The 55,688-nt window shown below is 65.0% G+C and carries 54 protein-coding genes and 1 tRNA gene (1 of these 55 only partly in view); 25 read left to right on the forward strand and 30 right to left on the reverse strand.

The genetic code is table 11. The features are described 5' to 3' along the window. On the reverse strand, positions 1-538 hold a 538-nt coding region (locus tag ACFFWD_RS23730; protein WP_376969081.1), incomplete at its 3' end, for a L,D-transpeptidase family protein. Between the two features lie 243 nt (positions 539-781). On the opposite strand from ACFFWD_RS23730, the gene ACFFWD_RS23735 reads away from it, so the two are divergent. Next, positions 782-1,468: a response regulator transcription factor gene (locus tag ACFFWD_RS23735; protein ID WP_044539278.1), complete on the forward strand. Its 687-nt coding sequence runs from the start codon at positions 782-784 to the stop codon at positions 1,466-1,468. A 56-nt stretch (positions 1,469-1,524) separates the two neighbouring features. Beyond that, a complete protein-coding gene (locus ACFFWD_RS23740; RefSeq protein ID WP_376969083.1) occupies positions 1,525-1,965 on the forward strand; it encodes a Crp/Fnr family transcriptional regulator in 441 nt (146 codons plus the stop codon). A 123-nt stretch (positions 1,966-2,088) separates the two neighbouring features. On the opposite strand, the gene ACFFWD_RS23745 is transcribed toward ACFFWD_RS23740, so the two are convergent. From ACFFWD_RS23745 to ACFFWD_RS23760, 4 genes are all read right to left on the reverse strand, one after another. Further along, positions 2,089-2,904 (reverse strand): exodeoxyribonuclease III, encoded by an 816-nt coding sequence (locus ACFFWD_RS23745; protein WP_376969085.1) that lies wholly within the window; start codon positions 2,902-2,904, stop codon positions 2,089-2,091. Positions 2,905-3,016: 112 nt separating this feature from the next. Beyond that, positions 3,017-3,820 (reverse strand): outer membrane lipoprotein carrier protein LolA, encoded by an 804-nt coding sequence (locus tag ACFFWD_RS23750; RefSeq protein WP_376969087.1) that lies wholly within the window; start codon positions 3,818-3,820, stop codon positions 3,017-3,019. Between the two features lie 99 nt (positions 3,821-3,919). Next, positions 3,920-6,397 (reverse strand): DNA translocase FtsK, encoded by a 2,478-nt coding sequence (locus ACFFWD_RS23755; RefSeq protein ID WP_376969089.1) that lies wholly within the window; start codon positions 6,395-6,397, stop codon positions 3,920-3,922. Between the two features lie 22 nt (positions 6,398-6,419). Continuing rightward, a complete protein-coding gene (locus tag ACFFWD_RS23760; RefSeq protein ID WP_376969091.1) occupies positions 6,420-7,649 on the reverse strand; it encodes an aminotransferase class I/II-fold pyridoxal phosphate-dependent enzyme in 1,230 nt (409 codons plus the stop codon). A gap of 283 nt (positions 7,650-7,932) precedes the next feature. Here ACFFWD_RS23760 and ACFFWD_RS23765 point away from each other — a divergent pair, with 283 nt between their 5' ends. Next, positions 7,933-8,733 (forward strand): GGDEF domain-containing protein, encoded by an 801-nt coding sequence (locus ACFFWD_RS23765; protein WP_376969093.1) that lies wholly within the window; start codon positions 7,933-7,935, stop codon positions 8,731-8,733. On the opposite strand, the gene ACFFWD_RS23770 is transcribed toward ACFFWD_RS23765, so the two are convergent. The 5 genes from ACFFWD_RS23770 to ACFFWD_RS23790 all read right to left on the reverse strand — a co-directional run bounded on the left by ACFFWD_RS23770 (position 8,730) and on the right by ACFFWD_RS23790 (position 13,367). Then, entirely contained in the window at positions 8,730-9,134 is a 405-nt protein-coding gene (locus ACFFWD_RS23770; RefSeq protein ID WP_376969095.1) for a GFA family protein, read from the reverse strand. The two genes, ACFFWD_RS23765 and ACFFWD_RS23770, sit on opposite strands and share 4 nt — an antisense overlap. 253 nt (positions 9,135-9,387) lie before the next feature. Next, positions 9,388-10,836 (reverse strand): ammonium transporter, encoded by a 1,449-nt coding sequence (locus tag ACFFWD_RS23775; RefSeq protein ID WP_376969097.1) that lies wholly within the window; start codon positions 10,834-10,836, stop codon positions 9,388-9,390. 38 nt (positions 10,837-10,874) lie between these two features. Further along, entirely contained in the window at positions 10,875-11,213 is a 339-nt protein-coding gene (locus tag ACFFWD_RS23780) for a P-II family nitrogen regulator (RefSeq protein WP_021082517.1), read from the reverse strand. Positions 11,214-11,536: 323 nt separating this feature from the next. Next, positions 11,537-12,856, reverse strand: a complete 1,320-nt coding sequence (locus ACFFWD_RS23785) for an ammonium transporter (protein ID WP_376969100.1) — start codon at positions 12,854-12,856, stop codon at positions 11,537-11,539. A 172-nt stretch (positions 12,857-13,028) separates the two neighbouring features. Further along, entirely contained in the window at positions 13,029-13,367 is a 339-nt protein-coding gene (locus ACFFWD_RS23790) for a P-II family nitrogen regulator (protein WP_376969102.1), read from the reverse strand. 270 nt (positions 13,368-13,637) lie between these two features. Here ACFFWD_RS23790 and ACFFWD_RS23795 point away from each other — a divergent pair, with 270 nt between their 5' ends. Then, positions 13,638-14,531 carry a DUF4339 domain-containing protein gene (locus tag ACFFWD_RS23795; RefSeq protein ID WP_376969104.1) on the forward strand — a complete coding sequence of 298 codons (894 nt, stop codon included), beginning with the start codon at positions 13,638-13,640 and terminating at the stop codon, positions 14,529-14,531. Between the two features lie 36 nt (positions 14,532-14,567). Then, positions 14,568-15,452 carry a DUF4339 domain-containing protein gene (locus tag ACFFWD_RS23800; RefSeq protein WP_376969106.1) on the forward strand — a complete coding sequence of 295 codons (885 nt, stop codon included), beginning with the start codon at positions 14,568-14,570 and terminating at the stop codon, positions 15,450-15,452. Between the two features lie 27 nt (positions 15,453-15,479). Here ACFFWD_RS23800 and tesB read toward each other — a convergent pair whose 3' ends face one another. After that, positions 15,480-16,343: an acyl-CoA thioesterase II gene (tesB, locus tag ACFFWD_RS23805; protein WP_376969108.1), complete on the reverse strand. Its 864-nt coding sequence runs from the start codon at positions 16,341-16,343 to the stop codon at positions 15,480-15,482. A 227-nt stretch (positions 16,344-16,570) separates the two neighbouring features. Between tesB and ACFFWD_RS23810 the strand changes: the two genes are divergently transcribed. Continuing rightward, positions 16,571-17,791 carry a ubiquinone biosynthesis hydroxylase gene (locus ACFFWD_RS23810; RefSeq protein ID WP_376969110.1) on the forward strand — a complete coding sequence of 407 codons (1,221 nt, stop codon included), beginning with the start codon at positions 16,571-16,573 and terminating at the stop codon, positions 17,789-17,791. Positions 17,792-17,900: 109 nt separating this feature from the next. Here ACFFWD_RS23810 and ACFFWD_RS23815 read toward each other — a convergent pair whose 3' ends face one another. Together ACFFWD_RS23815 and ACFFWD_RS23820 are read right to left on the reverse strand one after the other, a co-directional pair. After that, complete coding sequence (locus ACFFWD_RS23815) at positions 17,901-18,098, reverse strand: Trm112 family protein (RefSeq protein WP_376969112.1); 198 nt, start codon at positions 18,096-18,098, stop codon at positions 17,901-17,903. A 46-nt stretch (positions 18,099-18,144) separates the two neighbouring features. After that, the gene (locus tag ACFFWD_RS23820; RefSeq protein ID WP_376969114.1) at positions 18,145-18,681 is read right to left on the reverse strand and encodes a TetR/AcrR family transcriptional regulator; all 537 of its coding nucleotides are present in this window, start codon (positions 18,679-18,681) and stop codon (positions 18,145-18,147) included. 108 nt (positions 18,682-18,789) lie between these two features. On the opposite strand from ACFFWD_RS23820, the gene ACFFWD_RS23825 reads away from it, so the two are divergent. The 9 genes from ACFFWD_RS23825 (at position 18,790) to ACFFWD_RS23865 (ending at position 27,195) form a co-directional block, all read left to right on the forward strand. Next, the gene (locus ACFFWD_RS23825; RefSeq protein ID WP_376969116.1) at positions 18,790-19,140 is read left to right on the forward strand and encodes a hypothetical protein; all 351 of its coding nucleotides are present in this window, start codon (positions 18,790-18,792) and stop codon (positions 19,138-19,140) included. A gap of 115 nt (positions 19,141-19,255) precedes the next feature. Then, on the forward strand, positions 19,256-19,678 hold the full coding sequence (locus tag ACFFWD_RS23830) for a PaaI family thioesterase (protein ID WP_376969118.1): 423 nt from the start codon (positions 19,256-19,258) through the stop codon (positions 19,676-19,678). A 163-nt stretch (positions 19,679-19,841) separates the two neighbouring features. After that, positions 19,842-22,370, forward strand: coding sequence for a bifunctional diguanylate cyclase/phosphodiesterase (locus ACFFWD_RS23835; protein ID WP_376969120.1), 2,529 nt, complete (start codon positions 19,842-19,844; stop codon positions 22,368-22,370). Positions 22,371-22,605: 235 nt separating this feature from the next. Next, positions 22,606-22,884 (forward strand): PepSY domain-containing protein, encoded by a 279-nt coding sequence (locus tag ACFFWD_RS23840; protein ID WP_376969122.1) that lies wholly within the window; start codon positions 22,606-22,608, stop codon positions 22,882-22,884. A 10-nt stretch (positions 22,885-22,894) separates the two neighbouring features. Next, a complete protein-coding gene (locus ACFFWD_RS23845; RefSeq protein WP_376969124.1) occupies positions 22,895-23,485 on the forward strand; it encodes a cytochrome b/b6 domain-containing protein in 591 nt (196 codons plus the stop codon). 250 nt (positions 23,486-23,735) lie between these two features. Beyond that, positions 23,736-25,367: a putative porin gene (locus ACFFWD_RS23850; RefSeq protein ID WP_376969126.1), complete on the forward strand. Its 1,632-nt coding sequence runs from the start codon at positions 23,736-23,738 to the stop codon at positions 25,365-25,367. Between the two features lie 59 nt (positions 25,368-25,426). Continuing rightward, entirely contained in the window at positions 25,427-25,897 is a 471-nt protein-coding gene (locus ACFFWD_RS23855; RefSeq protein ID WP_376969128.1) for an FMN-binding protein, read from the forward strand. Between the two features lie 34 nt (positions 25,898-25,931). Further along, complete coding sequence (locus ACFFWD_RS23860) at positions 25,932-26,786, forward strand: FAD:protein FMN transferase (protein ID WP_376969130.1); 855 nt, start codon at positions 25,932-25,934, stop codon at positions 26,784-26,786. Next, positions 26,776-27,195 carry a hypothetical protein gene (locus ACFFWD_RS23865; protein ID WP_376969132.1) on the forward strand — a complete coding sequence of 140 codons (420 nt, stop codon included), beginning with the start codon at positions 26,776-26,778 and terminating at the stop codon, positions 27,193-27,195. The genes ACFFWD_RS23860 and ACFFWD_RS23865 overlap by 11 nt, the downstream gene beginning before the upstream one ends. 6 nt (positions 27,196-27,201) lie before the next feature. Here ACFFWD_RS23865 and ACFFWD_RS23870 read toward each other — a convergent pair whose 3' ends face one another. Together ACFFWD_RS23870 and trxA are read right to left on the reverse strand one after the other, a co-directional pair. Continuing rightward, a complete protein-coding gene (locus tag ACFFWD_RS23870; RefSeq protein WP_376969134.1) occupies positions 27,202-27,879 on the reverse strand; it encodes an LON peptidase substrate-binding domain-containing protein in 678 nt (225 codons plus the stop codon). Positions 27,880-27,993: 114 nt separating this feature from the next. Continuing rightward, complete coding sequence (trxA, locus tag ACFFWD_RS23875) at positions 27,994-28,914, reverse strand: thioredoxin (RefSeq protein WP_376969136.1); 921 nt, start codon at positions 28,912-28,914, stop codon at positions 27,994-27,996. Between the two features lie 215 nt (positions 28,915-29,129). Between trxA and ACFFWD_RS23880 the strand changes: the two genes are divergently transcribed. From ACFFWD_RS23880 to ACFFWD_RS23895, 4 genes are all read left to right on the forward strand, one after another. After that, entirely contained in the window at positions 29,130-29,564 is a 435-nt protein-coding gene (locus tag ACFFWD_RS23880; RefSeq protein ID WP_376969138.1) for an SRPBCC family protein, read from the forward strand. Positions 29,565-29,746: 182 nt separating this feature from the next. Then, a tRNA-Gly gene (locus ACFFWD_RS23885) sits at positions 29,747-29,821 on the forward strand. A 585-nt stretch (positions 29,822-30,406) separates the two neighbouring features. After that, entirely contained in the window at positions 30,407-31,687 is a 1,281-nt protein-coding gene (locus ACFFWD_RS23890) for a PQQ-dependent sugar dehydrogenase (protein WP_376969140.1), read from the forward strand. A 193-nt stretch (positions 31,688-31,880) separates the two neighbouring features. Continuing rightward, a complete protein-coding gene (locus ACFFWD_RS23895; protein ID WP_376969142.1) occupies positions 31,881-32,462 on the forward strand; it encodes a c-type cytochrome in 582 nt (193 codons plus the stop codon). A gap of 94 nt (positions 32,463-32,556) precedes the next feature. On the opposite strand, the gene panE is transcribed toward ACFFWD_RS23895, so the two are convergent. The 5 genes from panE to ACFFWD_RS23920 form a co-directional block, all read right to left on the reverse strand. After that, the gene (gene panE / locus ACFFWD_RS23900) at positions 32,557-33,477 is read right to left on the reverse strand and encodes a 2-dehydropantoate 2-reductase (RefSeq protein ID WP_376969144.1); all 921 of its coding nucleotides are present in this window, start codon (positions 33,475-33,477) and stop codon (positions 32,557-32,559) included. A gap of 154 nt (positions 33,478-33,631) precedes the next feature. Beyond that, entirely contained in the window at positions 33,632-34,369 is a 738-nt protein-coding gene (locus tag ACFFWD_RS23905; RefSeq protein WP_376969146.1) for an SDR family oxidoreductase, read from the reverse strand. A gap of 104 nt (positions 34,370-34,473) precedes the next feature. Next, positions 34,474-35,079 (reverse strand): 2-hydroxychromene-2-carboxylate isomerase, encoded by a 606-nt coding sequence (locus tag ACFFWD_RS23910; RefSeq protein ID WP_376969148.1) that lies wholly within the window; start codon positions 35,077-35,079, stop codon positions 34,474-34,476. Between the two features lie 106 nt (positions 35,080-35,185). Beyond that, on the reverse strand, positions 35,186-36,535 hold the full coding sequence (locus tag ACFFWD_RS23915; RefSeq protein ID WP_376969150.1) for an MATE family efflux transporter: 1,350 nt from the start codon (positions 36,533-36,535) through the stop codon (positions 35,186-35,188). 110 nt (positions 36,536-36,645) lie between these two features. Then, positions 36,646-37,233: a DUF2239 family protein gene (locus ACFFWD_RS23920; protein WP_376969152.1), complete on the reverse strand. Its 588-nt coding sequence runs from the start codon at positions 37,231-37,233 to the stop codon at positions 36,646-36,648. A 151-nt stretch (positions 37,234-37,384) separates the two neighbouring features. On the opposite strand from ACFFWD_RS23920, the gene ACFFWD_RS23925 reads away from it, so the two are divergent. Continuing rightward, the gene (locus ACFFWD_RS23925) at positions 37,385-38,050 is read left to right on the forward strand and encodes a glutathione S-transferase family protein (protein ID WP_376969154.1); all 666 of its coding nucleotides are present in this window, start codon (positions 37,385-37,387) and stop codon (positions 38,048-38,050) included. An 8-nt stretch (positions 38,051-38,058) separates the two neighbouring features. Here ACFFWD_RS23925 and ACFFWD_RS23930 read toward each other — a convergent pair whose 3' ends face one another. Beyond that, on the reverse strand, positions 38,059-38,499 hold the full coding sequence (locus ACFFWD_RS23930; RefSeq protein WP_376969156.1) for a DUF1330 domain-containing protein: 441 nt from the start codon (positions 38,497-38,499) through the stop codon (positions 38,059-38,061). Positions 38,500-38,608: 109 nt separating this feature from the next. Here ACFFWD_RS23930 and ACFFWD_RS23935 point away from each other — a divergent pair, with 109 nt between their 5' ends. Next, on the forward strand, positions 38,609-38,944 hold the full coding sequence (locus ACFFWD_RS23935) for a GIY-YIG nuclease family protein (protein ID WP_376969158.1): 336 nt from the start codon (positions 38,609-38,611) through the stop codon (positions 38,942-38,944). Positions 38,945-38,946: 2 nt separating this feature from the next. On the opposite strand, the gene ACFFWD_RS23940 is transcribed toward ACFFWD_RS23935, so the two are convergent. From ACFFWD_RS23940 to ggt, 4 genes are all read right to left on the reverse strand, one after another. Continuing rightward, entirely contained in the window at positions 38,947-40,335 is a 1,389-nt protein-coding gene (locus ACFFWD_RS23940) for a serine hydrolase domain-containing protein (protein ID WP_376969160.1), read from the reverse strand. A gap of 21 nt (positions 40,336-40,356) precedes the next feature. Continuing rightward, the gene (locus ACFFWD_RS23945; RefSeq protein WP_376969162.1) at positions 40,357-41,253 is read right to left on the reverse strand and encodes an SDR family oxidoreductase; all 897 of its coding nucleotides are present in this window, start codon (positions 41,251-41,253) and stop codon (positions 40,357-40,359) included. 263 nt (positions 41,254-41,516) lie between these two features. Next, positions 41,517-42,815, reverse strand: a complete 1,299-nt coding sequence (locus ACFFWD_RS23950; RefSeq protein WP_376969164.1) for an MFS transporter — start codon at positions 42,813-42,815, stop codon at positions 41,517-41,519. Between the two features lie 202 nt (positions 42,816-43,017). Continuing rightward, the gene (gene ggt, locus ACFFWD_RS23955) at positions 43,018-44,760 is read right to left on the reverse strand and encodes a gamma-glutamyltransferase (RefSeq protein WP_376969166.1); all 1,743 of its coding nucleotides are present in this window, start codon (positions 44,758-44,760) and stop codon (positions 43,018-43,020) included. A 132-nt stretch (positions 44,761-44,892) separates the two neighbouring features. Between ggt and ACFFWD_RS23960 the strand changes: the two genes are divergently transcribed. Further along, complete coding sequence (locus tag ACFFWD_RS23960) at positions 44,893-46,287, forward strand: MFS transporter (RefSeq protein WP_376969168.1); 1,395 nt, start codon at positions 44,893-44,895, stop codon at positions 46,285-46,287. Positions 46,288-46,377: 90 nt separating this feature from the next. On the opposite strand, the gene purH is transcribed toward ACFFWD_RS23960, so the two are convergent. The 3 genes from purH to ACFFWD_RS23975 form a co-directional block, all read right to left on the reverse strand. Further along, positions 46,378-47,970: a bifunctional phosphoribosylaminoimidazolecarboxamide formyltransferase/IMP cyclohydrolase gene (gene purH, locus ACFFWD_RS23965; RefSeq protein ID WP_376969170.1), complete on the reverse strand. Its 1,593-nt coding sequence runs from the start codon at positions 47,968-47,970 to the stop codon at positions 46,378-46,380. Between the two features lie 84 nt (positions 47,971-48,054). Next, the gene (locus tag ACFFWD_RS23970; RefSeq protein ID WP_376969172.1) at positions 48,055-49,806 is read right to left on the reverse strand and encodes a heparinase II/III family protein; all 1,752 of its coding nucleotides are present in this window, start codon (positions 49,804-49,806) and stop codon (positions 48,055-48,057) included. A 116-nt stretch (positions 49,807-49,922) separates the two neighbouring features. Continuing rightward, entirely contained in the window at positions 49,923-51,269 is a 1,347-nt protein-coding gene (locus ACFFWD_RS23975) for an RsmB/NOP family class I SAM-dependent RNA methyltransferase (protein ID WP_376969174.1), read from the reverse strand. A gap of 175 nt (positions 51,270-51,444) precedes the next feature. On the opposite strand from ACFFWD_RS23975, the gene ACFFWD_RS23980 reads away from it, so the two are divergent. Further along, positions 51,445-51,657: a DUF1674 domain-containing protein gene (locus tag ACFFWD_RS23980; protein ID WP_376969176.1), complete on the forward strand. Its 213-nt coding sequence runs from the start codon at positions 51,445-51,447 to the stop codon at positions 51,655-51,657. Positions 51,658-51,697: 40 nt separating this feature from the next. Then, on the forward strand, positions 51,698-52,294 hold the full coding sequence (locus tag ACFFWD_RS23985; RefSeq protein ID WP_376969178.1) for a thermonuclease family protein: 597 nt from the start codon (positions 51,698-51,700) through the stop codon (positions 52,292-52,294). A 61-nt stretch (positions 52,295-52,355) separates the two neighbouring features. On the opposite strand, the gene ACFFWD_RS23990 is transcribed toward ACFFWD_RS23985, so the two are convergent. Both ACFFWD_RS23990 and acs read right to left on the reverse strand, forming a co-directional pair. Then, on the reverse strand, positions 52,356-52,871 hold the full coding sequence (locus tag ACFFWD_RS23990; RefSeq protein WP_376969180.1) for a L,D-transpeptidase: 516 nt from the start codon (positions 52,869-52,871) through the stop codon (positions 52,356-52,358). A 335-nt stretch (positions 52,872-53,206) separates the two neighbouring features. Beyond that, positions 53,207-55,159 (reverse strand): acetate--CoA ligase, encoded by a 1,953-nt coding sequence (gene acs / locus ACFFWD_RS23995; RefSeq protein WP_376969182.1) that lies wholly within the window; start codon positions 55,157-55,159, stop codon positions 53,207-53,209. 201 nt (positions 55,160-55,360) lie between these two features. Between acs and ACFFWD_RS24000 the strand changes: the two genes are divergently transcribed. Continuing rightward, a protein-coding gene (locus ACFFWD_RS24000) for a DUF2059 domain-containing protein (RefSeq protein ID WP_376969184.1) crosses the window boundary here: on the forward strand, positions 55,361-55,688 show its 5' portion. The gene runs 185 nt beyond the window's last position; 328 of the gene's 513 nt are visible here — the first part of the coding sequence; it begins with the start codon at positions 55,361-55,363; its stop codon lies beyond the right edge, outside the window.

Here is a 55,688-nt window from a genome sequence, read left to right on the forward strand (position 1 = left end):
AGCCGATGACGATCTTCGTCCGCGGGCCCATCCGCCGCAACAGGCGCAGCATCGAGGATTTCGTCATCGAGACGCAGCCCGCGGTCGGCGAGAAGTTGGTTCGCGCCAGGTGCAGGAACACCGCGCTACCGCGGCCGGCGATGCGCGGCGCGGTGTTGTGGTCGATCTCGACGATGAAGTCGTAGAGATGGTCCTCGCGCGTCAGCCGGTCGCCGGCCTGCTCCGCCTCGAGCCTGATCGCCTGGTTGTAGCGGCGGTCGGCCGGGTCCTCGCACCAGGCGTCCTCGGGGCGGATCGGACGGGCCGGCAGGAAGGTTTTGGGGAGCCGATGGCGGTCGGCGCGCCACCACAATTGGCGCGGATAGAAGGTGCCGCGCGGCGTGCCGCCGTCACCTTCCCGCTTGTTGGCGAGGATGCCGCCGCGCCCCAGCGCCACCGGCACGGTCCAGCCGTCAGCCGTCAGCCAGCCCCGGCGCGGGTCGCCGGCGGCGGGGTGGACCTCGATCGCGGAGAGCGGGCGATCACGCCCCGTTGTCATATAAGTGATTGAAATGGCTGATGTTCCCTTCAGAATCGTTCCAAACCAAACTTGCCGGGCGGGCCCGAATTGTTCTATCTGGCGGCATTACAGGACATTCACCTCCGCCCCGCCGATTTTGGGATAGACTGCCGTCGCCTTGAGAATCGGTAACAATCGCCTACCTGAATACGAATCTAGCCCAAGTTCCGGTCATCAGCGCTGCCCGCTTTTGTCCGCTTGCTGCCCCAAAGGATTGTACCTATGGCCAATGCCCGCAAGATCTTGATCGTGGATGACGATACCGATCTGCGCGATACGCTGGTCGAGCAATTGTCGCTGCATGAGGAGTTCGAAGCCTCTGCAGTCGATACCGGCGCCAAGGGCGCCAGCGCCGCCAAAGCCAACTCCCCCGATCTGGTCCTGATGGATGTCGGCCTGCCGGACACCGATGGCCGCGAAGTGGTCCGTTCCTTACGCAAGGGTGGCTTCAAGGCGCCGATCATCATGCTGACCGGCCACGACACCGATTCGGATACCATCCTGGGGCTGGAATCCGGCGCGAACGACTATGTGGCAAAGCCCTTCCGCTTCGCGGTGCTGCTGGCCCGGATCCGGGCGCAGCTCCGCCAGCACGAGGCCAGCGAGGACGCGGTGTTCTCGGTCGGCCCCTACTCGTTCCGGCCGGGCTCGAAGATGCTGACCGGCGCCAACGCCCGAAAAGTCCGCCTGACCGAGAAGGAGACCGCGATCCTGCGCTTCCTCTACCGCGCCGGCCAGATGCCGGTGTCGCGCGAGACCCTGCTGCAGGAGGTCTGGGGCTACAATTCGGGCGTCACCACCCACACGCTGGAAACCCACATCTATCGGCTCCGCCAGAAGATCGAGAAGGACGCCGCCAACCCGGAGATCCTGGTGACGGAAGCCGGTGGCTACAAGCTGGTGCCGTGATACGATTCGCGCTCACCGATTCGTAAAATCGAGGCGCGCCCGGTTGCCGGACCTGAATGTCAATCGACGATGATGTAGCCCTGCTGGAGCGGGTCCCGACGCTGCGTCTGTTGGGCGATACCTCCCTGCGCATGCTGGCGATCGGCTCCGAGCAACGCGATTTCGACCGCGGCGACGTGCTGTTCAAGGTCGGCGACGACGCCGACGCCGGCTATGTCGTGCAACGCGGCGCATTCCGCGTCGAGGAAGGCGGCGCCGAGATCGTTGCCGGCCCCGGCGCGCTGATCGGCGAGCTCGCGCTGATCGTGGCGATGAAGCGGCCGTCGACCGCGACCGCACTCGAACGCACCTCCGTCATCCGCGTCGCCCGCAGCCTGTTTCAGCGCGTGCTGGAAAGCGACCCCGCCGCGGCGCGGCGGCTGCGCGACGAGCTCGCGATGCGCACGAGCCAGCTCGCGAGCGATATTTTGATGGCGGGCGGGAAGCTGAGTACTTGACCGTCGTCCCGGCGCAGGCCGGGACCCATTACCACGACTCTCTGAGTTTAATTCCGGTGGAGCCACGGCTCCGGCCTCTCCCACAAGGGGAGAGGCGAACCGAGTGTGCGGCCGCAGTTCGTCTCACACCTCCAGCACCGCGGTCACCGGCACGTGATCCGACGGGCGCTCCCAGCCGCGGGCGTCGCGGGTGATCCTGAAATCGCTGACGTTGTCCTTCAGCGCGCGCGAGACCCAGATGTGATCGAGCCGGCGGCCGCGGTCGCCGACGGTCCAGTCGGCGGCGCGGTAGCTCCACCAAGTGTAGACCTTTTCTGACATCGGAATCCGCTCGCGCGCGATGTCGAACCACTCGCCATGGCTTTGCGCGGCGAGCAGCTTCTCGGTCTCGACCGGCGTGTGCGAGACCACTTTCAAGAGCTGCTTGTGCGACCAGACGTCGTTCTCATGCGGTGCGACGTTGAGGTCGCCGACCAGGATGTGGCGGTCGTCGCCGCGCGGATGCAGCGGCTCGCAGGCCTTCATCTCGTCGAGGAATTGCAGCTTGTGCTCGAACTTCGGATTGAGCGCGGGATCGGGAATGTCGCCGCCGGCCGGCACATAGAAATTATGCAGCACCAGCGGCTTTGCGATCTGTGCCTTCTCGCCGAACGACACGGAGATGTGGCGCGAATCCTCCTTGGCGCAGAAGCTGCGGATGTCGGTGCGCTCGAACGGCAGCTTCGAGACGATGGCGACGCCGTGATAGCCCTTCTGCCCGTTCAGCGCGACGTGCTCATAGCCGAGCCGCTTGAAGCGCTTCAGCGGAAACGCGTCGTCGATGCATTTGGTCTCCTGCAGGCACAGCACGTCCGGCCGCGCGCTCTTGATGAACTTGGCGACGATGTCGATGCGCAGGCGCACCGAGTTGATGTTCCAGGTGGTGACGGAGAAACGCATGGGAGCTGCGTCTTAGCACGGATGCGCGGCAGGGAATTCAGATTGTCCACAGCGCCGTAGGATGGGTAGAGCGCAGCGAAACCCATCGGGACCACGGCATGTTGCGACAATGCTAGCCCGGCGAGCCGCCCGGATAGGCCGTGAAGTCGATCTTGAACAGCGACGGGTCGGGCTTCTGCGTCGAATCGAGATTGTAGACCGCAACCGTGGTGTCGTAGCCCTGCGGGTCGGTGACGGTCCACTGCTTGAGCTTGCCGTCCTTGGCGCCGATCATCAGCATCAGGCGCGAGGTGCCGATCAGCGCCTGCTTCTCCTCGATGGTGACGCTGACGAAGACGTCGTCGGCGGTGACGCTCACGACGTTGGTGTCCTTCATCAGGTCGATGCGGTCGGACAACAGATAGCGCAGCGGCGTCTGCGACAGCGGATAGACGTCCTGGGTGGCGAGCCTGCGGTCGCGCACCGCGACTGAGGAGCCGTCGGCGACGATCTCGATCGGGCTCGGCTGCTCATATTCGAAGCGCACCTTGCCCGGCTTCTGGATGTAGAAATCACCCTTGGTCTTGGCGCCGTCGGGCCCGACCTGGACGAAATTCCCGACCAGCGTCTGCAGCGACGACAGATAGGCCGAGACCTTGGCCGCCTGCGCCTTCTGGTTGGCGTCGAAGGTCGCGAAGATGTTGGCGGGCACGTTGCGGCGCGGATCGGGAATGATCGGCGTCGGTGGCGTCTGGGTGGCGCCAGTGGTCGCGGGGCCCTTCTGGTCCTGCGCGCTCAGCTGGGTACCGCCGTCGCGGGCCTTGGGCGCGGGTTTCGGGGTCGGGACATTCTGCGCCGCCGCCGATCCGGCGGCCGACGCGGACACAATGAGGACCAGCGCGCAATGCGCGAGGCGGTGAGTAAAGGTATTTGCCATCAGATATTTCAAGTCTCTGTTCGACGCACCGTCCCGCTTCGCCCGATCTTATCGCGCCTCATCCAAAGGAGATATGGCTTTTCCGTGATGATTGCCGGGTCAGAACTGGCCTTCTTCTTCCCCGACCAGGATTTCGCGCTTACCGGCGTGGTTGGCCGGGCCGACAATACCCTCAAGTTCCATCCGCTCCATCAGCGATGCGGCGCGGTTATAGCCGATCTGAAGCCGGCGTTGAATGTAGGAGGTCGAGGCCTTGCGGTCGCGCTTGACGATCGCAACCGCCTGCGCGAACAGGTCGCCGCCGCCGTCGGCCCCCATGCCGGTGGAATCGAACACCGCGCCGTCCTCGTCGGTCGGCTCTTCCGCGGTGACGGCCTCGAGATATTCCGGCTGGCCCTGCGTCTTCAAATGACGCACCACCTTCTCGACTTCCTCGTCTGACGCGAACGGGCCGTGCACGCGGCTGATGCGGCCGCCGCCTGCCATATAGAGCATGTCGCCCTGGCCGAGCAGCTGCTCGGCGCCCATTTCGCCCAGAATGGTGCGGCTATCGATCTTCGAGGTGACCTGGAAGGCGATGCGGGTCGGGAAGTTGGCCTTGATGGTGCCGGTGATGACGTCGACCGACGGACGCTGGGTGGCGAGGATCACGTGCAGGCCGGCGGCGCGCGCCATCTGCGCCAGGCGTTGCACCGCGCCTTCGATGTCCTTGCCGGCGACCATCATCAGGTCCGCCATCTCGTCGACGATGATGACGATGTAGGGCAGCGGCTCAAGGTCGAGCTTCTCTTCCTCGTAGATCGCCTTGCCGGTCTCCTTGTCGAAACCGGTGTGCACCGTGCGCGTCAGCTCCTCGCCCTTGGCCTTGGCTTCGACGAGCCGCTGGTTGTAGCCGTCGATGTTGCGCACGCCGAGCTTGGCCATCCGCTTGTAGCGCTCTTCCATCTCGCGCACGGCCCATTTCAGCGCGACCACCGCCTTCTTCGGGTCGGTGACGACAGGCGTCAGGAGATGCGGGATGCCGTCATAGACGGAGAGTTCGAGCATCTTGGGGTCGACCATGATCAGGCGGCACTGGTCCGGACGCAGCCGGTAGACCAGGCTCAGGATCATGGTGTTGATGGCGACCGATTTGCCGGAGCCGGTGGTGCCGGCGATCAGCATATGCGGCGTGCGCGCGAGGTCGATGATAACGGGATCGCCGCCGATCGTCTTGCCGAGGCAGAGCGGCAGTTTTGCGACGGAGTCGGTGCTCTCCTTCGCCACCAGAAGCTCGCGCAGATAAACCTTTTCGCGATGCGCGTTCGGCAGCTCGATGCCGATCGCGTTGCGGCCGGCGACCACGGCGACGCGCGCCGATAGCGCGCTCATCGAGCGGGCGATGTCGTCGGAGAGACCGATCACGCGCGACGACTTGATGCCGGGCGCGGGCTCGAGCTCGTACAGCGTGACGACCGGACCGGGATTGGCTTTGACGATCTCGCCGCGCACGCCGAAATCCTGCAGCACGCCTTCGAGCGCGCGCGAATTGGCCTCGAGCTCGGACTTGCTCAGCGGTTGGCGATCGCTCGCCTTGGGCGCGGTGAGAACGGAGACCGAGGGCAGCTCGAACTTGTCGGAGGATTTCTTCTTGGCGCGCGGCTCGGCCTTCTTGCGCGGGGCGCGGGCGACCGGCGCCTCCTCCTCGTCCTCTTCGTCCTCGGCGTCGCCGTCGACCTCGTCCGAATCGTCTTCGTAATCGTCATCGTCGCGCGCGGGCGTGATCGAGGGCGCGGCGCGTCCGCCACCGCCGATATTCGGCTCCTGGCGATCGAACGCCGCGGCGCGGCCCTGCGGCGCGCTCGACACCAGCGATTTGTAGGCCGTCGTCATCAGCCAGCCGAGCCGGGCCTTGGCGCTCATCAGCGCGTGGAACAGCCAGCCGAGCGAGACCGAGCTGCGATCGCTCTCCTCTTCGACGAACGGCTCGTCGTCATCGGTGATCGGTGTCAGCTCTTCGTCGTGCTCCTTGGCGCCCCAGCCGCAGGCGAACAGGAAGGCGGCGGTCATCGCGGTACACAGGATGATGCCGAGCACCACGCGGTAAATGAAGCCGGGCGGGCCGAACACGACGGCGGGTGCGCGCACCAGCGCGTCGCCGACCACGCCGCCGAGCCCGGTCGGCAGCGGCCAGGCGGTGTTGTGCGGCCAGCAGCTGGCAAAGCCCGCCGCGATCACCGTGCTCAGGATCCAGCAGCCGAGCCGCAGCGCCTCGCGATCGAAGGGGCGATGCGTCAGCATCCGCCAGCCCCACACCGCGACCGGGAGGATCAGCATGATGGCGCCGAGGCCGAGGATCTGCATCAATAGGTCGGCGCCGATCGCGCCGGGATAGCCGAGCACATTGCGGATCGCGCGCGAGGTGGCGTGGCTCAGCGACGGGTCCTGCACCGACCAGGTCATCAGCGCGGCCGAAACGACGCCTGAGAGCGCGATCAGCCCGAGCCCGGTCAGCTCGCGCAGCCGTCGCGCCAGCGCCTCGCGGATGGAGAGCGGCAGATGGCCGACCAGGGGGATGACACGTTCGATCGCTGGCATGCTTGATCTTCGCGCTTGGCGATTAACCCAGAGTTTCGACCAGCCGGTGCAATGCTTCGGCCGTAGATTCACTGTCGGAGACGAGCGCAAGCCGGATATAGCCCGCGCCCGGATTGGAGCCGTCGTTCTGTTGGCGCGCCAGATAGCTTCCGGGGATCACCCGCACGCCGGCGTCGCGATAGAGCCGCACGGTGGTCGCCTCGTCGCCGCCGCGGTCGGAGACGTCGAGCCAGACGCAGAAGCCGCCTGCGGGGCGCTTGTAGCGGTAGCGGTTACCGAGGATCTGGTCGGCGAAATCGAACTTGATGCGATAGAGCCTGCGGTTCTCCTCGACATGCGCCTCGTCGCTGTAGGCGGCGACCGCAACATGCTGCAACGGCACCGGCACCTGGGGCGCGGCGACATTGCGCAGCTCGTGGAACGCGGCGAGGAACTTGCGGTCACCGGCGGCAAAGCCGACGCGCATGCCGGGCAGGTTCGAGCGCTTCGACAGCGATTGGAGCGCGACCACATTGGTGAAGTCGGGCCCGGCGCATTCCAGCATGCTGCCCGGCGCGTCCCGCGTGTAGATCTCCGAATAGCACTCGTCGCTCAGGATGATGAAGCCGTGACGGTCGGCGAGCTGCTTCAGGCGCAGCAAATAGTCGCGCGAGGCGACCGAGCCTTGCGGGTTCGCGGGCGAGGCGATGTAGAACGCCACGGTGCGCGCCAGCGTCGCCTCGTCGATCGAATCGAGATCAGGCAAAAAGCCGTTTTCGAGCGTGGTCGGCAAATAGATCTGCTCGCAGCCGGCGGCGCGGGCGCCGGCGCCATAGGCCGGATAGAACGGGTTCGGCATCAGGATCGCCGGCCGGCCCTTGCGGGGGCCGACATAGCGCGCCGCGGTGATCGCGGCGAAGAACAGCCCCTCGCGGCTGCCATTCAGCACCAGAATCTCGCTCTCGGGATCGACCGGCCGCGGCAAACGGAACCGGCTCGACAGCCAGGCCGCCACCGCATGGCGGAACGGCTCGATGCCCTTGGCCGCGGGATAGCGGCCGAATTCGGCGATGTGCTTGGAAAGCACCGGCCCGACGAAGTCGGGCAAGGGGTGCTGCGGCTCGCCCAATGACAGTGTAATCAATGGCTTAGCCGGCTTGTAGGGCGCCAATAGCTCGGTCGTGCGCAAAAACGGCGAGCGCTCGGCCTGGCTCGCGGCGGGAGTTGCGGTGCTGGCGTCCTGCGCCACGCCGGAAGAGGCGGTCATTGCCATGTTTGAAACGCCAGCACTTTCACTGCGGTCGGGATGGGGAGGTCCGACCGTAAACCGATCAAATCACCATAGATAGGGCGAGGTTAAGACGCGATTAACCATCGGCGGCCGGGCGCGATCAGCCTGCCGGGCCGACCGGGTTCCCGCAGCGTCCATCCGGGAATGCAGCAAATCCTCTCGATCCGCTTTATCCGCGCTTAACGCCGTTTCGCACTGCAAAAGTTCCTTCAGCAATTCGCAACATGCCGGGGACGATCACTCCGCCATTCGCGGAGCGCAGAGCATGGCCATCAAGATCGAGACACACCGGGATGTCATGCGCCGCACAGGCAAGATCATGGCAACCGCCGCGGGCCTGACCGCGGTGATGTCCTTCGCCATGGGCCTGCTGGTTTTCGGCAGCGATTTTTCCGCGCCCATCACGGTCGGTCAGATGCAGCTCTTCGGACTGCTCGCGGGCGGCTCCATCTCTGTGGCGCTGAGCGGCGCGATGTCCTATCGCGCCGGCCGCCTGATGCTGGAGCTGGCCGAGATGCGCCGTGAGCTCGCCCAGATCTCGCAAACCGACCAGTTGACCGGCTTGCTCAATCGCCGGGGATTCGACGCCGAGGCCGCCGCCGCGCTCGACCAGGCGCAGGACAGCGGCGCCTCCGCCGCGGTGCTGATGTGCGACATCGATCATTTCAAGTCGATCAACGACCGCTATGGTCACGAGATCGGCGACAAGGTGCTGGTCGAGATCGCCGACGTGCTGCGCCAGTTCGCGATCCGGCACGAGGCGCTGGTGGCCCGCTACGGCGGCGAGGAATTCGCGACCGTGCTGACCGGCCTGAGCCATGACGAGGCGGCGCTATGCGCGGAGGAGATCCGCCGCGACTGCGCGGCTCGGACGATCCTCGACGACGAGACGCTATTGCCTGTCACGATCAGCATCGGCTTCACGGTCAAATCGCGCGACCTCGATCTCGCCGACCTGATGCGAACCGCCGACCACGCGCTCTACATCGCCAAGCGCAGCGGCCGCGATCGCGTGGAGCACGCGCGCGACGCTGCCCTGATCTCCCGGCTTCCTGCCTCCGCTTAGTGCGCCGGCAGCTTGTCGAAGGCCGGCATGCCCTCGGGCACGTGGTGGAAGGCCTGCTTGTCGCAGGTGTAGATCGCGACCTGCGGATTGAAGAGCTTGGGATCGTCGAAGGTACCGACCTTCAGGACCGCGGCCGGCAGTCCGGGCACCTTGGTCGCCAGATGGGTGCCGCATTCGGGGCAGAATTCGCGCGTCACGGCGCGCGCGAGGTCCTTGCGCGTGAACTGCTTGGGCTCGCTTGCGGTGTATTTGAAGCCTGAGACCGGCATCGCCACGAACATGTTCGGCGCGCCGCCGGTGAAGTACTGGCATTCGCGGCAGTGGCACTGCGCCGCCATCATCGGCTCGCCCTCGGCCTGATAGCGCACCTTGCCGCAATAGCATCCGCCTTCGAGCTTCATGATGTCCTCCCTGTTTATGCATTCTTCTTGGCGATCTTCACGTGAAGCGCCGTTCCGCATCCGGTGCGGACGGGCCGCAGTGTCGATGGCGCCGGGCCGTCCTGGCAAATGGTTTTTTGCGACGGCGCGATCACGAAAAAGAAAGGGGCTCCAACTTGCGCTGGAGCCCCTCAACGGTCCGGGCATTGCCGGGTATGTGCCCGGACCGTAGTTCTGGGAACGACCGCTTGGGGAGGTCGCGCCCCGGGAGAACTCACATGTTGTAGGCGCGCTCCGTGTGCTCGGTGATGTCGAGGCCTTCACGCTCGGTCTCAACGTTGGCGCGCAGGCCGACGATCACGTCGACGACCTTGTAGAGGATCGCCGAACCGATGCCCGACCACACCAGCGTGGTGCATACGCCCCAGACCTGCGAGGTCATCTGCGCCACGAAGTCGTAGTCGGCAACCTTCGGCGGGATCGCCGTGTAGTCGATGATGCCGGCACCGCCGAGCGCCGGGTTGACCAGGATGCCGGTGCCGAGCGCGCCGACGATGCCGCCGACGCAGTGGACGCCGAACACGTCGAGCGAGTCGTCATAGCCGAGCGCGTTCTTCACGACGGTGCAGAAGAACAGGCAGACGATGCCGACGACGAGGCCGAGCACGATCGCGCCCATCGGACCGGCGTAGCCGGCCGCCGGCGTCACCGCGACGAGGCCCGCGACCGCGCCGGAGAGCGCGCCGAGCAGCGAGGGGTGGCCCTTGACGATCCATTCCGCGAACATCCAGGACAGCGCCGCCGCGGCGGTGGCCACGAAGGAGTTGGTCATGGCGAGCGCAGCGCCGCCATTGGCTTCGAGGTTCGAACCGGCGTTGAAGCCGAACCAGCCGACCCAGAGCAGCGAAGCGCCGATCATGGTCATGGTCAGCGAGTGCGGCGCCATCAGCTCCTTGCCGTAGCCGGTGCGCTTGCCGATCAGGAGCGCGCCGACGAGGCCGGCGATGCCCGCGTTGATGTGCACCACGGTGCCGCCCGCGAAGTCGATCGCACCCTTCTTGAAGATCCAGCCGGCATCGGCGTTGATCTCGTCGAGCTTGGCCTGTGCCGCGGTCTTTGCCGCACCGTCAGCAGCCGCTGCGAGCGCCTTGGCGGCATCCTGGATCGCGTCCGGGCCCGGCCAGTACCAGACCATGTGCGCGATCGGGAAGTAGATCAGGGTAACCCAGAGCGGGATGAACAGCGCGACCGCCGCGAACTTCATGCGCTCGGCAAAGGCGCCGACGATGAGGGCGGGGGTGATCGCCGCGAAGGTCATCTGGAAGCAGACATAGACCAGTTCCGAGATGTTGGCGTCGACCGAGAAGGTCGCGGCCTTCGAGTCCGTTGTGATCCCCATCATGAAGGCCTTGGAGAAGCCGCCGATGAAGTCGGAACCGCCGGTGAAGGCGAGGCTGTAGCCGTAGAGGGCCCAGAGCACGGTGACGAGGCAAACGGTGTAGAAGACCTGCGCCAGCACCGAGAGCATGTTCTTGGAGCGGACCAGACCGCCATAGAACAGCGCCAGGCCCGGGATCGTCATCAACAGCACGAGCACCGTCGAGGTCAGCATCCAGGCGTTGTCGCCCTTGTTGACGGTTGGCTCAGCGTAGGCGGCGGTCGCGGCGAAGAGGCCGACTGCGAGGGCCGCCAGTCCCGCGCTATAGGGACGCTTGAACGTCATGTGGTTTTACTCCTGAGTCTTAAGGTTTGAGCGCGAAATCAGAGGGCCGCGGCATCGGCCTCGCCGGTGCGGATGCGCACGGCGTGTTCGAGGCTGATGACGAAGATCTTGCCGTCGCCGATCTGGCCGGTCTTGGCGGCAGAGGTGATGGCGTCGATGGTCTTGTCGACCTGATCGGAGCCGACTGCGACCTCGATCTTGATCTTGGGCAGGAAGCTCACGGCATATTCGGCGCCGCGATAGATTTCCGTGTGACCCTTCTGACGGCCGTATCCTTTGACTTCCGTCACCGTGAGACCGTGAACGCCAATGGCGGTCAAGGCGTCACGGACCTCTTCCAACTTGAATGGCTTAATGATCGCCATAACAATTTTCATGAGTCCTATCCCCGCTTGGGCCCGGTGGGAGACACCGGGAGATTGCGACTGAGGTTCACCACGCGGAGAGCTTCCACTACGCGGGCACAGCCGGCACCTTTAGAATCAAATGCCGTGCCAGATCGGCCGGATCAGCTAATGGATTATGAATCCGGACCTTTTCCCGCTTTGCGGGAGGCCTCCGCCCCTGCGCCATTCCGTCGCGCCTAAAATGTAACCACCGCTGTTCAAAACGCGGGCACGACCAACTCCGGACACAATCGTGCCCAGAGCCGCAGCAGGCTTTGCGGTATTTAGGTAACTAGACAATTAGATGGAAGGAACTACTGCAGGGCCTCGCCGTGCTGCGAGATGTCCAGGCCCTCGAGCTCCTGCTGCAGCGAGACCCGCAGCGGCACGAAGACGCTGACCAGCTTGAGCAGCACGAAGGTCACGCCGCCGCACCAGACCAGGGTGACGGCGACGCCGTAGAACTGGATCAGGAGCTGCTGCGGATGGCCTTCGAGCAGGCCGGCGGTGCCGCCGATCGCGCTTGCGGCAAAGGTGCCGGCCAGCAGCGTGCCGGTCAGGCCGCCGATGCCGTGCACGCCGAACACGTCGAGCGAGTCGTCGTAGTTGAAGCGATGCTTCAGCCAGGTGCAGGCCCAGTAGCAGACCAGACCGGCAGTGATGCCGATGAGGACGCCGTGCCATGGCGCAACGAAACCGGAGGCCGGCGTGATGGTGCCGAGCCCCGCGACCGCGCCCGAGATCATGCCGAGCACCGACGGCTTGCGGCGCGTCGCCCATTCGATCGCGCCCCAGGTGAGCGCGCCGGCGCAGGCCGCCAGATGGGTGGCGATGATCGCCATCACCGCGCGCGAATTGGCCGCGAGCGCCGAGCCGCCGTTGAAGCCGAACCAGCCGACCCAGAGCAGGCCGGTGCCGACCACCGCGAGCGACAGGTCGAACGGCGATAGGTTCTCGCTGCCATAGCCGTGACGGCGGCCCATCACCTTGGCGGCGACCAGTCCGCTGACGCCGGCGGAGAGATGCACGACGAGGCCGCCGGCGAAATCGAGCACGCCCATCGAGGCGAGGAAGCCGCCGCCCCACACCCAATGCGCCAGCGGCACATAGGCGAAGATGAACCACCCGATCGAGAACAACAGGTAGGCGGAAAACCGCATGCGGTCGGCGACCGAGCCCGCCACCAGCGCCACCGTGATGATCGCAAACGTCATCTGGTACAGCATGAACAGCGATTCCGGGATCGTCTTCGCCGCCGGGTTGACGCTGTCCATCGTCATGCCGGCGAGGAACCAGCGGTCGAGCCCGCCAAGCCACGGACCGTCGCCGACGAAGCTCAGCGAATAGCCGAACGTCACCCACAGGATCGAGACGATCGCGACCGCGGCGAGGCTCTGCGCCATCGTCGCCAGCACGTTCTTCTTGCGCACCATGCCGGAGTAGAACAGCGCGAGCCCCGGGATCGTCATCATCAGCACCAGCGCGGTGGCGACGATCATCCAGGCGGTGTCGGCGGTGTTGATCGTTGAATTGGCGGCCGTATCCTGGGCGAAGGCGGGCGTGCCCAGCGCAAACAGCAATGCAGCATCGATCGGCGCAGCAATTTTAGCTGCACGAAGAGCCCGTGCCCCCATCATCATTCCCCGGCGTGTTGTGGTGTCGTGTGGCGATCGTGATGCGATCACACGTGATCGCATCACGATCTCATTCTTTGTTTGAGCATGATCTTTTCGGAAAACCGGTTCCCACTTTTCCGGATCATGCTCTTGGCCGGCGTCGTTGCCGGCGGCGATCGTGATTTAACAGTTAGAGCGCGTCCTGATCGGTCTCGCCGGTGCGGATGCGCAAGGCGTGATCGATCGGCGTCACGAAGATCTTGCCGTCGCCGATCTGGCCGGTGCGGGCGTGCTGGGTGATGACGGCGACCGCCTTCTCGGCGAGGTCGGTATCGACGGCAATCTCGATTCTGAGCTTGGGCAGGAAGTTCACGACGTATTCGGCGCCGCGATAGATCTCGGTGTGGCCCTTCTGGCGGCCATAGCCCTTCACTTCGGTCACCGTCATGCCGTGAACGCCGATCGCGGTCAGCGCCTGGCGCACCTCGTCCAGCTTGAAGGGTTTGATGATCGCGACGACGAGTTTCATGGTCAGGCCTTCATTCTCTCAAGGTTTCCGCACCCGCCCTGTCCGCAGGGTGGGCGATTCGCCGTCCCAGGGGCAATTTGCGTGCGGCAAATCTGGCATCCTTCCGGGCAAATGGCACAAAAAAGTTGCAGGTTGAAGGGGAAAAGGTAGGCCGCTGGTGAGCTGTCTCACTGTACGGGATCAAAACCCTCGGCCAGAATGTGGCGTTCCCGCCCGGCCGGCGGTCCCGCTGGCTCGTTTTCGACATCGCATACGCCTCAAGGAAATAAAATGTCGAACCGCAACTGGTTTTATGCGTCCGAAGGCCAACAAAAGGGTCCTCTGCCCGAAGTTCAACTTCGCGACCTGATCGCCCGCGGAACGGTGCGGGCCGACACGCTGGTGTGGACCGAGGGCATGTCCGGCTGGCAGAAGGCGGGCGAAATTCCCGGCCTCATTCCGGGCAGTGCCGCGCCGCCGGCGTTTCCCCAGGCCGGTGGCTCGCCACCGGTGGTGGCATCGGGCGCCTATAGCGGCGGACCGCTGTCGATCGATTTCGGAATTTGGGAGTTCGTCTGGCGCAGCCTCGTGTTCGCGATCGCGAGCAGCTTCATCATCCCGCTGCCGTGGATGCTGGTCTGGTACCTGAAATGGCTAGTCCCGTGCATTCGGGTGCCGGGACGACCGAATCTCAGCTTTACGGGGACGGCTATGACGGTCGTTCCCTGGTTCTTCGGCGCCATCGTCGTGATCGTCGCCGTGGCGATGACCGGAATCCAGTGGCTCAACAATCTGGTGTTCCTGCTCGAGATCGCGCTCTATTGGCTTTTCCTCAGATGGTTCGTCGCGAACCTCGCCTCCAACGGTCAGCCGCTCGGGCTCAGCTTCACCGGCTCGTTCTGGGCCTATCTCGGATGGACGCTGCTAGTGGTGCTCTCCATCATCACGATCATCGGCTGGGCGTGGGTCTACGCGGCCTGGACGCGGTGGTTCTGCCGCAACATCCAGGGCACGCGGCGCGAGATCATCTTCAACGGCTCAGGACTGGAGTTTCTCTGGCGCGGGATCGTCACCGTGATCGCCGCCTCCTTCCTCATCCCGATTCCGTGGGTGTATCGCTGGATGATGCGTTGGCTGGTGTCGCAGACCGTGCTGGTCGAGCGCGGTTCGCAGCCGGGCGCGTAGGCATCATTTTGTGTCGCGCTTGCTGGGGAAACAAAGATGTCAAACCGCAACTGGTTTTATGCCGCCGAAGGCCAGCAAAAAGGTCCGCTTCCCGAAGCCCAACTCCGCGACCTGACCGCCCGCGGGATGGTGCGGGCCGACACGCTGGTGTGGACCGAGGGCATGTCCGGCTGGCAGAAGGCGGGCGAGATTCCCGGGCTCATTCCGGGCAGCGCCGCGCCGCCGGCGTTTCCCCAGGCCGGCGGCCCGCCGCAGGTCGCGGCCTCGGGCGCCTATAGCGGCAGGGCACTGTCGGCCGACTTCCCGATCTGGGGCCTGTTCGGACGCAGTCTGCTGCTTGTAATCGGCCAGATCCTCGTGATTCCCGCGCCGTGGACGGCAACCGGGCTGTATCGCTGGATCATCCCCCACATCCGGGGGCCGGGCCGGCCGAATCTCGGCTTCACCGGACAGCCGCTCGACATCTGGTACGTCTTCATCGTGCTGGGTCTTCTGACCTATGCGGGCGCGGCCAACAGCTCGATCGTTCAACTGATCTCGGTCGTGCTGCAGGCGTTCCTCGGATGGATGATCATCCGCTGGATCGCCAGTCACCTGAGTTCGAACGGCCAGCCGCTGCCGATGTCGTTCAACGGCAGCCCGGTCACCTACGTCGGCTGGTACCTGCTGCTGGCGATCTCCGCCATCACCATCATCGGCTGGGCCTGGGTGATGACGGCCTGGATGCGCTGGATCTGCCGCAACATCGAAGGCACAAGCCGCGAGGTCATCTTCAATGCCTCGGGGCTCGATGTGCTTTGGCGAACCATCGTGTTCGTGATCGGTTGCGGATTGCTGATCCCGATCCCCTGGGTGCTGCGCTGGTACGGCAACTGGTTCGTCTCGCAATTCGCGCTGGTCGAGCGCGGCGCAGCCCAGTAACCGGGAGCGCGAACGGGCAACCGCGGATCATGCCTTGCGTTCGCGCACCGAGCCTTCCTGCGCAACCGACGCCACCAGCGTGCCGTCGGGCTTGAAGATCTGGCCGCGGGTCAGGCCGCGACCGGATTGCGCGCTCGGCGAGTCCTGCGCATAGAGCAGCCATTCGTCGGCGCGGAACGGGCGATGAAACCACATCGCGTGGTCGAGGCTCGCCGGCATCATGCGCCTGTCGAACAGCGTGCGGCCGTAGCGCGCCATGACAGCGTCGAGCAACGAGAAATCGGACGCATAGGCGAGCGCGCACATGTGCAGCGCCGGATCATCGGGCAATTTCGCCGCGGTGCGGATCCAGACGTTGATGCGGCCGTCGTCGATCTTCTGGCCGAAATAGCGGCCGAGCTCGACCGGGCGCAGTTCGATCGGACGATCGGATTCGTAGTAGCGGCGGATGAACTCCGGCATCTCCTTGAACATCGGCTGCTTCGACACTTCCTCCGCGGTGAGCTTCTCCGGCGGCGGCACGTCGGGCATCTTCTCCTGATGGTCGAAATTGCCGTGCTCCTCGGCATGGAACGACACCATGATCGAGAAGATCGCGTTGCCATGCTGGATCGCGGTGACGCGGCGGGTCGAATAGCTCTTGCCGTCGCGCAGCCGCTCGACCTGGTAGATGATCGGCACCTGCGGATCGCCCGGCAGGATGAAATAGCAATGGATCGAATGCGGCAGCCGGCCCTCGACGGTGCGGCACGCCGCCACCATCGCCTGCCCGATCACCTGGCCGCCGAACACCCGCTGCCAGCTCGTCTTCGGGCTGTTGCCGCGGAACAAATTCACTTCGAGCTGCTCGAGATCGAGGATGGACAGCAGGTCGATCAGGCTTTTGGACATGGCGGGCTTTCGGTTGAGTGACACCCGTCATTCCGGGGCGATGCGTCAGCATCGAACTATGGTGCGCAATTGCGCACCTGAGAATCTCGAGATCCCGGGTTCGATATTGACGCATCGCCCCGGAATGACATCCGGGACGGCTAAGTACCTTGTTTCAGGCCCCTGTTTCGCCCAGCTATTATCAGGTAGCAAGTATCCTCTTGTTGACGTAACCGAGTAAGGACGAGATGTCGGGACAGCGAAGCATTGTCATCTGCGGCGGCGCATTTGCCGGGCTGGCGCTGGCGGTGGCGCTGCGCCAGGGGCTTGGGCCCGACGTTCCCGTCATTGTGGCCGATCCGGCGCTGGCCCTGCGGCCGAGCCGCGATCCGCGCGCGACCGCGATCGTCGCCGCCTGCCGCCGGCTGTTCGAGACGCTCGGCGTGTGGGGGCAGGTCGCACCGACGGCGCAGCCGATCACCGACATGGTCGTCACCGATTCCAAGCTGGAGGACGCGACGCGTCCGGTGTTCCTGACCTTTGCCGGCTATGTCGAGCCGGGCGAGCCGTTCGCGCATATGGTCGAGAACCGCCATCTGATCGATGCGCTCGCCGCGCGCGCCGAAGCCGAAGGCGTCGAGCTGCGCGCCACCGCGGTGTCGACGTTCGAGTCCCGCCCCGACGGCGTCAGCGTCACGCTCGCCGACGGCCGGGTGATCGATGCGAGCCTCCTGGTCGCCGCCGACGGCGCGAAATCGAGGCTGCGCGAGCGCGCCGGCATCGCCACCCATGGCTGGGACTACGATCAGTCGGGCATCGTCGTCACCGTCGGCCATGAGCGCGAGCATCACGGTCGCGCCGAGGAGCACTTCCTGCCCGCCGGTCCGTTCGCGATCCTGCCGCTGACCGGCAACCGCTCCTCGCTGGTGTGGACCGAGACGCGCAAGGATGCGGCGCGCATCACAGCGTTGAGCGAAGAGGAATTCCACGCCGAACTCGAGCAGCGCTTCGGCCTGCAGCTCGGTGAGATCAAGGCGCTCGACAAGCCGCGCGCATTTCCGCTCGGCTATTTCGTCGCGCGCTCGTTCATCGCCGAACGGCTGGCGCTGATCGGCGACGCCGCCCACGTGATCCATCCGATCGCGGGGCAGGGGCTCAATATGGGCCTGAAGGATGTCGCAGCGCTTGCCGAGGTCGTCGTCGACGCGGCGCGGCTTGGCATGGATCTCGGGCAAGCCGACGTGCTCGAGCGCTACCAGCGCTGGCGGCGCTTCGACACGATGGCGATGGGGGTTGCCACCAACTCGCTGAACTTCCTGTTCTCGAATGAATCGACGCTGCTTCGCACCGTGCGCGACATCGGCCTCGGCCTCGTCGATCGCACGCCGCCGCTGAAGGAGATGTTCATCCGCCAGGCGGCAGGATTGTCCGGCGAAGTGCCGCGGCTGCTGAAGGGCGAGGCGTTGTAGCGCTTGTAGCTTCGTAGCCCGGATGGAGCGAAGCGAAATCCGGGGAAGTTTCACCGCGGATAGGTCGGTCCCGGATTGCGCTGCGCTCCATCCGGGCTACGAACCTTCGTCAATCGATTTTCCTTGCCTCTTCCGGCAACATGATCGGGATGCCGTCGCGGATCGGATAGGCGAGTTTGGCGGAGCGCGAGATCAGCTCCTGCCGCGTCGCGTCGAACTCCAGCGGCCCCTTGGTGATCGGGCACACCAGGATTTCCAGCAGCTTCGGGTCGGCGGTGCTTTCGAGATGGTCGGGCGTCGAATTCATTGCGGTCTCCGGTTGGCCGTCATCTAGCACATCCCGACGCGGGGTGTCAGCGCTTGGCGATCCGCAGGAGCTCGTCGAGCGCCGCCTGCTGGCGTGCCTTCGCCAGCGGCTGGTCCGACAGCGCGAAGCCGATGAACGCCCAGTAGAAGATCTGCGCACGGCCGCGCGCCACGTCGGGCGGAGATCCGGACTGTCGAAGCAGGGTCTCGATATAGCCGAGCCGGCGCTGGTCGACCTCCTGCACGGCGCCGCGGACGGTGGCGTCGACGATCGCCCAGCTGCGGACCGCGCGCTCCAGCGAAAGCCGCGCCGAGAACGCCCGGCGCAGCAAGAGCGCCAGCGCGTCGTCGCCCTTGGGAACCGCCTCGAGCTCGGCGATCACCTGCTCGGCGGCGACCTCGCGCCAATGGGTGAGGATCGCGGCGTGGAACGCGGCGATATCGGCGAAGTGCCAGTAGAAGCTGCCGCGCGACACGCCCATCGCCTTGGCCAGCGGCTCGGCCTTCAGCGCCGTGAAGCCGCTTCTCGCAAGCGTCTTCAGGCCCTGGTCCAGCCAATCCTGCGCCGAGAGCTGCTCGGTCATGGTTCCCCATCCGTCCGGCCCGCACCATACACAACTGTATTGACAGCCGCCAGCGCCGGGCGCATAACCATACAGTACTGTATGGACAGTATTGTTTGGAGTGGTCCGATGCGTGATTTGCTGCTGCAGGGCGCCGGCGTCATTGCGATCGCCGTCAGCCTGGCCCATGGCATCCTCGGTGAAACCAAGGTGTTTGCGCGCGGCACTGTCGAGCCGCCGCGGTTGCGCACGCTGCTTCGCCTCGTCTGGCAGGCCGGCACGATCGCGTGGATCGGCGGTGGCGTGCTGCTGATCGCAGCTCCGGCAATGGCGTCCGACGTCGCGCGGCACTGGATCGTCACTACGCTTGCTGTCGTGTTCGGCTGCGCCGCGCTCGCCAATGCGGTGGCGACACGTGGCCGGCATATCGGCTGGGTCGGGATGAGCGCCGTGGTCGCGCTCGCGGTCGCCGGCTATTAAAGCGCGATGAGATTTGGATGAATCGTCATCGCGCTTTAGGTCTTTGTTTGAGCATGATCTTTTCGGAAAACCGCTATACGCTTTTCCGGATCATGCTCTAGCGAGAGGAATCCGCATGACGGCCGACCCCGGATTCGATCTGCAACAGCTCGCCGGCGTCAACGCGTCAGCCGCTTTCAACCGGATGGTTGGCTTCGAGGTCGTCGCGGCGGGCCGTGGCGAGGCCGAGCTGCGCATGCCCTGGCGCGACGAGTTCGGCCAATATGCGGGGCATCTGCATGCGGGAATGATCGCGGCCCTCCTCGATACCGCTTGCGGCTTTGCCGCGGCGACCATCGTCGGTTCCGTCACTGCATCGCATTTCTCGATGAACTGTCTGAGGCCGGCGACAGGCGCAAGCTTTGTCGCGATGGGCACCACGCTGCGCGCGGGACGCAAGCAGGTTTTCGCGCGGGCCGAGTTGTTTGCCGAGGACGCGCAGGGCGAGCGCGCGCTGGTCGCGACCGGCGAGACCGTGCTCGTTCCGCTCGGCGGCTGACACCCGCGCCGCCGCTAAGGCATTTCAGAATTGATGGAGCCATCAATTTCAATGCAGAATCGGCTTACATGCGGATAACCATGCCACCGAAAGTTGTGAAAAGTTATCGAGAAGAACATTCAGGCGGACTATTCGTCGGAACGAACAATCAAGGGCCGACGCAATGTTCCGTATTTTTACGTGCCTTACCGGCGAGCATGACTGGCGGCTCGTTCTGCTCGCCGGGCTGGTTTGCTTCGTCGCAAGCATTGTCGCCGTCAATATCTTCCACCGCGCAACCGCGACGCTTGCCGCGACGCGCCTGATATGGATCGCGATCGCCGGCGCCGCGATCGGCTACGGAATCTGGGCGACGCATTTCATCGCGATGCTCGCCTACGAGCCTGGCGTGCCGACCGGATACGGCGTCACGCTGACGGCGACGTCGCTCGGCGCGGCGATGCTCCTCACCTCCTGCGGCTTCGGCTTCGCGGCCTACGACCCCAGCCGATGGCGCGCGCCCGTCGGCGGCGCGATCATTGGTGCGGGCATCGCCAGCATGCACTATCTCGGCATGTGGGCGCTCGAAGTGCCGGGCCGCGTGGCCTGGTCGATGGACCTCGTGTCGGCCTCCATCGTGCTCGGCATGATCTTCGGCTATGCGGCGCTGGCGATCGCGGTCCGTCGCCAGGACCGCTGGGGCACGCTTGCCGCCGCCTTGCTGCTGACGCTGGCGATCGTTTCGCATCACTTCACCGCCATGGGCGCCGTCCAGATCATTCCCGATCCGACGCGGGCCTCCGATGCGCTGTCGCTCTCGCCCGCCTTCCTTTCGGTGGCGATTGCCGGCGTGGCCCTGACGGTGCTCGGGATGAGCCTGGTCGGTGTGCTCGCGGATCGGCGCCTTGCGCTGCGAACCCGCAGGTTCGAGGAGATCATCAGCCAGCTCTCGCTCGCACGCCAGCAGGTCGAGGCGTCGCAATGCGAGCTGCAGGAGCAGAAACTGCGGCTCGACACCGCGATCAACCACATGGGCGAGGGCCTCTGCATGTTCGATGCCGAGAAGCGGCTCGTCGTCTGCAACGACCGCTATGCCATGATGTACCGTCTGCCGCCGGAGCTGTTGCGGCCAGGCACGCCGCACGGCGACATCATCAGGCACCGGATCGCGAACGGCATCCTCAAGGGCGACACCAGCGACAGTGCCGCGACCCGGCTGCTTGCGACATTGAACGCGCTGCCGGCCAATGAAGTCTCCAGCCGGGTCGACGAGCTCGCCGACGGCAGGCTGATCTGCGTGACGAGGCAACCGATGCCGCGCGGCGGCTGGGTCGCGACGCATCTCGACGTCACCGAGCAACGGCGCTCCGCGGCCAAGATCATCCACATGGCGCAGCACGACGCGCTGACCGATCTGCCGAACCGCGTGCTGTTCCGCGAGCGGATGGAGCAGGCGCTTGCCGACACGCGCTGCGGCGGACGGCCCCTTGCGGTGCTGATGCTCGATCTCGATCGCTTCAAGGAGGTCAATGACACGCTCGGGCATCCGGCGGGCGATGCGCTGTTGCAGGCGGTCGCCGGGCGCCTGCGCGAATGCGTCAGCGAGACGACGCTGATTGCAAGGCTCGGCGGCGACGAGTTCGCCGTGATCGCCTACGTGACCGACCCGGTCAGCGAAGCCGGTGCGCTCGCCGAGCGAATCACGCAGGCGCTGCGCGATCCGGTCGATCTCGGCCATCATCAGGTGACCACCGCCACCAGCATCGGCATTGCGATCGCGCCGCGCGATGGCGGCGATTCCGACGAGATCCTGCGCAGCGCCGATCTCGCGCTCTACTCGGCCAAGGGCGGCGGCCGCGGCTCGTTCCGCTTCTTCGAGCCGGAGCTCGATCAGCTCCTGCACGCCCGGCGCGACCTCGAGCGGGACTTGCGCAGCGCGCTCGCCAACGGCGAATTCGAGCTGCACTATCAGCCGTTCTTCAACCTCGCGAGCGGCGAGACGAGCGGCTTCGAAGCGCTGCTGCGCTGGCATCATCCCGAGCGCGGCATGGTGCCGCCGGCGGAATTCATCCCGTTGGCGGAAGACACCGGTCTGATCGTTCCGCTCGGGGAATGGGTGTTGCGAACCGCCTGCATGGAGGCGGCGAAATGGCCCGACGAGCTCAGGATCGCGATCAACCTCTCGCCCGCGCAGTTCAGGAGCCCGGAGCTCGTCCCCGTCGTGGTAAGCGCGCTTGCACGCGCAGGCCTCGCGCCGCAGCGGCTTGAACTCGAGGTGACCGAGACGGCGATGATTCACGACAGCGTGGCGGTGTTCGCGGCGCTCGGCCAGCTGCAGCATCTCAACGTGCGGATTGCACTCGACGATTTCGGCACCGGCTACTCGTCGCTGAGCTTTCTGCAGAAGTTTCCGTTCGACAAGGTCAAGATCGACCGCAGCTTCGTCCGCGAATTGTCTGCGGCGTCGGAGGAATCGCGCCGGATCGCGCGCGCGGTGGTTCGGTTCGCCGTCAGCCTCGGCAAGACGACGACCGCCGAAGGTGTCGAAACCCAGGAGCAGCTCGATATCCTCCGCGCCGATGCCTGCGCGGAAACCCAGGGCTTCTACTTCAGTCCTGCGGTCGATAGCGCAAGCGTCGCGCAAATGATCGATGGGCGCGGACGGTCGCGGATAAGGCGCGGCGCGGTGCGTCATGCGATGGTCGGCGCTTGACGGCGCTCCGCCGCGGCGGAGACCTCGCCTCATGAGGCGTAAGGCCGCAGCGAAACGCGGAAAGCCGATTGCATACGGAGACCAAAGCGGTTTTCTCAAATCTTAGAATATCTCTTAGAGCCTCTCTAAAGCATCAGACCGGACGCCGCCTTGACTTCGCGGCCTGCTCCGCGTCCTTCGGTCCGGCCCTGCGCGACCATGTTTCGCGGGCGATCGAAACGGAGAGGAGATGTTCGTGAGGGTCATTCGCAGTGTTGCATTCGCCGCGTCTATTCTGGGCTTGATGGGGTCGGCGGCACTGGCCGACGGCTACAAGAATTGCACCAAGCTCGACAAGGCATCCTGGAAGCCGGCGAGCGAAGCCGAAGCCAAGGCCAAGGCGGCCGGCTACGAGGTGCGACGATCCAAGATCGAAGGGTCGTGCTACGAGGTCTACGGCGTCAAGGAAGGCAAGCTCTACGAGCTGTTCTACAGCCCCGAAGATCTCAGCCTCAAGCACACGATCGCGAAGTGACCTGAGGTCGATGGGAGAGGCGGTGCCAGGGTCGCGCGGTGTGCCCGAACGGGCTCCCGCGCATCGTGCCGCCGAGCGGACCGTGCAGGTCTGGGACCTGCCCCTGCGCCTCTGGCACTGGACGCTTGCCGTGTTCGTCCTGGTCGCGTGGTGGACGCCGAACCGGTTCGATGGGCTGCACAGGCTTGCCGGTTACGGCGTGATCGCCCTGCTGATCTTTCGGTTGATCTGGGGGTTCGCCGGCACGCGTTACTCGCGCTTCAGAACCGTTGGAGTGAGGCTTCGCGCCGCGCCGCGCTACCTCTGGAATCTCAGGCGCGGGATCACCGGACGATATATCGGCCTCAATCCCGCGGGCACCGCGATGCTCGTGGCGTTGCTGACCTTGCTCGCGATCTCGGCGGTCTCGGGCGCGATGCAGGTGACCGTGAGCTTTTTCGGAGTGTGGTGGGTCGAGGACACCCACACCTACTCCTCCGATATCGTCATGATCCTGGTCGTGCTGCATGTGCTCGGCGCTGTCGTGGTGGGCGTTCTCCAGCGCCAGAACCTGGTGCGGGCGATGATCACGGGACGGAAGCTGATCCGCGGCCATCGGTAGACGCTTCAAGCGAGATCTCACCAGGCGTTGCGGCTTGGTTTCGCAGGCCGTGCGTAAATCCGCCTCCGGCGTCGAATGAGCGTAGCTCATCAATCGAGTCTTATCTTTATTCTTATTCTAATTCCAAACTTGAGTGATTCTAACCGTCAGGCCGCACTTCGATTGCGGAAATTCTCCGAAATGATTCGCGCTGATGCTACGTGCGCCCGTATGTCGCGGGCTTTCCATGTCCGCGCGTCAAGGGGGGCGCATGTCATCGCATCGTTATTTGGGGCTGGGTGCAAGAAAATTCGGTCGCGGCTGCAATTCCAGGCGCGCGGCGTTGCTCGCGGCGACCGCGCTGTCGATCATCGGCAGCGGCAGCGTTTCTGCGGCCGACGACAGCGTGAACGAGGCGCTGCTGAAGAAGCTCGACAAGATGGAGCGGCGGATTCAGGCGCTCGAGGCCGAGTTGAAGCAGAAGGATGCCAGCGCCAAGCCGGGGCCGCGCGCAGCCTCGGTCCGCAGCGCCAACGCCGCGGCAGCGCCGTCCGGCGAGCCGAAGGAGAGCGCTGACTCCAAGCCGGACGCGAAGGACGCGAAGGGCAAGCCCGAGGCCAAGTCAGCCGAGACGTCAGCCAAGCCGATGCTGAAGCTCCCGCCGCTTCCGTCGGCGAGTGACAAGCCGATTCTCGGGTTGGTCGATTCACCGGTGCCCGGTCTCAGCATCGGAGCCTATGGCGAAATCAAGTTCGGGAGCGTGCAAAATCCCGCCGCCAACGGCCAGTGGCAGAAGGGTTTCGATGCTCATCGCTTCGTCCTGTTGCCGACCTATGCGATCACTCCCAACATTATCTTCAACGCAGAGATCGAGTTCGAGCACGCAGGCTCCGGCTTCGACAACGACGACAAGCTGCATGGCACGGCCGAGATCGAGCAGATCTGGGTCGATTTCAAGATCATCGATCAGTTCAACTGGCGTTCGCCGGGTATCGACCTTGTACCGATCGGCTACATCAACCAGCACCACGAGCCGACGCAGTTCTACAGCGTGAACCGGCCCGAGCTGTATCTCGGCCTCATTCCGTCAACCTGGAAGGTGCCGTCGAGCAGCGTCTACGGCACGATCACTGAAGATCTGAAGTATCAGGTGATGATTGCCACCAGCAACGAGGACTTCGGCGATTCCTTTGACAACCGCACCGCGGCCAAGACCGTGCCCCTTCCGGGCACGCCCTACGCTGCGGGTATCGATGGCCTGAACGGGCTCGGCTTCTCGCGGCCCCCGCTCGGTGACTTCCAGCAGCTCAACAATGCGACCGCGGTCGCCGGACGGCTCGACTTCACGCCGACATTCCTGCCGGGCTTCGCCGGCAGCGTCAGCGCCTATTACACGCCAAACCTGACGCCGCGCGGTGCGCATGACGATTTCGGCAATTTCCTCGGCCACACCAGCATGACGATGTTCGACGCCGAGTTCCGCTATCGCGTCCCCCAGACCGGCCTCGAGCTTCGCGGCGAGTATGTCCGCGCGGATTTCAGCCATCCGGAGAACCTGCGCGCGAACAACGATTCCGATCCGACCAACAATGTCGGCAAGTCCATGTACGGCTATTCCGGCGAGATCGCCTATCACGTGCAGCTCGGCACCATCCTGAACAACGAGTGGGAGGCGGTGCCGTTCTATCGCTACACGTACCAGAACCTGCAGACCGGCGGCTTTGCCGGCACGGATGCCAACCTGCCGACCGGCGCGGGCCAGCGGCAGTACCACACCGCCGGCTTCGCGCTGTTCCCGTCGCCGAAGGTCGCGCTGAAGGCGACCTATCAGCACGTCATCGACAAGAGCATCACTGGCGCGATGTCGGACTCGTTCCTCGGCGGCGTCGGATTCTTCTTCTGAGATCGGCGCGGGCGTGCGCGAGCCGCGGCCTGACGAAAACGATGGGAGCCTGGTGAGAGATGAGTTGGGTTCGATATACGCTGCCGGCTGCTGCGATCGTGTCGGCGGCTTCGCCGGCCTATGCGGTTCAGTACCTGTCGATCGAGGAGGCGCAGAAGCAGGCGTTTCCGTCGGCGACGAATTTCACCGAGGTCCAGGCCGGCCGGGTCTGGAAGGCCGAGGCCGGCGGCAAGGTCGCGGGCTTCCTGGTCTTCGACCGGGTGATCGGCAAGCACCTGTATATCGACTATGCGGTGGCGCTGACGCCGGGCGGCGCGGTGCACAGGGTCGAGATCCTGCAGTACCGGGAATCCTATGGCGGTGAGATCAGGAGCCCGAGCTGGCTCGCGCAATTCGTCGGCAAGACCAGCGGCAGCGCGCTCAAGATCAACGGCGACATCAGGAATATCTCCGGCGCGACATTGTCGTCGACGCATGTCACCGAGGGCGTGAAGAGGATCCTGTCCGCCTATGCCAATCGCCTTCGATAGGACCCGCCGCGCGCGGCCGCTGCTCGGCACCTTCGTGGAGATCGAGGTCGCGTCCGCCGGCGCCGAGACGGATGCCGCCATCGACGCCGCATTCGATGCCGTCGCGCAGGTTCATCGGCTGATGAGCTTTCATGAGCGCGACAGCGATCTCAGCCGCCTCAATCGGGAAACTCATGTCCAACCGATACGGGTTCATCCCTGGACGTTTCAGGTCCTCGAGGCGGCGGTCGAGATGCATCGACAGTCCCGCGGAGCCTTCGACGTGACCGTTGCACCGGCGTTGCAAGCAATCGGCCTGCTCCCCGGACTGGACGGCGATCGGGTTGTCGCGCCTGAACCGCGCGTCGGCGATGCGATCGCGCTGCTGCCCGAACACGCCGTGCGGCTGCGCGCTCCGGGGATCGCGATCGATCTCGGAGGAATCGCCAAGGGCTTTGCGGTCGATCGCGCCATCGAGGCGTTGCAAGGTTTCGACATTCCGGCGGGGCTGGTGAATGCCGGCGGCGATCTTCGGGTGTTCGGAGCGGCGCCGTACACGGTCGACCTGCGCGATCCGCGCGACCCGCTGCGCCTGCTCGCGCGTATCGAAATGACCGGCGAGGCGCTGGCGTCGACCGCGCGTCGTTTTGATCTGGTGGACGGCACATTGACGGGCGCTTCGGCGGTCATCGATCCCGCCACAAGCGAGCCGGCCGTTGCGATTGTCGGCGCCACGGTCCGCGCGCCCTCATGCATGATTGCCGACGCGCTGACGAAAGTCGTGATGATCTCCGGGACCGATGCCGGTGATCTGCTCGCGCATTACGGGGCCAGCGCCCTGCTGATTTCGGCCGACGGGGACGTTCAGATCACGTCCGACTGGCCACAGGCGGTGCACCTTGCGGCTTAAACGTTCATTTCGTTATGCGATGTACGCCGCCTTTGCGGCGCTGGTGCTGACCGGCGCCGGCTGGCTGGTGGCGGATTGGCAGAAGAGCGCTGCCGGCGACGAAATCTGGCAGCAGGTCGCTGCGAACCTGCTGATGGTTCATGGCGGCGTCGCGATGCTGGCGCTGCTGTCGCTCGGCGCGCTGATTCCGATGCATTTGCTGCGCGCGTGGCGGAGCCGGAAGAACCGCATTTCGGGATCGATCATGGCGACGTTCAACGCTGCGCTGATCGTGACCGCCTTCGGGCTCTATTACCTCGGTTCCGAGGTGATCAGGCCATGGATGAGCTGGATCCATCTCAGCGCCGGATTTGCCCTGGCGCTGACGTTTCCGCTTCACGTCTGGCTGGGCCGGCGGGAGTTGAAGTGAGCGGCCTCACTGCACCGGCGGATCGCCGCCACCGGTGCGCTTCTTGGCAAGATCCATCTCGGTGATCGCGATCAGGATCTCGGCGCGGGTTTTCAGGTCGGGCGCTTCCAGCATCGCCTGCTTCTCCGCAGGACCATAGGGCGACATCATCGCCAGTGCATTCACCAGCGCCTCGTTGGGCGCGGCTTCGATGCCTTCCCAATCGACCTTGAGATTGTTGGCCTTCAGGAAATCGGTGAGCACGTCGAGGAGCGCCTTTCGGTCCACCGCCTGTTCACCCTTGCGCGCGGTGAAATCGTCGGTGAAGGAGAAGAAGTCGACCTTGCACTGCCGGTACGCCGTCAGCACGGTCAGCTCCTCGACCACCTTGAAGCGCGCGACGCCGGTAAGTTCGAGGATGTAGCGGCCGTCGCCGGATTCGGCGAGCTGGGTGATGCGGCCGACGCAGCCGATCCGGAACAGCACCGGCTTGGCCTCGTTCGGCGAATGCGTCACGTCGGGTTGGATCATCCCGATCAGGCGATGGCCGTCGCGCAGGGCGTCGTCGACCATCGCGAGATAGCGCGGCTCGAAGATGTTGAGCGGCATCTGGCCGCGCGGCAACAGCAGCGCGCCCGGCAGCGGAAACACCGGGATCACTTCGGGAAGCTCGCCGGGTCCGCGATATTCGGCATTGATCGGCATCTGCTGTCCCGCTGCTGTTAGAGGCGCGGCCTGAGCATGATCCGGAAAGGTGCGTCGCGGTTTTCCGACAAGGTCATGCTCAAGCAAGAAGCCAACGCGCGATCTTCTCGCGCGTTACGAGAACAGGATCGTCGACAACCGCTTGCGTCCTTCGACGGTCGCCTCATCGGTGCCGCCCCACGCCTCGAAGAACTGCACCAGCTGCTTGCGCGCGCCATCGTCGTTCCATTTGCGGTCGCGCTTGACGATGGCGAGCAACTGCTCGGTCGCCTCAACGCGCTTGCCCGTCGCATTCAGCGCGGTGGCGAGATCGAACCGCGCCTGATGATCGAGCGGGTTTGCGGCGACTTTCTGTTCGAGCTCGGCGACCGGGCCGACCGACTGCGCCTGCTCGGCGAGATCGATCGCGGCCTGCACGGCCTTCACCGCGGCGTCGTTGCGCTTGGATTCCGGAACCATGGCGAGCGTCTGCTTGGCCTGCTCGACCGCGTCAGTGGTGAGGTAGCACTTGGCGAGGCCCGCAAGCGCGGCGATATTGGTCGCGTCATGCGCCAGCACCTCGGCATAGATCTGGGCGGCCGCCGACGCATCGCCTTCCGCCAGCACGGCTTCGGCCTCGGCCAGGATCTCCGCAAGGTTGGGCTCGCCGGCGGCCGGCACGCCCTTGGTGATCTTCTCGATGAAGGCGTTGACCTGGCTCTCCGGCACCGCGCCCATGAAGCCGTCGGCGGGCTGGCCGCCCACGAAGGCGATCACGGCCGGAATCGACTGGATGCCCATCTGGCCCGGGATTTGCGGATGCTCGTCGATGTTCATCTTGACCAGCTTGACCCGGCCCTTGGCGTTGCGCACCGCCTTTTCAAGGATCGGCGTGAGCTGGCGGCAGGGGCCGCACCACGGCGCCCAGAAGTCGATCATGACCGGCTGGCGCCGCGACTCCTCGATGACGTCCTTCACGAAGGTCTGGGTCGTCGTCTCCTTGATCAGATCGGGCGCTGCCTGCGGCGTGGAGCCGCCCTGCTCAACTATCGTCACGTGATCCTCGCCTGCTGCTCGCGAATGGGGGTCGGAAAATCCGGATGCGTTCTAGCACGGCCGGAACGCCGGGTTCAGCGGTTCTGTCGAGCTAGATGGCGGTCGGATGGCAAATTTCAATCGTTTGGCGGCCTTCCCGTTCCATCTGATATCGGGTGGGCCGGCCGCCCGGCCCGCCCCATGATGCGCAAAGCCAATCGGGAGGAAAGCGCACCATGGCCAAGGCCTATTACAGCACCGTGTTCGAGCAGCCGGCCGGCAATGTCTGGAAAATCATCCGCGATTTCAACAATTACCCGGTCTGGGTCCATGGCGCAGGCAGCAGCGAGATCGAGGACGGCAAGTCCGGCGACACGATCGGTGCCGTGCGCAACGTGCTCTATCGGGAGCGGCAAATCCGGCAGCGGCTGGTGGCGCAATCCGACGTCGATTGCTTCCAATCTTACGAATTTGCCGGTCCTCCGACCCTGCCGATCACGGATTTCCGGGCCACTTTGCGCGTAACGCCCGTGATCGATGGTAACAGGGCCTTTGTCGAATGGTGGGCGACCTTCGATTGCGAGGCCGCGCAGCGCACCGAGCTGACGCGGACGCTGGCCGGCTGGTTCGAGACCTGGCTCGAATCGCTCCGCGATACGATGGTCGTGTAGGCCGGTTCCCCGCCCAACGGCCAAGAAAATGTGACCGCGCCTGGTTTCGGGCCGATTCGAGCACATTTTTTAAGAAATTCAGACGATTTCGCCGGCTCAAGACCGTGCTCTTGTGTTGCATTCACCGGCCGCTTTTGGCATAGGTCTGCCGTTGCCGGCGAGCGATCGCCGCCATCTCGGATGCGGGTGTAGCTCAGTGGTAGAGCACGACCTTGCCAAGGTCGGGGTCGAGGGTTCGAGCCCCTTCGCCCGCTCCAGATTTCCCGCCGGCCCGAGCTGACAGTTCGACCAAGGCCCGCCGTCAGACGCGGGCTTTTTGCTTTTCGGGGTCCGGGTCGCCCGTACCTTCCGCTCGACTCAGACGCGGCAGCCGCGCTCGTTCGGTCGCACGCATTTCCATTGTGCGCGATGCAGGGTGGTTGGCCGATCAATCGACCAGGCGCCATCGCGCGCAAGGTCGTCGTGTACACGCCCAACGCAATGCTTCTGTTTGTCGCACGATCGACCCGGCGGTGCCGTCTTCCGCATCGTTGTGCCTGGCCGCCGGCAGCACGCCGATGCGATGCTCGCGCGAGCATATCGAACACCACAACCGCTCGCTTCGCGCGAATACTGCGCTGCAACGCGAGTGCCTCTTTCCCAAACACATCGCGCGCGCGAAAATTTCGCCTCAACTTGTTTTGACTGTAGTGCACCACAGGGCCTGCGCTTCTCAGCTTCGTTGGATGTGCTACCATTTTGTCGTCTGACCTACCTCGCAGACCGCCACAATTCGTCTCTCAAGGCGTTCAAAATCAATAACAGGCAGCAAGCTGCAACGGCTTGCATAGGGGAGTGACGCGATGAAATCGGCTTTCAATCGATCGATACTTGCGTTCGCGGCGATCGCACTCTTGGCGGGGACCAGCTTCGCCAATGCGCAGCAACAGCAGATGGACAAGAACCGGGCGCTGAAGAAATATGAATCGGGTACCAAGGAATTCTGGACGCATCCGCCGGATGACTGGTTCCTCGGTGACGAGACTGAGGCGCAGAAGGGCGTTGCCCCGCCGTCCGGTCCGCCGACCGGCGCATCGGATGCCGAACTTGCTGTCATGATGAAAAAGATCAAGCTGCCGCCGGGCTTCAAGATCGAGGTCTATGCCTCGAACGTGCTTGCCGCGCGCCAGATGGCGTGGGGCGACAAGGGTACGTTGTTCGTCGGCTCGTTCGGCCTCGGCAATGTCTATGCGATCAAGGACAACAACGGCAAGAAAGAGGTCAAGACGATCCTCAAGGGCCTCAACATGCCGACCGGCCTCGCGTTCCGCGACGGCGCGCTCTACGTCATCGCGGTCGACAAGCTGATCAAGTACGACAACGCCGAAGCCAATCTCGACAATCTCGGCAGCGGCAAGGTGGTGTATGACGACATGCCGTCCTACGCCGCGCATGGCTGGAAATATATCGCGGTCGACAAGGATGGCTGGTTCTATCTGCCGTTCGGCCCGCCCTTCAATATCGGCATCCCCCCGACCTCGGTGTCGCAGATCCGCCGCGTCGATCCGAAAACCGGCAATGCGGTAGTCTATGCGCTTGGCGTGCGCAACTCGGTCGGTGGCGACGTCGATCCGCGCACCGGCAAATACTGGTTCACCGAAAATGCGCGCGACTGGATCAGCGACGATCTGCCGAGCGACAAGCTCAACATGATCAACAAGCTCGGCGAGCATTTCGGCTATCCCTATTGCCACCAGGGCAACCTGCCGGATTCCAAGTTCGCGATGGGTCACAAGTGCTCGGAGTTCACCCCGCCGGTGCTCAATCTCGGTGCCCACGTCGCTCCGCTCGGCATGAAGTTCTATACCGGCAGCCAATTCCCGGCCGAGTACAAGAACAGCATCCTGATCGCCGAGCACGGCTCCTGGAACCGGCACAAGTACCAGGGCGGTCGCATCGTGCGCGTGACTGCCAGCCCCGAAGGCAAGAACGCGAAGGAAGAGGTGTTCGCCTCCGGCTGGATCGAGGGCGACCAGGGCTATCTTGGCCGTCCCGCTGACATCCTGCTCGACAAGGACGGTTCGATCCTCGTCGCCGACGACTGGGCCGGTGCGATCTATCGCATCAGCTACAGCAAGAAGTAACGACGGAACGGCCAATGAGGCTGCGGTGGCCGACGAGGTCGCCGCAGCCTCATTCACGTGGTTGGGCAGGTTGCAACGAAACAAACTGGTCATGCCCGGACTTGATCCGGTCATCCATCCAAATGAAAAACCCTTTTGCAAGCGAGATGGATTGCCGGGCCGGGCCCGGCAATGACACGCGGAGAAACCGGCAATGCGCGTTGCATCCTTCGGAATTGTGGTGGCGGCGACACTTGTGCTGACGCCGGTTGCGCGCGCCGCCGACGTCGCCGCCGGCAAGGAGAAGGCGGTGATGTGCACAGGCTGTCACGGCGAGGACGGCATCTCGCAGACCGAGAACATTCCCTCGCTCGCGGGCCAGCTCGATCAGTTCGTGCAGTGGCAGCTCGAGTTCTTTCGCGCCGGCGCGCGCAAGAACGAGCAGATGCGGCCGATCGTCGAGCAGCTCAGCAATGACGACATCCGCAATCTCGGCGCCTATTTCGCGCAGCTTCCGCCGTTCAAGGGCAGCAAGGACGACAATCCGGAACTGTCGGAGAAGGGCAAGCAGGCCGCGGCAGGCCGCCGCTGCGCCTCATGCCACATCGACACCTATGTCGGCACCAAGGCGGTAGCGCGGCTTGCCGGCCAGCGCGAGGAATATCTCGTCAAGGCGCTGCGCGACTACAAGTCGGGCGCACGTTCCGGCGGCGCCCAGGCCGCGATGGCCGATGTCGCCTATCCTCTGAGCGATGAAGAGATCGCCGCGCTCGCGCATTACCTGGCGCGTCTTTGACGCGTAGCCCGGATGAAGCGAAGAGCAATCCGGGACTCCTGCATCAGCGGCACGAACGGCCCCGGATTTCGCTGCGCTCCATCCGGGCTACGAACTAACTAAGCCGCTGCTTCTCATACGCCTTGAGGTGCGTGTACGCCGTGCGCAGCTTCGGCACCGGGATCTTTGCGGCGTCGGCGCGGACGATCAGATCGCCGATCACGTGATCGGCCTCGACCGGCAGGCCCGCCTTGATGTCGCGGAACATCGATGCGGTCATCGGCGAGCCCTCGGCCGTCAGCAGCCCGCGGGTGCGCTGGAAGAACGGGCCGCCCGGGGCGTGGCCGGCGTCGGCGGCGATCGCGGAGCACTCATCGAGGATGCCGAGCAGAAAATCCTTGCCGCCGGGCGCCGCCAGGATGTTGCCGACTGAGGTCCGCATCAGGCTGGTGGAGGCGGCGAGCGAGGCCAGGAACACCCATTTCTCCCACATGCCCTGCATGATGTGCTCGCTGGCGGCCGCGCCGTTGACGCCGGCGAAGGTCTCCACGATCGCGCGCACCCGATCCGACATTCTCCCATCGCGCTCGCCGAAATTCAGCGACTGCATCGGCGCGAGCTGCACCACTTCGCGCGCCTCGTTCAAGGTCGCTGCGATCGCGCAGAGCCCACCGAGCACGCGCGCGGCGCCGAACTTCGTCTCGAGCACGTCGAGATGCAGCATGCCGTTGAGCAGCGGGATGATCGCGGTCTTGTCGCCGACGGCGGGCGCAAAGGACTTGATCGCGTCATCCAGATCGAACGCCTTGCAGCTCAGCAGCACGACGTCGAATGTGTCAGTGAGCTTGTCGGCCTGCACCGTCGGCGGATTCTTCAGCGTGACGTCACCGTTCGGGCTCTTGATGACGAGACCGGCCGATGCGAGCTCGGACGCGCGTCTGGGTCGCACCAGGAAGGTGACGTCGCAGCCTGCCTCAAGCATCCGGCCGCCAAAATAACCGCCGATCGCGCCGGCGCCGACCACGAGAACGCGCATGGTTTACTCTCCATCGTTGGACGGCCCTGTTCCGTCGGGCCTTGTCGTTGCCCGTCATGCCCGGGCTCGTCCCGGGCGTCCACGTTTTTAACTTTAGCAGGAGAAAGAACGTGGATGGCCGGGTCAAGCCCGGCCATGACGAAGACGTGAAACGTCACCATTTCTCGCCGAACGGGCGGATCTCCATTTCGAACGTCCAGGCGCTCTTCGGCTGTTGGTAGAGCTGCCAGTAGGACGCCGCGACCGAGGCCGGCGGCATCAGGAGATCGGGATTGTCGAGGGCCTCCTTGCCCCAGATCTGCTCGCGCCGCTCCCGCACCCAGGCGGTGTCGACGCCGGAATCGATGATCAGATGTGCGACGTGGATGTTCTTTGGCCCGAGCTCGCGCGCCATCGCCTGGGCGACCGCGCGCAGGCCGAACTTGGCGCTGGCAAACGCGGCAAAGCCGCTGCCGCCGCGCACGCTCGCGGTCGCGCCGGTGAAGAAGATGTTGCCCTGGCCGCGCGGCACCATCAGCCGCGCCGCCTCGCGTCCGGTGACGAAGCCGGCCCAGCAGGCCATCTCCCAGACCTTGCGGAACACGCGGTCGGTGGTCTCCAGGATCGGGAAGTTGACGTTGGCGCCGACATTGAAGATGCAGACGTCGAGCGGCGCGTGCTTGTCGGCGTCGTTGAGGAAGGCCGTGACTTCCTCCTCCTTCCGCGCATCGAGCGAGCGGCCGAAGATCGTGCCGCCGGCGGCCTCGACCTCTTTCACCAGCGGCTCCAGCTTCTCGCCGTTGCGCCGGCCGGCGAACACGGTGAAGCCTTCGGCGGCGAATTTCTTGACGATCTCGGCGCCGATGTAGTCGCCGGCACCGACCACGGCACAGGTGGCGTTTCGCTTCTGCATGGTTCGTGCTCCTCAACACCTCATTGCGAGGAGCGAAGCGACGAAGCAATCCATGCTTCCACGCGGCGAGATGGATTGCTTCGCTTCGCTCGCAATGACGGTGGCTACTTCCCCGACACCATTTCCTCGACTTCGCGCAGCTGTTCCTTGCCGAAGAACATCTCGTTGCCGACGAAGAAGGTCGGCGAGCCGAACGCGCCGCGCTCGACGGCGGACTGCGTGTTTGCCATCAGCTTCGCCTTCACATCGGCATCCTGCGCGCGTGCGAACAGTTTTGCGGCGTCGAGACCGGAAGAGGCGATGGCTTTGCCTGCGACTTCGGGGTCGTCCATCTTCTTCGGCTCAACCCACATGTGGTGGAACGCCGCCTCGACATATTGCTCGAACACGCCCTCGAGCTGGGCTGCGACCGCGGCCCGCATCAGGTTCAGCGTGTTGACCGGGAAGAACGGGTTCCAGGCATAGGGCTTGACGTTGAAGCGCTTGATGAAGCGCTCGGTCTCGATCTTCTGGAACTCCGGCTTGTTCTTGACGCCGGCGAGCGTTTCGGCCGGCGATTTGTTGTTGGTGGCCTTGAAGATGCCGCCGAGCAGGATCGGCACATATTCGAACCTGACGCCGGTGCGCTTTTCGATCGCCGGGATCGCCTCATGGCTCAGAAAGGCATTGGGACTGCCGAAATCGAACAGGAATTGCGGATTCTGGCTCACGGCGGTCTCCCCTCGGCGCTTGGTTTTCCGCCTCCAGCGCGGCGTGGTCCGACGCGCGGGGGCGGTTGCAGTATGATAATCATCATGTGAGCAGCCTGATGCGATGTCAAATCAGGCGCGCGATCGTGCGCTTGCGCCAGACCAGCCCGTAATAGGCCATCTGCAGCACGAACATGGTCGCGAAGGTGATCGGATAGGCGAACCAGAGGCCCTTGATGCCGATGGCGCGGCTGAGCACGATTGCGGTCGGGATCTCGACCAGGGTGATCGCGATCACCGAGATCAGGAGCGGCATCCAGACCGTACCTCCAGCGCGCATCGCGCCCGAAAACACCGTCGCCATTCCGAACAGGATCATGCTCCACAGCGAGATGTGGAGCAGCTCCTGCGCGAGCTCGATGACGGAGCCGTCGACGAGGAAGAAGCCCATCAGCGGACGGGAGAACAGATAGCCGAGCGCCACCAGCCCGCCGGTCAGGACAAGGTTCATTTCAAGGCCGGTGCCGACGATGGCGCCGATCTGGCCGGAATTGCCGCGGCCGATCGCCTGCGCGCCGAAGATCGAGACGGAGATTGCAATCGATATCGTTGGAAACTGCACGTAGCCGATCAGATGGTTGACGGTGCCATAGGCGGCGGTGGCGTCGGAGCCGAATCCGTTGACGAGGCCGAGCAGCACCAACTCGGCCAGCGATACTACGACCATCCCGATCGCGGTCGGAATGCCGAGCCGCAGCACTGTCCGCAGCAGCGCGCGATCGAGCCGCATCGCGTGCAGGAATGTGGCATCGAACGCCAGCGCATGCTTGCGCCGAAGCAGCTGGAAATGCAGCCAAGCCAGCGTGAGCAGGTTCGACACGGCCGAGGCAACGGCCGCGCTCGCCACGCCGAGCGTGGGCAGGCCGAACCAGCCGTGGATCAAGGCCGGGGTCACGACCAGGCCGATCACCGTCGACACCGCCAGCGCGAGCAGCGGTGTCACGGTATCTCCGACACCGCGCATCATTGCCGTGATCAGGATGAAGACGAAAGTCAGCGGCATCGTGATCATCATGATCCGTGTATAGGAATTGGCGGCATCGAGAACGTTTGCCGGCGTGGCGAGCGCGGTCAGAAGCTCCCGGCTGAACAGGCCGCCAAGGATCGCAATTGCGGCCGACAGCAGCAGCGCGACCGTCAACGTTGTGCCGGCGACCGCCTTGACCTTGTCAGGCTCGCCCGCGCCCCAGGCCTGGCCGATCATGACGGAGGCGCCCGCGCTCAGGCCGATGACAAAGGCGATGAAGAAGAACAGCACCGGGAAGAACACCGAGACGGCCGCAAGCGCGTCAACCCCGATCATTTGTCCGAGAAAGATGCCGTTGATGGTGCCGGACAACGACTGCAGGATGTTGCTCAGCATCATCGGCGCGAGGAAGCGCAGAAATGCGATTCGAAGGGATGGTGTATTTGACACGTTCAGATTCCAGGGAGGTCGATCTTGCAGTGATCAGGGCGCGACGGCGTCTCGCGCGCTGTCCTTCTTGATTGTGAGTGACGCTGCGCGAGCGTGTCGCGTTGAGCGCGCTAGTCGTCGTGGTCGCTGTAGGCGAGCTTGACGGCGTGATCGCGGATGTCGGCCGGCCAGTCCGCGATCAGCGTGGCGAAGCGTCTCCGGTCGTGCGCGAACAGCGCACGGATCGCCTCCTCGTAATGCGGCCGGTTGCCGGCCATGATCGTCATGAAGCGATAGGCTGCATCCTGGGCGAGGCGGGTGCGATCCTTGTCGCCGCTATTGCGCCGGGCGTCGTCGATCAGTTTGCGGATCGTGACCGATGCGCCGCCCTTCTGCTGCGCGAGCCAGTCCCAGTGCCGCGGCAATAGCGTGACCTCGCGCGCGACGACGCCAAGCCGGGGGCGGCCGGGACCGCGCGGCGCTGCTGCAGCCGGCGCTTCATCGGCGACGGGAGCATCCGCTTTAGGCAGCCGCGCCAGCGCGTCGTCGATCGAGCCGCGGAGATCGACGTCGACGAGCGCGGAGGTGCGGCCGTCGAACACCAGGATCGTGGCGTCCTTGCGCTGATCGAGCCGCTGCTTGACGGCGCTGACGACGTCGCGCAGCTCGCCGGCCGCAATGCGACGCTCACCTTCGAAGGCCACGTAAGCCGGGTTCATCGGGAAGGGCTCCAGTCTAGGGATATATTATCCGGGTAAATCAGCGCTGTCATGATGCGCAGCCGGCCTCCGTCGTAAGCCCATCTCGACTTTGTCGCGCGCGGCTGGCACCAAGCGCGGCGCGACAGGACAAGAATTCGGGGGACGCCAGATGTTGACGGTTCATCATCTCAACAATTCACGTTCGCAGCGCGTGCTGTGGCTGCTCGAGGAGCTCGGCGTGCCCTACGAGATCGTGCGCTACCAGCGCCAGCCCGACATGCGCGCGCCGAAGGAGCTGCGGGCGATCCATCCGCTCGGCAAGTCGCCCGTCATCACCGACAACGGCAACACGGTTGCGGAATCCGGTGCGATCCTCGAATACATCATCGGCACCTATGGCAACGGCCGGCTGATCCCGCCGGCTGGCACGCCGGAGCGGCTGCGCTACACCTATTGGCTGCACTACGCCGAGGGCTCGGCGATGTCGCCGCTGCTGCTGAAGCTGCTGTTCACGCTGATGCCGAAGCGTGCGCCGGCGCTGCTGCGGCCGTTGGTGCGCAAGGTCTCCAACCAGGCGCTGGCCACGCTGGTCAATCCGCAGATCAAGCAGCACATGGCCTATTGGGAAGGCGAACTCGGCAAGAGCGAATGGTTCGCCGGCAGCGAATTTTCCGGCGCCGATATCCAGATGAGCTTTCCGCTCGAAGCGGCGGCCGCGCGCGGCGGGCTCGAGGACGGACATCCGAAATGCGTCGCGTTCCTCGAGCGCATCCATGCGCGCCCGGCTTATGCCCGCGCGCTGGAAAAGGGCGGACCGTACCAGGTCGGTCGATAACGCCATTGTCATCGCGGCAGCTTGACCAGCGGCAGCAGCCGCGAGTCCGACAACGCCGCCGTGCGGTGCCCGATGCCGGCGAGATAGGCCTCCGCCATCGCGAAGGCGAGGAACGCGCCAGTGCTCTTCTGCCGAATGAGCATTGCGCGATCCCAGCGCTCGCCTTCAGGTCCGATCAGGAACGGGCCGCCTTCACCCATGAACAAGAGGTCGCCGCCGCTCTTGCGCAGCAGCGGCAGCGTGTGTGCGACGTACCGATCATAGGCCTCCGCGCCTGATATCGGCTGCGGCGGCGCGAGCTCCGGGCTCGCCGCATAATCGGCGATCTCCCGGAAGCGCAGCAGGTTGAGCATGACCACTTCGCCGGCGATCCCACGCTGTGCGAAGGCGCGGCCGGCGTCCCAGGTCGGTTCCAAATAGGTCGGCTCCAAATGGCAGGTCGTGTTCATGTCAGGTCATCTTGTCGGGTGGCGATTGGTTATGTTTTACCCGGATTTAATTTGCGCTGTCAATAATACCCGGATATAAATATGAAAGATTGATTGGGAGGACCCAGCCATGAAGGCCGACGCACGAAAGCTTGCCATTGCCGACTACAAGAAACGACCGAGCGTCGCCGGCGTGTTCGCGATCCGCTGCGCTGCGACCGGTGAGGTCTGGGTCGGGCGGGCGCTCGATCTCGAAAAAATCCAGAACCGGATCTGGTTCTCGCTGCGCATGGGCGATCATCGGAACGCAGAGCTGCAGCGCGCGTGGGCGACCCACGGCGAGCCGAGCCTTTCGCTGGAAACGCTGGAGCGGCTCAAGGATGAGGAGCTGCTTTATGTGCGCGATACGATCCTCAAGGAGCGCGTGCAGCACTGGCGCGCGCAGTTGAACGCGTCGGCGGTGTAGCCTTACGGCTGCACCGCCGCGATCACGTCCTTCACCAGCCGTGCGAGGCCGCGGATGTCGCCAGTCGGATCGACGCTGTCGCCGAGCCTCACGATCACGAGCCGCTGCGTCGGAATGATCACGATGCGCTGGCCGAGATCGCCAGACGCAAAAAACGCATCGCGCGGCATGCCGAGCCGCACGCGCCCCTTCGCACTCGGGTGTTCGCTGCGATTGGTCCAGAAGCCCGCGCCATAGTCGGTGCCGAGCGTCGCCGCGGCGGAAAAATCCACCCAGTCCTCGTGCAGCATGCGTTTGCCGCCGACCACGCCGTCATTGAGATAGAGCAGGCCGAACTTCGCCCAGTCGCGGGCGCTGGCCAGCATGTAGGTCGATCCGATGATCGTGCCCGCGCCGTCCACCTCCAGCGTGACGTTGCGCATGCCGAGCGGATTGAATAACTCGCGCCAGGCGAAGGCGAGCGCCTGTTCGGGACCGCCGGTGGCATCGCGAATGATCCGCGACAGGATCAGCGTGGTCGGGCTGGAATAGTGCCAGCGCTTGCCCGGCAGTCCGACGCTCGGCGCCCCGATCGCGAAGGCGGCCATGTCGGGCTCAAGCGCGATCATCTGGCTCGAGGGATCGAAGCCGGAGTTGGTTTCGTCAAGCGCAAGCCCCGTGGTCATGCGCAGCAAATGCTCGACCTCGATCTCGCGCCGTGGATCGCTCGCGCCGCGCCACTCCGGAATCGGCGCCGGCAGCGATGGCGATGTCAGGCCCTGCTGGGTCAAGAGCCCGATCAGTGCGTTGACGACGGACTTGGTCATGGAGAAGCCGAGCAGCGGCGTGTCGACGCCGACGCCCCTGGCATAGCGCTCGGCGATCACCTTGCCGTCGTGCACGACCACCACCGCCTTGGTGCGGCGGAACGGTGGTTCGGCGGGCTCCTCGAAGGCGTGATCGAGTGCCGCCTTCAGCGCTGGATCATCAGGCTCGACGATCTCAGGACTTGCGATCTCCGGCAGCAATGGCGGTGCCTTGGGCTTCTTCATCGTATCGAGGTCGCTCTTCGGCAGATACGGCGGCGTCGCCCCGTTCAGGAGGACGCAGCCGAACCCCTCATGGAAGGCGGCGCGGCTCGATAGTCCCAACGCGGACGCATCGACGGTCTTCGCCGCGGGATCGATCCGGAATGCCAGCACCCGCCGCAGCCGGCGCAGGCCCTCGCGCTCCATCGTCTCGGCAAACACGGTCTCCGGATCGAAGCCGGAGACGAATGTCTTGGAGCAAACGTTATGCGCGACCACGCCGGTGGCGACGTGAATCGCACGGTCGACCCGGAAATAAGCCGCCGCAGCGACAGGCACCGCGAGCAGCACCAATGCGGCTGACGTCCGTGACTTCCAGCCCACGCATCGCCCCCGCGTCGCGTTTCAGCGCGACGTCTGCGCGCCGCCGACCGATGGCAGCGGTCGCACCTCGACGCCGGGCGGCGGCACGTCGTCATCGGGCACGAAGAAGTCGATCATCAAGGGAACGCTGCGGTCGACCCGATAGGGCTCGAAGTCGCGCACGCCGGTGGCGTAGAGCACCTTATCATCGATGCAGAATTGCCCGGTGAACTCGCGCGACGGTTTTGTGAGGATGGCATGGGCCGCGTCGCCCATGATGTCGGGCGTGCGGCTGGCGCGCATCATGGCGTCGCCGCCGAGCAGATTGCCGACCGCGGCGGTCGCAATCGTGGTGCGCGGCCACAGCGCGTTGACCGCGATGCCGGCGGATTTCAGCTCGCCGGCAAGGCCGAGCACGCACATGCTCATGCCGTATTTTGCCATGGTGTAGGCGGTCGAATGCTCGAACCACTTTGTCTTCATGTCGAGCGGCGGCGACAGCATCAGGATGTGGGGGTTCTCCGCTTTCTTCAGATGCGGGATGCAATATTTCGAGACCATGAAGGTGCCGCGGGTGTTAATGCCCATCATCAGGTCGAACCGCTTCATGTCGGTCGCCTGCGAGGTGGTCAGGCTGATGGCGCTGGCATTGTTGACGCAGATGTCGATGCCGCCGAACTCGGCGACGGTCTGTTCGATCGCCGCGACAACCTGTGCCTCGTCCCTGATATCGCAAACCACCGGCAGCGCCTTGCCGCCGGCGGCGCGGATGTCATCGGCGGCGGTGTAGATCGTGCCCTTCAGCTTCGGGTGCGGCTCGGTGGTCTTCGCCGCAATCGCGACATTGGCGCCGTCACGCGCGGCCTTGAGCGCAATCGCAAGCCCGATGCCGCGGCTCGCACCCGAGATGAACAGCGTCTTGCCTTTGAGGGATGTCATGGAAGCCTCCTGTGAGGGACGCACGAGACGACGGCTCCCTCTCCCCTTGTGGGAGAGGGCTGGGGTGAGAGGTATCTCTCCGCACGGCGCGCGCGTCGGAGAGACCGCGACCCCTCACCCGGATTGCATCTAGCGATGCAACATAGCCGAAGCTCCCGCTTCGGTGTTCTTCTAGTGACGGCCGCCGCAGGCGGCCTGTGCCTCTCCCACAAAGGGAGAGGCGAAGGCGGAGCAGGCGGCATCGTCATCGCGCCTCTGTGCTCCTACGTATCCGCATGCAGCACGCGCCCGCGGGTCTCGGGCAGCGCGTAGGCGGCCAGGAAGAACACGCCATAAGCCGCCACCGCGAAGATCGCGATCGCGTTGGCGAGCGATGTCGTGGTCGAGAGCGCGCCGACCAGGAACGGGAACAGCGCGCCGACGCCGCGGCCGAAATTGTAGCAAAAGCCCTGGCCGGAGCCGCGCAGCCGCGTTGGATAGAGCTCGGTCAGGAACGCGCCCATGCCTGAGAAATAGCCCGAGGCGAAGAAGCCGAGCGGGAAGCCCAGCACCCACAACACCTCGTTCGACAGCGGCAGCTGGGTGTAGAGCAGCACGACAGCGATGGCGCCGAGCGAGAAGATCAGGAACAGGTTGCGCCGGCCGATGCGGTCGGCGAGCCAGGCGCCGACGAGGTAGCCGACGAAGGAGCCGATGATCAGCGTTGCGAGGTAGCCGGTCGAGGTCACCACCGACAGCTGGCGTTCGGTGGTGAGGAAACGCGGCACCCAGAAGGTGATCGCGTAGTAGCCGCCTTGCATGCCGGTCCCGACCAGCGACGCCAGGATCGTGGTCTTCAGGATCGGGCCCTCAAAGATCTCCCACAGTGCGGGGCCGCTGCCGGCGGCCTGCTGCTGCGCCCGCGCCGTGGCGGAGATTTCCGGCTCGGTGACGTAGCGGCGGAGATAGAACACAAGCAGCGCCGGAAACGCGCCGATCACGAACATCCAGCGCCAGGCGCTCTCCGCCGGCAGGACCGAGAAAAGCACCGCCTGCGCCAGCACCGCGAGGCCCCAGCCGACCGCCCAGCCTGACTGGACCGAGCCGACCGCGCGGCCGCGATATTGCGGCCGGATCGCTTCGCCCATCAGCACGGCTCCGGCCGCCCATTCGCCGCCGAAGCCGAGGCCGAGCAGCGCGCGGGCAACCAGCAGCTGATCGAAATTCTGCACGACAGCGCAGACCAGCGAGAAAAAGGAGAACCAGAGGATGGTGAATTGCAGCGTCTTCACCCGCCCGATCCGGTCGGAGAGATAGCCGCCGAGCCAACCGCCCACGGCCGATGACAGCAAGGTCACCGTGCCCGCGAGCCCCGCGGTGCCGGCATCGACCTTCCACAATGCGATGATGGTGCCGATGACAAGCGGATAGATCATGAAGTCCATGCCGTCGAGCGCCCAGCCCGCGGCGCAGGCCCAGAACGTCCGCCGTTCCGGCAGGTTCATGTCGCGATAGAAGGCGAGAAGGCTCGTGTCCTCAATTTCGGCGACTTCCATCGCCCTGGATGGTTCGGCCGTGCTCATGCGCGTTCCCCCGGAAGAACCTCTGGCCGGCATTTTTGAACCCGCAGCCGGGCTTGCGCGGAGGCCGTCAACTTACCGCGATGCCTTGAGGCGAGCAAAGGTGCATTTGCGCCATGCCCGCTGCCTGACGTGGTGCACGTGAGGCTGGGCACGCTTCCGCCTTCGAGCTACGGCGGACCGGGTCGCTTTGCCGCCCTACGTTTCACTGCCCCGCCGCTTCGGACCCGCGCGTGCGCGGATCGGGGGCGCCGAGCAGGCCGTTGGGCGTCACGAGTATGGAATTGGCGGAGGAGTAGCCGAGCGGCTCGACCAGCGTGTGCCCCTTGGCCTTCAGCTCGGCGAGCACGTCGTCCGGAATGCCGCGTTCGAACTTGACCTCGTCGGGCAGCCATTGGTGATGCACCCGTGGCGCGGCAACTGCAGCGGCGATATCCATTTTGTAGTCGATGACGTCGACAATGATCTGCGTCACCACCGAGATGATGCGGCTACCGCCGGGCGAGCCGGTCACCAGCACCGGCTTGCCGTCCTTCAGCACGATGGTCGGGGACATCGAGGACAGCGGCCGCTTGCCGGGCGCCGGCAGATTGGCCTCGAAGCCGACCAGGCCGAAGGCGTTGGAGGCGCCAGGCGCGGCGGTGAAATCATCGAGCTCGTTGTTGAGCAGCACGCCGGTGCCTTCGGCGACGAGGCCGACGCCGTAGGGGAAGTTCAGCGTGTAGGTGTTGCTGACCGCGTTGCCGCTGGAATCGACGACCGAATAGTGCGTGGTGTTGCTGCCCTCGCGCACCTGTCGGGCGTTGCGCACGTCAATCCAGGGCGTGGCGCGGGCGAGGTCGATGCTGTCGCGCTGCTTCGCGGCGTAGTCCTTGGCGGTCAGGATTTGCGTCGGCGCGTCGACGAAGGCGGGATCGCCGAGATAGCGCGCGCGGTCGGCGAAGGCGCGTTTCAATGCTTCGATCATCACATGCAGCGAGGCAGCCGAGCCCTGCTTCAGGTCGCCAATCGGAAAGCCTTCGAGGATGTTCAAGGTCTCCAGCAGCACGACGCCGCCGGAGGAAGGCTGCGGCATCGAGACGATGTCATAGCCGCGATAGGTGCCACGCACCGGGGTGCGGATCACGGCCTGATAGGCCTTCAGATCGTCGAGGCTCATGATGCCGCCGGCCGCCCTGATGCCCTTGACCAGTTTCTCGGCAACGGCGCCCTCGTAGAAGCCGCGCGGACCCTGTTCGGCGATCGCAGTCAGCGTTGCCGTGAGGTCGCCCTGGATCAGGCGATCGCCCTCGTGCAGCGGCGTGCCGTCGGCATGCGAAAATGTCTTGGCCGAATTCGGCCAGCGCGACATGCGCCGGTACATGTCGGACAGCGTGTCGGCCGTGTCATCGGTCACGACGAAGCCGTCGCGCGCCAGATCGATCGCGGGCTTGAGGATCTGCGCCAGCGTAAACTTGCCGGAGCCATATTTCTCCAGCGCGAGCGCGAGACCTGCCACGGTGCCGGGCACGCCGATGCCGAGCGCCGAGTTGCGCGACTTGTCGGGATCGGGCTTGCCGTCGGTGAGGAAGACGTCGCGCGTCATCGCCTGCGGTGCGGTTTCGCGATAGTCGATGGCGATGTCCTCGCTGTTCTTGGCGAGATGGATCAGCATGAAGCCGCCGCCGCCGATGTTGCCGGCGCGCGGATAGGTCACCGCCATCGCAAAGCCGGTGGCGACCGCGGCATCCACCGCATTGCCGCCCTGCCGCAAAATGTCGGCGCCGATCTGGGCGGCGAGCCTTTCCTGCGCCACCACCATGCCGCTTTCGGCAGGAATGCTGGCGATCGTGCCGGGGCTCGGCGGCGTGTAGAAGCGGCGTTGCTCTTGACCGAGGACCGGTGCGAAGGACGCGATTGCCAGACAGAGCGCGAGAAAAAGCCTTCGCGACATTGTTGTACTTGCCATCGAAACTCCCGTCCTGCCCATCACCGATGGGACATGTCGCAAAAAGGCCCGCACAGCCGTCGCATGCTATATGGAAACGGATTCGGCAGGCAAAACGCCTGTTTGTGATTTGACCTGAGGAATATTGTGGCAATGACGGCAGTTGCAAGCCAGGCGGGCGCGGACGTGAGGAGGCCGTATCCGGGCCGCACCGCTGTCATCAGCTGGATTTTCTTCGACTGGGCGGCGCAGCCTTATTTCACGCTGATCACGACATTCGTGTTCGCGCCTTATTTTGCCAGCTTCGTCGCGCCTGATGCCGCAAGCGGGCAGGCGCTATGGGGCTTTGCCACGGCCGCGGCCGGATTTGCCATCGCACTGATGTCGCCGGTGCTCGGCGCCATTGCCGATGCCAGCGGCCGCCGCAAGCCGTGGATCGCGGGCTTCGGCGCGCTGCTCGTGATCGGCGCCAGCGCCATGTGGATCGGCAAGCCGGGCGATGCCGACGTGATTCCCTGGCTGCTGCTCGCCTACTCTGTCGCAAGCGTCGGGGTCGAATTCGCGACCGTCTTCAACAATGCGATGATGCCGACGCTGGTGCCGCCGGAGAAGATCGGGCGGCTGTCCGGCACCGGCTGGGCCACCGGCTATATCGGCGGCATATTGAGTCTAATCCTCGTGCTCGGCTTCCTCGCGGCCAATGTCGAGACCGGGCGCACGCTGTTCGGCTTCACGCCGCTGTTCGGGCTCGATCCCGTCTCACATCAGGGCGACCGTATCACCGGACCGCTGACCGGGCTGTGGTTCATCGTCTTCGTGATGCCGATGTTCCTGTTCACGCCGGACTATCCGGCGAAGCGCCCGATCCGGGACGCGCTCGGCGAAGGCCTGCGCGAGCTTCGGCAGTCGCTTGCCGGATTGCCGAAGCAGCGATCGCTCGCGCTATTTCTGCTGGCGAACATGATCTACACCGACGGGCTGGTGTCGCTGTTCGCCTTCGGCGGCATCTATGCCGCCGGCACGTTCGGCTGGGATACGATTCGCATCGGCACGTTCGGCATCATTCTGGCGGTCGCCGGCACGCTCGGCGCGTGGCTCGGCGGCAAGCTCGACGATGCGCTGGGACCGAAGCGTGTGATCGCGGGCAGCATGCTGATCCTGCTGTTGGCGATCGTGGCGATCTTGCTCGTGAACAAGGATTCGATCCTGTTCGTGCCGGTCGCGCCGCCTGTGCCAGGCGGCCCGCTGTTCGCCGGCGCGGCCGAGCGTGCCTACATCGTGCTGGGATGCTTGATCGGTGCCGCCGGCGGCCCGTTGCAGGCCGCCTCGCGCTCGCTCCTGATCCGCCTCGCGCCGAAGGACCGCATCGCGCAGTATTTCGGCCTGTTCGCACTGACCGGAAAGGTGACGTCGTTCATCGGCCCGCTCCTGATCGGCGCGATCACGGCCGCGACCGCGAGCCAGAAGGCCGGCATGGCCGTGCTGGTGGCGTTCTTCCTGGTCGGCCTCGCGCTGCTTGCGCGAGTGCGGGAGTGGGATAATTCGTAGCCCGGATGGAGCGAAGCGCAATCCGGGGCAGTCTCTCCGCGGGAGCAAGGCCCCGGATTTCGCTGCGCTCCATCCGGGCTACTGATCAGATCAATGCCGGAAATGCCGGACGCCGGTGAACACCATGGCGATGCCGTGCTCGTCTGCGGCCTTGATCACCTCGTCGTCGCGCATCGAGCCGCCGGGCTGGATCACCGCGGTGGCGCCGGCCTCGATGCAGGCGAGCATGCCGTCGGCGAACGGGAAGAATGCGTCGGAGGCGACCACCGAACCCTTGGTCAGGGGCTCAGCAAGCTTCAGCTCCGCGGCGGCATCCTGCGCCTTGCGTGCGGCGATGCGCGCCGAATCGACGCGGCTCATCTGGCCCGCGCCGATACCGACAGTGGCGAGATCCTTGGCGTAGATGATCGTGTTCGACTTCACGTGTTTTGCCACCCGGAAGGCGAATTTGAGGTCGCTCAGCTCGGCGTCGGTCGGCGCGCGCTTGGTCGCGACCTTGAGGTCCATGTCCTCGATCACGGCGTTGTCGCGGCTCTGCACCAGGAGGCCGCCGGCCACCGTCTTGGCAGTGAGACCGACAGCGCGCGGGTTCGGCAGGCCGCCGGCAAGCAACAGGCGCAGATTGCGCCGGCCGGCGATGATCGCGATCGCCTCCTCGGTGGCGTCGGGTGCGATGATCACCTCGGTGAAGATGCCGATGATGGCGCGTGCGGCGTCCGCATCGAGCGTGCGGTTGACAGCGATGATGCCGCCATAGGCCGAGGTCGAGTCGCAGGCCAGCGCGCGGGCATATGCGGTGGCGAGATCGGGACCCTCGGCGACACCGCAGGGGTTGGCGTGCTTGACGATGACGCAGGCCGCGGTGCGGTTCGGATCGAACTCGCCGACGCATTCATAGGCCGCGTCGGTGTCGTTGATGTTGTTGTAGGACAGTTCCTTGCCCTGCAATTGCCGCGCGGTGGCGACGCCCGGCCGCTTCTCCGGCGTGGCGTAGAATGCCGCGGTCTGGTGCGGGTTCTCGCCATAGCGCAACGACTGGATCAATTTGCCGCCGAAGGCGCGGAAGTCCGGCGCCTTGGTGTCGAGCTCCTTTGCGAACCAGTTCGAGATCGCGGCGTCATAGGCTGCGGTGCGGGCATAGGCCTTGGCGGCAAGCCGCCGGCGCAGGCCAAGCGAAGTTGCGCCCTTGTGCGCGGCGAGCTCGTCGAGCACCGCCTGATAGTCGTTAGCCTCGACGACGACGGCGACGTCATCATTATTCTTCGCCGCGGCGCGGATCATCGCCGGGCCGCCGATGTCGATATTCTCGATGCACTCCTCGAAGCCGGCGCCTTTGTCGACCGTTGCCTCGAACGGATAGAGGTTGACGACGAGGAGATCGATCGGCGCGATTCCGTGCGCTTGCATCGCCGCCGCGTGCTCCTTGTTGTCGCGGATCGCGAGCAGGCCGCCATGCACCTTGGGATGCAGCGTCTTGACCCGGCCGTCCATCATCTCGGGGAAGCCGGTGAGCTCGGAGACGTCCTTGACCTTCAGGCCTGCCGCTGCGATCGCCTTCGCGGTGCCGCCGGTCGAGACCAGCTCGACGCCGTGGTCGGCAAGCGCCTTGGCGAAGTCGATCAGTCCGGTCTTGTCGGAAACGGACAACAGAGCGCGGGTCACGCGGCGAAGCTGCTCGGTCATGCTGGAAATCCTTGGCTGTTAAGGCAGCCGGGTAGCATGGTTTTGCAGGCTGCGGAACCGGAACGGGCCGGTTTGGCCACAAATTTACAGCGGCAGTTCCGGCTCGCGGCGGGCGTTGCGCCGGGCGTTGGTGGCGGCAGCCGAGGTCGAGGAGCGGACGAAGCTCCAGCGCACGGAGGAGGCCTGCCGCGCGTCCTGCCGGATCGCGATCTGGGAGGTGCGCCGCGGCCCGTCATTGCCGGCCAGGAACACGCTGTCCTCGAGGTCGACCTTGTCGTCGAGCGCCTCGAAGGTCCAGACGTCGCGGTTCGGCAGCACCAGCATCACGCCGCGCGCGTCCGACAGGCGGCTTGCCTTCACCGACGGATGCAGATGGAAGCGCAGCGCGAAGTCGGCGTCGCCGCCCTTGATGCGGCCTCCTTGGGGGGGCGACAGCGTATCCTCGCCTTCGAGGCGCGTGCCGTCCTGCGACACCATCAGCACGCGGCGATGGATCACGCCGAAGCGGGAGAGGTAGCCGTCATGCGAGGTGGTCAGGACGTCGCCGTTGCTGATGGCCTCGCGGTAGCTCTCGACATTGGAGGGGCCGCTGGTGATCGGCGCGCCGCGCAACAGCCGCTTCATCGCCGACAGCTCGACGAACTGGCACGACGATGTGTCGTGATAGGTCAGCGTCGAATGCGCCGCGGTGGAGCGCGCGAATGGTCGCCAGTTGTCGCGGCCCGTCGTCGGCATGCCGCAATTGACGACGATGCGGCTCACCCCGGAGGAGAACTCGAACGACAGGCAGCCGGCATGCGCGTCTTGGCTGACGCTCGGCGGCGGCGGCTGGCCGGTGTCGATGATGATGGTCGTCGCGCCGGCGTCGAGACGCTGGAAGCCGGTGTGCGGCATGGTCGCCATCGGCACGCCGTGGGTGTCGTCATAGGCGAGCAATGTCGCGACCAGATCGGATGGCGCGCTGCTCATGCCGTTGAACAGCGCAAAGCTGCCGTCGCCGTGGCGGAAGAAGCGCAGCATCGGCATCATGCGGTCGATCGCATTCAACAGCGCCGGCGGCGGCGCGATATTCCTCGCGGCGAAGGTCTGCCGCAGCGGCAGCAGGTCGCTGAGCAGTTCGACCAGCGCGCCGGGATTGCGCGAGATGTGGCCGCCATCGGGCAGGATCTGGCGCTGCAATTCGTCGGAGAGCTTTCGCGAAGCGGAGCGGATGTTGCGCGCCTGGTTGGCGAGGCACAGCGAGGCGTAGCACAGCGCGATCAGGACCTGCAGCCGCGGCACGCCGTCATTGTCGAGCGCGGAGTAGCGCAGATAGCGGATCTCGCGCGCCAGCCCGCGCAGATATTTGCGATAGAACTTGCCGTCGGTGTCGCTGAGCACCAGCGGCGCCTGCGACAATAGCGAGATCACGCGGCGCGCGCGCACATCGGCGCGACGCTCCAGCGGCCGCTTGCGCGCCTGGTTAGAAATCCAATCGTCGACCAGCGAGCGCGCATTGGCGCGGGTCAGCGCGGTGTCGGCGGCGCGCAGATGCCGCAGCCAGCCGAAGCCGAGCAGCGCCGCCTCCCAATCCTCCGACGGCGGCTCGAGATCGAAGATCGAGCGGCCATGGCAGGTGACGATCTTTCCCGCGAACACGAAGCGGCCGGCATAGATCTCGGCGGCGCGGGTGGCATCGGCGGTTCTGAGATCGTGTGGGGCGATCATCAGGCGGTCGGTGCGGCCCGGCCACAGCCGCGACAGCGCCACCGTGCCGCCGCTGGCGCGCGCGATCACGCTGCGCGCGAAGCGACCGGCAATCAGCGTCGAGATGCGTCTGCTTTGAGCGACCGACACGTCTAACCTTGTGGGGAGGATATCTTCAGCGAATCCTTATTTAATCCGGAAACGCCCGCAACACACCACCTTGAAAACCTGCGAATCAGCCGAGCGTGGAAAATTCTGGTGTAAAATCAGGATTTAACCAGCCTGGCGGCGTAAAATCCATCCAGCCCGCCGAGCCTGGGGTCGGCGTGGCGCAGATGGCAGGGCAGGGTGCGCAAATCGCCGTCGGCGGTGATGATGCCGTCGATGCCGGCGACCTCGTCCTTCTCAACGGGTGCACGGCGCAGGCCCGATTCGCCCGCCAGCAGCGCCGCGATCGCCTGCTCGCCCTCTTCCGGCTCGAGCGAGCAGGTGCAGTAGACCAGCGTGCCGCCGGGCTTCAGCAACGCGACCGCCTTTTGCAGCAGGCGCTTCTGCAGTCCCGACAGGGCGCCGATGTCACCTTCCTGGCGCAGCCAGGCGACGTCGGGGTGGCGACGGATGGTGCCGGTCGAGGTGCAGGGCGCATCGACCAGGATGCCGTCGAAGCCTTCGCCTGCGCCGTCCCATTCGGCCGAATCGATCACGACGCTTTCGGCCTGCAGCCCAAGGCGCGTGAGGTTGTCGCGCAGCCGCGCCATCCGCGCCGGCGAACGGTCGACCGCGGTGACGCGCGCGCCCGCCAGCGCAAGCTGCGCGGTCTTGCCGCCGGGCGCGGCGCAGAGATCGGCGATCGCCTTGTCCTTGATGTCGCCGAACAGGCGCGCGGGCAGGGCCGCGGCGGCATCCTGCACCCACCATTGGCCTTCCGCGAAACCCGGCAGCATGGTCACGGAACCCTGCAGCAGCGTGCGCACGGTTCCCGTCGGCAAGGTCTCGCCGTGCAGGCGGCTCGCCCATTGCGCCGGGTCTGATTTCACCGTGAGGTCGAGCGACGGCTCGTGGCCGAGCGCGAGCGCCATGTCGCGCGCGGTGGCCTCGCCATAATGCGTGATCCAGCGCGTCATCAGCCATTGCGGTAGATCGAGCGTCTGCGTCTTGACCTCGTCGATCAGCCCCTGACCCTCGCGCGCGCAACGGCGCAGCACGGCGTTGACGAGCCCGGCATATTTCGCGGCGCGCCGGTCCGACTGCACCAGCCGCACCGAAAGATCGACAGCCGCGTGGTCGGGCACATCCATCCAGAGGATTTGCGCCGCGCCGATCAACAGCGCGCTCTGCGCGCGCGGCGCATCGGTCGGAATACCGCGGTCGAGCAGCCGCGACAGCACGTGACCCAGCGTGCCGAGACGGCGCAGGATGGTCGATACCAGACGGCGCATCAGCGCGCGGTCGCGATCGGCGAGCGATTTCAGGCCGGGATGTGCGCCGGCACCGTCGAGCTGGTCGTCGAGCGTGCGGTGCTTGTGCAGCACGCCGTCGAGAATGTCGGCCGCGATGCGCCGCGCCGCGAGACCGGGCACTTCAGCGGGAACTGCAAATCTTGAGGGAGGCATGGAGCAGGAATATCTCGGAAGGTGCTGAACTACATTCGGCTCATGCCCGTGAACGAAAATCACCTCTGGCATGCGAATATGCCAAATGTAAGAATCGTGCCGCGCGATTTCGCGATCGTGATACCGCCGGTGTGTGCGCACCGAAATACGAATTCCACCGCCGGAAAGTTTTGCAATGACTGACGATTCCTCATCGCCCCCGCCGCGCAAGCCGCTTTGGCCGGCCGCGCAGCGCGCGCTCGCCGAGGCTGAAGCGCGCCGCAAGGCCGCTGAGGACAGCGCCAAGGCGAACGCCGCGGCGCGGCCGAAGGAATTCCAGGGGCCGAAGGGCCCGGAGCCGACGCGCTACGGCGACTGGGAAACCAAGGGCATCGCATCGGACTTTTGAGGCCTTGCGCGCGGACCCGACTCAGCCCTAGTCTGGGAATATGTCCCCATATGAAAGAATAAATACTTATCGTGCGTCGGGCCGACCGCCGTTCGGCCGGTCGCGCTGGGGCCGCCGGTTCTCGCGGGCGCTGCCTTGGGTATTTGTTCTCGGGGTCGCGGCCGGCACCATGCTGCCGATCCGGAACTGGGTGCATTGGCCGCAGCATTCATTTGATCGCCGCTCGCAGGATGCGGATGTGGTCTGGAAGCGCGCCGGTGCTCCTGACGTGCGGCATCCGGTCGACGTCATCAGGACGATCGATGGCGATACATTCGAGGCGCGGGTCCATCTGTGGCCCGGGGTCGACCTCACCACGCGGGTCCGCCTGCGCGGCATCGACGCACCGGAGCTGAAGGCATCATGTCCGCAGGAGCTGCAGATGGCCGAAGCGGCCACCGTCGCGTTGCGCGACCTGCTCGGCCAAGGCGATGTGGCGATCTACAATATCGGCCCCGACAAATATCAGGGGCGGGTTGTCGCCGACGTTGTGACCCGGAAGACCGAGAATGTTTCGGCCGCACTGCTCGCCGCCGGTCATGCGCGCGCCTACAATGGCGGACACCGCGCCGGCTGGTGCGCCAACGCCGCGCGTTGAGCGGAGTGCAATAAAAAAGCCGCGCTGATTGCGCGGCTTTTTCAAGAGATCTTGAACGCGGTCAGCGGGTCACGACGACGGTCGTGCCGACCGACACCCGCGAGTAGAGATCGCTGATGTCGTCGTTCAGCATGCGGATGCAGCCGTAGGACACGAAGCCGCCGACCGAGCCCGGCCTGTTGGTGCCGTGGATGGCATATTCGCCGCCGGAGAGCGTCATCGCGGCAACGCCCATCGGATTGTGCGGTGAGCCGCCGGGGATCACGTTCGGCATGCTCGGTACGTCGCGCTTCACTTCGGCGGGCGGCGACCAGGCAGGGTTGCGATATTTGCCGTCGATCCGGGTCGTGCCGGCCCACTGCTTGCCGGATTTGCCGACGCCGACCGGGTAACGCATCGCGTGGCCGGAATCGAGAATGAGATAAAGCCGCCGCTCGTTGGTCTTCACGACGATGGTGCCCGGCGAGTAATTGTCAGCGCGAAGGCCGACCACTTCCGGCCGCGCTTCGGCCGCAGATGACATCAACACGCCCGCCCCGATGGTGGCAGCCAGCGCCACCGCAATCCTCAACGACATCAACCTCTCCACGTCCCAACAGCTCCTTGCGGAGCTTCAAAAACGAAGGTGCAAACCCCTGAAAAGCCGGGCTCGCCGGTCTCACGCACGCAATGTTAACCGCGTGTCTTAACCGGCTGCTTTCCAACCGGGTCGCGAGACGCCTCTTGATGGGGGGAACAAAGGAAATGTTCGACTTAAAGTAAATGACTTGAAAACAACACTTGGCCACAAACGCGCCCCGGCGGCGCCACGTCTCTGACAATCCCGTGAAACGGCCAATCCCGTGAAATCCAAAGGCCGCGGCGATGATCGCGCGCGGCCTTTCACCGGTTTCCGGATGTTGCCGGCGACCTTTACGCCGGCGCTCCCTTCTTGTTCTGCCGGTTCTGCACGAGATCGTCGACCACGGCGGGATCGGCAAGCGTCGAGGTGTCGCCGAGGCTCGAAGGTTCGTCCTCGGCGATCTTGCGCAGGATGCGGCGCATGATCTTGCCGGATCGCGTCTTCGGCAGGCCGGGCGCGAACTGGATCAGGTCGGGGGAAGCGATCGGGCCGATGTCCTTGCGGACCCAGGCGACCAGCTCCTTGCGCAGCGCTTCCGTCGGCTCGGTGCCCTTCATCAGCGTGACATAGGCGTAGATGCCCTGGCCCTTGATGTCGTGGGGATAGCCGACCACGGCGGCTTCCGATACCGCCTCATGCGCGACCAGCGAGCTCTCGACCTCGGCGGTGCCCATGCGGTGGCCGGAGACGTTGATGACGTCGTCGACGCGGCCGGTGATCCAGTAATAGCCGTCGGCGTCGCGGCGGCAGCCGTCGCCGGTGAAGTACTTGCCCTTGTAGGTCGTGAAATAGGTCTGCTCGAAGCGTGGGTGATCGCCATAGACCGTGCGCATCATGCCCGGCCAGGAGCGCGTGAGACAGAGATTGCCCGAGGTCTCGCCGTCCAGCGTCTTGCCGTCGGCGTCGACGATCTCAGGCACCACGCCGAAGAACGGCCGCGTCGCCGATCCCGGCTTGAGCTTGGTCGCGCCCGGCAGCGGCGTGATCAAAATGCCGCCGGTCTCAGTCTGCCACCAGGTGTCGACGATCGGGCAGCCGCCGTCGCCAACCACGTGGTAATACCACTCCCACGCCTCCGGATTGATCGGCTCGCCGACGGTGCCGAGCAGCCGCAGCGACTTGCGCGAGGTCTTCTTCACTGGCCCGTCGCCGCCCTGCATCAGCGCGCGGATCGCGGTCGGCGCGGTGTAGAAGGTGTTGACCTTGTGCTTGTCGATGACCTGCCAGAACCGGGAATTGTCGGGGTAGTTCGGCACGCCCTCGAACATCAGCGTGGTCGCGCCGTTGGCGAGCGGCCCATAGAGGATGTAGCTGTGGCCGGTGACCCAGCCGACGTCGGCGGTGCACCAGTAGATGTCGCCGTCGTGATAGTCGAAGACGTATTGATGCGTCATCGCCGCGTAGACGAGATAGCCGGCCGAGGTGTGCAGCACGCCCTTGGGCTGGCCGGTCGAGCCTGACGTATAGAGGATAAATAGCGGATCCTCCGCGTGCATATGCTCCGCCGGGCATTCCGTCGTCACCACCTTGGCCGCGTCGTGATACCAGAAGTCGCGCGAGGGTTTCATGTCGACGGCGGCACCGGTGCGCTTGACCACGATGACCCAGTCGACGTCGCCGGTCTTCTCAAGCGCTGCATCGACATTAGCCTTCAGCGGCACCTTCTTGCCGCCGCGCAGGCCTTCATCAGCGGTGATGATCACTTTCGATTGGCAGTCGTTGATGCGCTGGGCAAGGCTGTCGGGCGAGAAGCCGCCGAACACCACCGAATGAATGGCGCCGATCCGCGCGCAGGCCAGCATCGCGTAGGCGGCTTCCGGAATCATCGGCAGGTAGATCGTGACGCGGTCACCCTTCTTGACGTTCCGCGTGCGCAGGATGTTGGCCATCTTGCAGACTTCGTCGTGCAGCTGGCGGTAGGTGATATGCTTGGACTCGGAGGGATCGTCGCCCTCCCAGATGATCGCCGTCTGGTCACCGCGCTTGTCCAGGTGGCGGTCAATGCAGTTCCAGGCGACATTCAACACGCCGTCCTCGAACCATTTGATCGAGATGTTGCCAGGCGCGAAGGAGGCGTTCTCGACCTTGGTGAAGGGCTTGATCCAGTCGATCCGCTTGCCGTGCTCGCCCCAGAAGCCGTTGGGGTCGGAGACCGAACGCGCGTACATTTCGCGATATTTGGCGTCATCGACATAGGCGCGTTTGGCCCAATCGGCCGTCACGTCATAAATCTTCTCGGACATATATTTCCTCCACTCTTGGCCGATCGCTGACCGCGCGGTGGCAAGCCGTCTTGATCATTGCCACGGATTATGCGTTGCGGCATTCCAGCCGGGCAAGGAAAAAGGACTGCCACTTTTGTCGCGCAAGAACCGTCGGATCCGTCCTGTCGGCTCCTGCATATGGTAAGACCATTTACCGCAACGCATCGACGAGAGACATCTATGCTCTATCGCCTGCTCCGCGTCATCGGTCTCTTGGTCGTAGTGATGTCGATCTCGGCGCCGGCGGCCCGCGGCCAGTCGGCGGCCCCTGCGCCATCACCCGAGGCGCTCGCCACGGCGAAAGAACTCGTGACCACCATCCATCTCGTCGACCAGTTCAAGGCGCTGATGCCCTCGATCATCAAGGGCCTCAAGCCCGCGATTGTTCAGGGCCGCAGCAACATCGATCGCGACTACGATGCGTTGATGCCGATCCTGCTCGAGGGGTTTCAGGCGCGGTTCAGCGAGTTGTCGGAAGCGGTTGCGATCATCTATGCGAGTAATTTCA

The sequence above is a fragment of the Bradyrhizobium erythrophlei genome, from assembly GCF_042430365.1.
GTDB lineage: Bacteria > Pseudomonadota > Alphaproteobacteria > Rhizobiales > Xanthobacteraceae > Bradyrhizobium > Bradyrhizobium erythrophlei.

Excerpts from the sequence above, each read along its gene's own strand:
- ACFFWD_RS23735 (WP_044539278.1), top strand. The coding sequence starts at position 782 with ATGGCCAATGCCCGCAAGATCTTGATCGTGGATGACGATACCGATCTG.
- ACFFWD_RS23740 (WP_376969083.1), top strand. The coding sequence starts at position 1,525 with ATGTCAATCGACGATGATGTAGCCCTGCTGGAGCGGGTCCCGACGCTG.
- ACFFWD_RS23745 (WP_376969085.1), bottom strand. The coding sequence starts at position 2,904 with ATGCGTTTCTCCGTCACCACCTGGAACATCAACTCGGTGCGCCTGCGC.
- ACFFWD_RS23750 (WP_376969087.1), bottom strand. The coding sequence starts at position 3,820 with ATGGCAAATACCTTTACTCACCGCCTCGCGCATTGCGCGCTGGTCCTC.
- ACFFWD_RS23755 (WP_376969089.1), bottom strand. The coding sequence starts at position 6,397 with ATGCCAGCGATCGAACGTGTCATCCCCCTGGTCGGCCATCTGCCGCTC.
- ACFFWD_RS23760 (WP_376969091.1), bottom strand. The coding sequence starts at position 7,649 with ATGGCAATGACCGCCTCTTCCGGCGTGGCGCAGGACGCCAGCACCGCA.
- ACFFWD_RS23765 (WP_376969093.1), top strand. The coding sequence starts at position 7,933 with ATGGCCATCAAGATCGAGACACACCGGGATGTCATGCGCCGCACAGGC.
- ACFFWD_RS23770 (WP_376969095.1), bottom strand. The coding sequence starts at position 9,134 with ATGAAGCTCGAAGGCGGATGCTATTGCGGCAAGGTGCGCTATCAGGCC.
- ACFFWD_RS23775 (WP_376969097.1), bottom strand. The coding sequence starts at position 10,836 with ATGACGTTCAAGCGTCCCTATAGCGCGGGACTGGCGGCCCTCGCAGTC.
- ACFFWD_RS23780 (WP_021082517.1), bottom strand. The coding sequence starts at position 11,213 with ATGAAAATTGTTATGGCGATCATTAAGCCATTCAAGTTGGAAGAGGTC.
- ACFFWD_RS23785 (WP_376969100.1), bottom strand. The coding sequence starts at position 12,856 with ATGGGGGCACGGGCTCTTCGTGCAGCTAAAATTGCTGCGCCGATCGAT.
- ACFFWD_RS23790 (WP_376969102.1), bottom strand. The coding sequence starts at position 13,367 with ATGAAACTCGTCGTCGCGATCATCAAACCCTTCAAGCTGGACGAGGTG.
- ACFFWD_RS23795 (WP_376969104.1), top strand. The coding sequence starts at position 13,638 with ATGTCGAACCGCAACTGGTTTTATGCGTCCGAAGGCCAACAAAAGGGT.
- ACFFWD_RS23800 (WP_376969106.1), top strand. The coding sequence starts at position 14,568 with ATGTCAAACCGCAACTGGTTTTATGCCGCCGAAGGCCAGCAAAAAGGT.
- tesB (WP_376969108.1), bottom strand. The coding sequence starts at position 16,343 with ATGTCCAAAAGCCTGATCGACCTGCTGTCCATCCTCGATCTCGAGCAG.
- ACFFWD_RS23810 (WP_376969110.1), top strand. The coding sequence starts at position 16,571 with ATGTCGGGACAGCGAAGCATTGTCATCTGCGGCGGCGCATTTGCCGGG.
- ACFFWD_RS23815 (WP_376969112.1), bottom strand. The coding sequence starts at position 18,098 with ATGAATTCGACGCCCGACCATCTCGAAAGCACCGCCGACCCGAAGCTG.
- ACFFWD_RS23820 (WP_376969114.1), bottom strand. The coding sequence starts at position 18,681 with ATGACCGAGCAGCTCTCGGCGCAGGATTGGCTGGACCAGGGCCTGAAG.
- ACFFWD_RS23825 (WP_376969116.1), top strand. The coding sequence starts at position 18,790 with ATGCGTGATTTGCTGCTGCAGGGCGCCGGCGTCATTGCGATCGCCGTC.
- ACFFWD_RS23830 (WP_376969118.1), top strand. The coding sequence starts at position 19,256 with ATGACGGCCGACCCCGGATTCGATCTGCAACAGCTCGCCGGCGTCAAC.
- ACFFWD_RS23835 (WP_376969120.1), top strand. The coding sequence starts at position 19,842 with ATGTTCCGTATTTTTACGTGCCTTACCGGCGAGCATGACTGGCGGCTC.
- ACFFWD_RS23845 (WP_376969124.1), top strand. The coding sequence starts at position 22,895 with ATGGGAGAGGCGGTGCCAGGGTCGCGCGGTGTGCCCGAACGGGCTCCC.
- ACFFWD_RS23850 (WP_376969126.1), top strand. The coding sequence starts at position 23,736 with ATGTCATCGCATCGTTATTTGGGGCTGGGTGCAAGAAAATTCGGTCGC.
- ACFFWD_RS23855 (WP_376969128.1), top strand. The coding sequence starts at position 25,427 with ATGAGTTGGGTTCGATATACGCTGCCGGCTGCTGCGATCGTGTCGGCG.
- ACFFWD_RS23870 (WP_376969134.1), bottom strand. The coding sequence starts at position 27,879 with ATGCCGATCAATGCCGAATATCGCGGACCCGGCGAGCTTCCCGAAGTG.
- ACFFWD_RS23880 (WP_376969138.1), top strand. The coding sequence starts at position 29,130 with ATGGCCAAGGCCTATTACAGCACCGTGTTCGAGCAGCCGGCCGGCAAT.
- ACFFWD_RS23890 (WP_376969140.1), top strand. The coding sequence starts at position 30,407 with ATGAAATCGGCTTTCAATCGATCGATACTTGCGTTCGCGGCGATCGCA.
- ACFFWD_RS23895 (WP_376969142.1), top strand. The coding sequence starts at position 31,881 with ATGCGCGTTGCATCCTTCGGAATTGTGGTGGCGGCGACACTTGTGCTG.
- panE (WP_376969144.1), bottom strand. The coding sequence starts at position 33,477 with ATGCGCGTTCTCGTGGTCGGCGCCGGCGCGATCGGCGGTTATTTTGGC.
- ACFFWD_RS23905 (WP_376969146.1), bottom strand. The coding sequence starts at position 34,369 with ATGCAGAAGCGAAACGCCACCTGTGCCGTGGTCGGTGCCGGCGACTAC.
- ACFFWD_RS23920 (WP_376969152.1), bottom strand. The coding sequence starts at position 37,233 with ATGAACCCGGCTTACGTGGCCTTCGAAGGTGAGCGTCGCATTGCGGCC.
- ACFFWD_RS23925 (WP_376969154.1), top strand. The coding sequence starts at position 37,385 with ATGTTGACGGTTCATCATCTCAACAATTCACGTTCGCAGCGCGTGCTG.
- ACFFWD_RS23930 (WP_376969156.1), bottom strand. The coding sequence starts at position 38,499 with ATGAACACGACCTGCCATTTGGAGCCGACCTATTTGGAACCGACCTGG.
- ACFFWD_RS23935 (WP_376969158.1), top strand. The coding sequence starts at position 38,609 with ATGAAGGCCGACGCACGAAAGCTTGCCATTGCCGACTACAAGAAACGA.
- ACFFWD_RS23945 (WP_376969162.1), bottom strand. The coding sequence starts at position 41,253 with ATGACATCCCTCAAAGGCAAGACGCTGTTCATCTCGGGTGCGAGCCGC.
- ACFFWD_RS23950 (WP_376969164.1), bottom strand. The coding sequence starts at position 42,815 with ATGAGCACGGCCGAACCATCCAGGGCGATGGAAGTCGCCGAAATTGAG.
- ggt (WP_376969166.1), bottom strand. The coding sequence starts at position 44,760 with ATGGCAAGTACAACAATGTCGCGAAGGCTTTTTCTCGCGCTCTGTCTG.
- ACFFWD_RS23960 (WP_376969168.1), top strand. The coding sequence starts at position 44,893 with ATGACGGCAGTTGCAAGCCAGGCGGGCGCGGACGTGAGGAGGCCGTAT.
- purH (WP_376969170.1), bottom strand. The coding sequence starts at position 47,970 with ATGACCGAGCAGCTTCGCCGCGTGACCCGCGCTCTGTTGTCCGTTTCC.
- ACFFWD_RS23975 (WP_376969174.1), bottom strand. The coding sequence starts at position 51,269 with ATGCCTCCCTCAAGATTTGCAGTTCCCGCTGAAGTGCCCGGTCTCGCG.
- ACFFWD_RS23980 (WP_376969176.1), top strand. The coding sequence starts at position 51,445 with ATGACTGACGATTCCTCATCGCCCCCGCCGCGCAAGCCGCTTTGGCCG.
- ACFFWD_RS23985 (WP_376969178.1), top strand. The coding sequence starts at position 51,698 with ATGTCCCCATATGAAAGAATAAATACTTATCGTGCGTCGGGCCGACCG.
- ACFFWD_RS23990 (WP_376969180.1), bottom strand. The coding sequence starts at position 52,871 with ATGTCGTTGAGGATTGCGGTGGCGCTGGCTGCCACCATCGGGGCGGGC.
- acs (WP_376969182.1), bottom strand. The coding sequence starts at position 55,159 with ATGTCCGAGAAGATTTATGACGTGACGGCCGATTGGGCCAAACGCGCC.